Genomic DNA, 57671 nt, shown 5'->3' with positions numbered 1-57671 from the left:
CAGGATAACTTGCCCTTGAATATCGGCAGGCAACAACCCACTGCTTGCCAGTGTAATCATTTTAACGGCACAATGGATGAGTTAAGAATATGGAATGTGGCAAGAACCCAAACCGAAATTGAAAACAATATCTACAATTCAGTGGCCGGTAACAGTACCGGTCTGGTAGCCTATTATAAATTTGATGAAGCTTCCGGTACTACTGTCACAGATGCAACCGGCAATGGAAATACCGGAACATTGGTGAATAGTCCATCCAGGCAAATACCTTCAAGCTCACCATTAAATTCAAGTATATCAGTAATTTGGACACCGGGCGGAGCTACAACAGAAAAAATCATCGCTTCTAATGCCGGCACCTACACCGCTGCCGTTACTGATAAATACGGTTGTGTAAGTAATGCCGGTACTGCCATAAGTATCAATTCTAACGCGGCTTTGGTAACACTGGCAAGCCCAACAGATGATTATTCATCCGGAACCATATTGAAAACAGCCTCAAGTACCAATGGAAAAATAAGTGCAGCAAATCAAATAACCGGTACTTCCAACGTCAGTTATAAAGCCAATTCTATCGAGCTCAAAGCCGGTTTTAAAGCAAATAACGGAACGGTTTTTCAGGCTGAAATTGGAGGGTGTAATTAATCCTTTTCTCTACAATGGAACAGATTCTTTTACCGAGCCGGTTGGGGTGGGTCACCATCCCCACCGGCCACATCCTGCGCCTGGAAGGCGATGGCAATTATACCGTTTTTATCCTTATAGATGGGCAGCGGTTGGTCTATTCCAAAACTATTTCATTTTTTGAAAGCCAATTACCTTTCCCCTTTGTCAGAGTGCACAAATCGACCATTGTCAATTTGGGATACTTATCGCAGGGAAAGCAGAACAAAAAAAAAGAATTGCTCATGACCGACGGCTACAGGGTAGCCATCTCCCGACGACGACGCAACGATGTAAAGTCATGGCTCAGCCAATACCGCGATTTCAGCCACAATAGTATATAAAATCTGAGAAAACAGAACCTCGCAGCTCTCCTTGTCAAACCGATAACTATTGCCAAGCAGTTGGCTTCGATTGCCTAATGGAAACAAATGGGCTCAACCCTCAAAAGAGGCGTTTATTATCACTGCAGAGTATTAACGATCACATAGGTATTGATTAAAACAGGGAGTTATGAGTGACCTACCCGGAAAAATTGACTCCTGAAGTAACAGCCATTATCTGAAGGATGTTGCTGATTTTTTCATGAGTTTCGACCAGAAAAAAAACGTTACAAAAAGGTTGAGTATTCGGCAATTCTTCCTGATATATTACAGGCACACCCTTTCTGATTAAACACCACAACCTATTCCCATCTTCTATTTTACTTACAATAGTAAATTCTTTATTTTTCTGAATAAGCTCAGTTACTTTTACCCATACCATTTCAGTCTTCATGGGAGAGAAATTTAAACGTTGATTGTAATTTTCGGCGGGTTAGCGTCTTCTTTATGATAGTTATAGCCGCATACAACTAAAAAATCTGTACAGTAACGCCGCACAGATTTGATTTTCACTTTACCCTACTTTGATAATACAGTATGCATTTCATAGATGCATACTCGCTTATCTATCAACAGTAAATGTAAAAGATATACGTTGTTGAACATTTAGATTTCGCCATTGAAGGGTGATATTCTGCATTGAGTGTACACATTCGGCTCAGACAGGATTTATTTTGAGGATTGAGGGAACAAAAGAGTAAACACAGTACCTGCCTGTGGTTGGCTTTCTACCCGAATGGTGCCTTTATTACTTTTTACAAATCTTCCAATGAGCAACATGCCTAAACTGCGTCCTATTTGTCCGGGAAGTAACTGATCCGCCTGAGAAAGCATGTATCTTATTGCTTCAAGTTTCTCCGTTGTCATCCCTTCACCGTTATCTTTAATGCTGAGTTGGGTTTGTCCTGAAGAAGTTGTATTGATACTGATTTCCAGTTCGCCTTCCGGACGCAGGTACTTTAAGGCATTGTCTACCAGATTGCGAATGATTAACTCAAAGGCCAATTCATCAACAAAAGCGGTTATATATTCAGATCCGTTGATCGTAGCCTGAACGTTATTTTTGTCTATAATTGGCCGATAAAGGTCTAACACATTGGATAGTATGGGGTATAGAACCAATTCTTTCGGCTGATAAGGCACTTCATTCTGTTGAGACAATGCCCACTGCAATAAATTGTCAAGTAATTGCCTGATTTTTCGTCCTGATTGGTTGATGGATTTTGAAATTTTTTGCAGGGCATCAAACCGTTTTGTACTTACATAATAATCAACCAATTCAGTCATATCCTGATAGGCATTCAGCGGGTGGCGCAGGTCATGCGCAAGAATGCTGAAAAAATAGTCTTTTGCCTTGGTTAAACGGTTTATTTCTCGGTTAGCGTTGGCCAGTTGGATATTTTTACGATTCAGATAATAGACCAGAAAAATGGAAAGTATCAATCCGATAACAATAATACTGCCCGCCAGCCAATACAGGCGCTCACGGGCTGTGGCGAGTTCTATTTGCTGTTGCAGCTGCCTGCTTTGCGCTTCCTTTTTTTGAGTTTCATACTGAACGATCAGTTCATTTAATACACGATTGTTTTCTTCATTTCGAAATTTCTCGGAATAAAAATAAATGCTGTCTGCAAAGACAGACGCCTCTTTAAAACTGCCTGAACCGATCAGTGCTTTATGATAGCCGTTGAAGACATTTCTAAGGACTCCTGCATTTTTTGTACTGTGACTCATTGGATGGCTGAGCGCCTGTTTATAATAGCCGATTGCCGATGGATAGTCTTGCTGTTTTAAATAGACAAAACCAATATTATTCATCATCACAAAGGGTACAGAGGCCTGCTCAGACCTGAGCAATTCCAACCACTCCAAATTATAATGCAAGGCTGCTTCATCTTCGTTTTTAATATCATAGGCCATGGCCAACGCTCCCAAAAACAAGACTTTATAGTGCTTGTATTTACGATTTTGGTTAATTAACTGTAAACTCTGTTTACTTACCGCAATAATCTTATTTAAATTTCCCGGCTGGAAATCAATTCCGAATAAACGAACCAAGGCGTAGTTGCCAACAAGTCTAGCTTCGATAGTGCTGCTTTGTTGTCCCAAATGAAAGGCTTCCTGAAAATAGGCTCGGCTAAATTGCTTTTCCGAGTCTGCTCTCATGGTATAGCTTACCGTGACTGCTCCCATAGAAACCAATGCAGAAGCCATACCCGAGGTGTCTTTTGCGGATTTGTATATATCAAATGCCTTTTTACTCCACTGAAACGCCTTTTCATTGCGGTTGTCGAACAATTCGTGCTTTGCTTTAAAATAGTAAAAATGTGCTTTACATTCAGGGTAACGTTTGCCTAGGGAATCCAGCAATAAAATATACGGGCTTGCTTCATCTCTGTACCAAAACGAAAAGCTTTTTTCCGCAGATAAGATACATTGCAGTAAGGAATACCCCCTTTGCTGCGGTATGACGTTTCGAAGACTATCAATGTTTGAAGTTACCCGAATATCTTCAAACGCAATGTATTGTGCAAAAAGCGGAGAAGAGAGAAATAAAAAGAAGTAAAGCTTAACGTTCATAACCTGCCGTTTCAATAGCTAAAAAAAAGAACATGATCTTCCGATAATCACCCATTCAACAGGTATCTCACTCTCATATTGAAATATACAAATTAATTTGTTGAATGATCGATACATTGCTGTTAAATGCCCTCAACTGATTTGATTTTTCTCCCAGAAATGTAAGAATTCTTTTCTGAATCGACGTCCGATAGGAATTGTCTGTCCATAAATAAAGATTCTGTCTGCCAACATCTCTACCCGACTGACAAAGTGTATGTTAACAATAAAAGACTGTTGTACCTGAATAAACCGACTGTCCAAAAACTCAGCCACAACAGTGAGAGATTTTTTAATAATATATTTCTGCTCGGTACTTTGAATGATAGAGTAGTTGCCATCCGATTGCACCCAAACTACTTTATCAAGAATTAACTGAACCTGCCTCCGGTATTTATCTACGACGGGCAAATACTTGTTGGAAGGCCAAAAATCAACTCCTGCTAATTTTGCCAGTGTCTCAATGGACGATTTTAAAGTCAGTTCGTGAAAAGGTTTAGCAATGAATACCGTTTTGGGCAAGGCAGAAGTGCGGGAATAGAAAGTATCATTAGGGTAGTCGGTCAGGAAAATGACGGGTAATTTGTGTAAAGGCGGGGTGAAGATGTCAAATGCTTCCCCATCCGGCAAAACAATATCTGACACTACCAAATCTATCCTGACCGTTGACAGAATGTGCCTTGCTTCAGCGGCAGAATCGGCAAAATGCAGACAGGGTTCGGGAATGATTTGCTCGATCATCATTTGGATCTTAAGTTGCCATACAGGCTCGTCTTCGATTATTAATACATCCATGACCATCATATTAACCCCGAAAGAATCGCTGTTTTCTTCCTCCGCTCTGACTAGTGTTACCCACAAAGATAGGGCAAACGGTGTCCAATGTACGTTAAAGCAAAAAATGAATATTCCCGGGTTTCGTTTCAAATGAAAGACACCCACTGTCATATTCTATTTTAAAACAGTATTTTTTTACTTTTCTTTCGTCAGATAATTGAATCGGGTTTACTTTTCATGAAAGTAAGTACTTACGGAGAAGTAAGAGAACACGTGAGGTTTTAGTGAATGCAATCAATTAAAAGTGGACAGAAGTTGTTTTCATAGCCTCATATTGATTTTACGTCTTATTTATTTCGGACTGCTTTACCTGATCAGGTTATTCTACTCAACATAAAATTCAGTATTGAACAACTTTGCAGCAATATTTATATACCCGTTTGATTGTAGGAAAAGGCACCCAGAGGGTGAGTTGCAATGCGCAATGCATCTTAGCTTAGTACCGTCTGTGTGGTACACTGCTCTTACAAATAGAGCGATAATCGTCCAAATGGTCGGCAGTTTCAATCAAATTAATTCCATAATCAGCCTATAGAAATCGCCTGACTGCCAAATCAGAATGTGCCTGTAACTCAATTCAACCAATTCACCTTGATCTTAACTGTGCGGTCTTTAACTGCAAGAAAATATTGTTCGCCCCTTATAAAAGGCAAACCCTAAAACGTTTAATTTCAGGACAGATATTTTGCACAATACAGTTAATTATTGAAACGTGATCTACAGGAAAATCCTACTTCCGGGGGCTACCGGAAGAACCGGAAGACTCTTGCTGCGACATACCATATGCATAGCTATATAATGAATTTTATGATACGTAGAGACATAGAAACTACAATCTTATAGAACACCTTTTGAGTAAATAAAGCTAAAAAACACCTTTAACAATACAAAATAAGCATTGCGCATGTTGTTGTAAAAATTTGTTAATCAGCGAGTTATCGGCCATTGTTAAGAGGGCCAAATAATTATAAAATGACAACATCAAAAATAAAAACATCAAAAGGAATAGTTGAATATACCTTGCTTGGAAATGGCAGACCGATGTTAATTGTAGTTGGTGGACATACAAATTGTAAAGAAACTATTTTTCAAAAAGGGTTAGACTACGACAAATTTTGTTTTATTACACCCTCCAGACCGGGCTATGGTTTAACACCATTGACAGAGGAGAATAAAACTCCAAAAGGAACTTCAGATTTATTTATTGCGCTTTTAAACGAACTGAATATCGAAAAGACAACCGTTGTGGGCATATCTGCCGGCGGTTTGCCTGCCCTGGAGATTGCTGCGAACTATCCTGACCGTGTTGAAAATTTGATATTGATGTCCGCACTGACAAAAAAATGGCTTCTTAATACTGACAGAGTTTATAAAGGAGCTAAAAAGATTTTTGCACCCAAAATGGAACCTATCACATGGTTTTTTTATAGATTATTTTTCAGGCTTTTCCCAAACCTAATGACAAAGACCATGTTTAAGCAACTGTCAACTTTTCGACCCGTTCAATTTACGACGGACGAGTTTCAGGAATTAAAGCAAATGACTTTAATCATGCGTTCTTATAAAGGGTTTGACAATGATTTAGATCAGAACATTGACCAAGGAATATTAAAAAATATACAATGCCCGACCCTGATTTTACACAGTGAAAATGACAATTCGGTGGACATATCCCATGCTCAAAATGCAAGAGACAACATTAAAGGGTCTAAATTGTTTACATTTAATAACCACTGGGGGCATTTATTGTGGCTTGGGGCAGATTACGATCCAATAGTAAAAGAATTTAAACAACAAATTGAACATACGGCAACGACAGATAAAACAAAGAAACGCTAACATTGTGTTTTCCAGGAGAAATTAACTTTAACATCAATGAGTCTTGCAAAAATGGCCAAATAGGTCAGAACTCCTGCAATATATCCTGCGAAAGTGGCCTGAATGTATCTCCCTGAAATACCTTGACAAATTAAAGGTATTTCAGGGAGATACAATACTCATATGGCTGTTTTATCATGTAAGGCTGAAGTATTTTTTTCGCAAAAAACAAAAATCCGCCGGGCAGAATCAAGTGAATTCAAGTGCGCTTTACCCTGTATAAATGTGGAGTTATATTTATTTCAAGAAAAAGGACAAACCTTGTATCAGCAAATTTATTTACTCAACCATCAGTAAAATTCGTCGGCTTTTCGTACGTGTTTGCAACCATTTTTCAATACGTTGCCGTTCTGCTTTAGTATGTTTTCGTGAAAACTTGGCATACACCAGCAAGACAGTATCAGATTTTATGCCGTTGCGAGACATAACCAACGATTGAGCTGCCGTAAAGGTTTGCACATCGGGCAACAGCGTTTTGAGTTCATCGCGTAAGTCTACTACCGGCAATTGAGAAGTTTGGATCCGTTCAATATACCGACGCAGGGAATCAATCAGATGGTCTTTGCGGGTGATGGACGATTGGCTGTATTTAATAATTTGATCGGTTACGGTATTTTTAAGGGCGTCAGGATCAATTTCCGCATCCTTAAAATTTCCCTGTTTGACAATCAGGAGTGCATTATCCAATCCATAAGCGGGCATCTTGGAACGCAGCAGGTTGACGGAATCTTTCGGTAGCGGCTCCCCTACCAACATCAGCTCCAGCGTACTTTGTCGGCGATTAAAACGAGCGGTATAGTTGATTACCTGCCGATATTCAAAGTTACATTCATTGGTAATGAATCGCTTGGCAGCCTGTTCAAAGATGGTTTTACGAACAATCTGATAACCCAGATAGCTACTGGGAAGCACAACAATCAGTACCGCTACCCAAATGGTTTGGCGAACTCTCCGTTCGATTTCCTGTGTAGGGTACGCTTTTTGGTGGTAGCCCAAAAAGCGTACCATCAGAAATGTAGCTAAACTGATACACACACTGTTAATCAGGAAAAGGTAAAAGCGCCGGCAAATAATAAAGATTACCTGTTGAGAGGCCATAACCGGCAGTACAAAGCGGAGGCATGAGGGCTGTGGCAATTGCCACGCCGGGAATTACATTGGTAATTTTGTCGCGACGTGAACCGGCTACAATACCGGCTAATCCCCCAAATAACGCAATAAATGCATCCCAAACGGTTGGCGAGGTTCGAGCCAGTAATTCGGATTGGGCAATGTGCAAAGGGCTGATCAAAAAGTATACAGTTGAGGTTAGCAGGCTGATAAATACCGCAATACTCAGGTTTTTCAACGCGCGCTGAATCATCATCAGATCATTGATTCCAACCCCCAGACCAATCCCCATAATCGGGCCCATCAGCGGAGAAATCAGCATGGCCCCAATAATAACCGCCGTAGAATTTACATTCAGGCCAATGGAAGCAATAAAAATAGCAAAAATCAATGTCCACAGATTTACCCCCCGAAACTCAATTCCGCGGCTGATCGTCTGAATAATCGCGCGTTCGTCCTCTTTATCTTCTTCCAAGCTAAAGCGTTCCTTCAAAATCATCCCCAATCGGGTCAACAAATTCTGATAGTTATTGCGAGGGGTTTGCGGGTTGTTGACACTCATGACGAAGAAAAATAATTACCGGTTTGCAGTATAAATATACCTGTTGATTTCAAGCGAAAGTTACCGTATTCTCATCCAATATCAATAACTTGCCTTCACAATATCACACTCTTTTGTATGAACATTTTTACACTTATTACGTTACTTATCGTTGTCGCGGCGTTGTTTGCCTATCTGAATACGAAACTGCTCAAGCTTCCCGACGCCATCGGTATTATGGTTGTTTCACTGGGATTTTCACTCGTTTTGATTGGCATCAATGCCGTTCAACCCGCTTGGTTTGCTTTAGTCCGGCAGACAGTGTCCGGAATTGATTTTGAAAAAGCACTTTTCGATGTTATGCTGAGTTTCCTTTTATTTGCGGGGGCTTTTCACACCGATGCCGCCAAACTCCGGGTTGAGAAACGCTCGGTTATGCTGTTTGCTTTTGTGGGTGTATTACTTAGTACAGGATTGGTCGGAACGGGGCTGTACTATATAGCATTGAGTCTTGGTTTGACCATCCCTTATGCCTTGTGCCTGTTGTTTGGGGCGTTGATTTCTCCCACCGATCCCATTGCCGTACTGGGTATTCTGGCTAAGTTTAAACTCCCTGAAAGTGTCAAACTTAACATTGTTGGAGAGTCATTGTTCAATGACGGGGTAGGTGTTGTTGTATTTGCTTCCATTTACCGCATCGTTCTTAACGGCACTGACAGTGTAAGTGCGGGAGAAATTGCCCGGTTATTTATCATAGAAGCCGGAGGGGGAATTATATTTGGATTGCTGCTTGGCTACCTCATGTATAGGCTTCTGCGCTCCATAAACCACTACCAAACCGAAGTAATCATCACCGTGGCAGGGGTGATGGGGGGCTATCTGCTTGCGCATGAACTCCATGTTTCAGGCCCGTTGGCCATGGTGGTGGCAGGGCTTTTGGTTGGCGACCACACCGCACGGCAGGACGCGATGAGTCAAAAGACGGAAGAATACATAGATAAGTTTTGGGAACTGATTGATGGTATTCTGAATGCCCTCCTCTTTGTATTAATTGGGGTTGAGTTACTTATTATTGATTTTCAACGTGAGCATTGGATTATTTATTTATTGGTCATACTTCTTGTGTTAATTTCACGCTATTTAGCTATTTTGATTCCTTTCACATTGGCTCGGCGCTGGTTGGATTTAGATAACAAAGCCCCCGTTATGCTGACTTGGGGAGGCTTGCGTGGAGGGCTTTCTATAGCTATGGCTTTGTCCATTGATAATTCGTTGCCGCAAAAAGCGATTATTGTCACCATTACGTATTCAGTCGTCTTATTCTCGGTCATTGTTCAGGGATTAACGATGGAACGGCTTATCCGAAAACTTTACCCAACCGAAAAGCCGTAGTCGTTACCTATCCTTCACTATATCAATAAGTATTCTCTAAAACAGGCCGAAATGAGTGCTGTTTAATTTGAAAATCAGCCGTGTCATTCAGCAGTTCATTGTCGGAGCAAAAAGCAAATCCGGTGCCTGCATTTTTAATCATGCACAGGTCATTCAAGCTATCGCCAATGGCAATGATTTTAGAAAAAGGGATGTTATATTGATTCGAAAGTTCGAGGAGTGCATTGGTTTTACAGAGGGTGTGATTGCATACACTCTGAGGATTTCGGAAGAAAAAAGACGGGATTTTTACTTCTCCGGTGGCCATACCTCCCGAAAATTCCAGTTCATTGGCAAGGGCGAAATCCGCCCCGATCTTATTTTGAATATGGTTGACGACAAAATCATAGCTGTCACTGATGATGCCGATAATATAGCCGCGATGACGTAACTCAGCCACTGTGCGATAGGTATCCTCTACCAAAGGGATGCGATCGGCGACCGCCAAAAGTTCCTGCCGGCTTCGACCTTTGACCAATTGAGCAATTCTTTTTGTCATAATGACCGGGTCGTACACATCACCGCGCCTTTTGAGCAAATCGTCATGAAAACCAAACTCAAAAGCACATTCATCAATAAACCGCCCTTGCAGCAGCGTGTTGTCCATATCAAACACAACCATTCTGTTAAGGTGCAACAGATTTTCACTGATAGCTGCTTCCATTTGGCTGCGCACTATTTGCAATGATTTTAATTCCTGAAGATTAAATGCTCCTTTGGGTTGTTGAATAGCTTTCTCAATAATAGCCGTTGCCACTTCTTTTGACATTTTTGGCAGGGCATCCCAAACCTGCATGTTATTTTTTATTTCACCGATCATTACTTCACCCATTCGGCAGTCCAACAGGTGTAAGTCTATTAAGATACCGATATCTACCCCATACCCTTCGGCAAAAGTGAGACGACTCAACCATTCTTTTTTACCGGCAATCATTCCGCTTAACGGCTGAGAAAATTTTGACAGGTTGGGAAAAAGTATAGTAAGTAAAGGTTTTGCCACCATTTCAGTCACCCGACCTGCCTGCCGGCTGAAGGTTGCTTTGGTAAAATCAAGTTGATTATTGATAATAGGCCGGGTAAGAAGCTCAATCGTCAGTGCCGGGTACGGATCAATATCGGCGTCTAAAAATACAACAATCTCATTTTTAGCATGTCTAAGCCCCAATTCCATTGAGGTTCCTTTTCCGCGAACCGGGCACTCATAAACCTCTGCTCCGGCATTTCGGGCTGTTAAAACAGTATTATCAACGGATTGGTCGTCAATAACAATTACTTCGGTTACATATGGGGCGCTTCCGGCAAATTTTACGACGTTGCCAACCGTTCTTTCTTCATTATAGGCAGGGATAATTACGGTGATCATTTTGGTAAAAGGTTTTAAAATGTATAAAATTCAGAAATGGTTTCCAAAAGGACTGACACCGGCCCAAAACTCATTTTTATAAAAATGAGTTTTGGGCCGGTGTTTTGATATATAATTCTTTCTGTTAACCACAAAGGCCTTTGCCCTTTTAAATTTTTTGTGTAGTTGGGTACATAAACTGTTGAGTAGCGGCTTAGGTATTGATGCAGTCGGGTTCCACCTGTTTTATCGCACAGACTTGAGGACTGAAAGATAAAACGGGTACCTTTGCATGGTCAACTATCTGTTGCACATATGGCCCCGTTGTCTTCTCACTATCGGCCGTAATGACAATCAAATCCATTGCCAACTGCCGCGATTTATTCAATACCGTTTCAGCTCCCGAATCAGTAGTAGTAAATACCGCCTTGGATTTAATACCATCCTGTAAAAGCCGGTTCTCCAGATTGGAAAGCAGGTGTACAAGTTCTTCCGTATGCTGTGGTTCATCTTCATTAAACAGCCCCAAAACAGTCAGATGCGTATCTTTATCATGGATGATTTTCATTGCCCGCTCATATTTAGCTAATGCGTTTACTACGGGTCGTACCGGAAAAAGTATTTCTTTGAACCCTGTCCATTTGTAATGATTGGGTACTGTCAGGACGGGGCAGGAGGCGGTCTTCGCTATATGGCAGGCTTCTGAACCCATGAAATACGCCTTAATGCCGGTGGTACTTTGCGTGCCTGTTACAATCAGATCACTTTCAAAATCTCGGGCAGCTTCCACAATGGTACTGCTCATGCTCCCTATACGACATTCAACGGAATAACGATCCGTTTGACTATCCATTACGTCATTGGCCAAGCGCCAAAGACGCTGGGTTTCGGAGGAGATAAACGCCTCTTTAGAAAAATTAATCATCAATCCATTCCGGGAAACGGAGATGCACTCAAAAAAATCAGCGGCATAAATCAACTTGATTTCCGCTTTATGCAACCGGCTCAAGGCAATGGCCAACGATAATGCATTCGTTGATGTTTCGCTGTAATCAATGGAAACCAGGATTTTTTTTATCATTAAATCATTCATAGCAATAAGATCGTAAGTAAGACATAGGCATTGGTGAAACGCGTTACGTTCTGCCAACCACCGAAAGACGTCAGCGTATAGAAAAATTGACTGCCACCAACAGCAGCAGTCAATTGGTAACATATACAGCCACAAATACAAACAATCAGATCATTGCGGCTTGGACAGGTTAGGTTTAGGGGGTCGGTTGTTCAATTGTGCCATCATATCATTAAAGTCCTTATCAGCCGGGTCAAGCTCTTTGCCCTTTTCAGCCAGATCAAGGGCTTTTTCAGGATCAATTTCAACAGAAGTATAGTAAGAGTACAGATACTTAAGGGCTATTTTCATGTCGTACTTAAATTTCTTCTCTTCTTTTTTGGTATAAGCGAGTTCTACAAAACGTTCATAAAAAGGAACTGACTTCACATATGCGGTATCCTGATTGGCATAGCCGTAATAGTTGGATTTGGCACGGTATAAAATGGTGGGTAAATGATCAGGGCTTGATTCCTGCACGGCGGCAAAGGCCGAGTCAGCTTTGAGATACATCGTAGAATCTTCACGTCCCATTTTATAAGCAGCCATTGCGAGCCAGAATTTATCTTTTACCGACGATTTATTAAACCGTTTTTCACCTGCTTCCACATATTTGACCACGTCTTCATAGTTTTTAAGTTTATAGCTCATCTCGGCTATTTCGCTGTACAAATTTTCAGCAGTATCGGTTGTGGCGGCTTTGGCCAGGTAAAAAACAACAATGGAATCTTTGGCAATGGTTGTATCGGTGATGTTTTGATACGCACGTCCCAATAATTTATATTCCAGTCCTTCCGCTTTGTCCGGTGATTTTTCCAAAAAAGTTTTCAGATTCTCAATGGTTTTGTCATAGTCTTTCAGGCTGAAATAAGACCTTCCCAAAAGCCGATATTTAACGGGGGTCTCAATTTCGTTTTTGACCTGTTCGATTTTCTGCACCGCCCGGGAATATTCACGGGCCAGATAATCAAATTGTCCGGACCGATAACGTAATTCCGCATCGGGCTTTTCGACCAGCGCCAGATAGCGGTTCATGTGGGCCGCAGCTTCTTTGTATCGATTTGTTTTAAAATTCAATTCCGCCAATTGAAGGTACGAAGGTGCATACAGTGAATCCGCTTTTATGGCAGCTTTATAAAAATCTCCGGCTAAGTTGTAGCTTCTGCCCGCCCAATAAATGGTACCGATTCGGTGATTAGGGAGGCTTTTATCAGGCAGGAGTTCGAGGGCATATTCGTAAGCTGTGACGGCAGGACCACCGTTTGCAGGCGTAGACAACGCGCGGGCATCCCCCAGGGCAAGCCAAAGTTGCCCGTTCTTTTTATCACGTTTGATCGCCTGCTCAAGATATTCAATGGCTTTGGCGGCGTTATGGTGTTGATACAACGGCTTATCTGTGTCGTTAATCACCTGCGTATAACCGGTATAGGCTTCGCCGATACGTCCCAAAATCTCACTGTCTTTCCCTTTGCTTTCTTTCATCACTTCTTCCAGAATACGCTCAGCATCTGCCGTGCGCCCTTCCAACAGTGCAACAATGCCCAGTCCCGCTTTATTGAGCGGGTGGCGCTTTTCGTCCAGGGCTATTCCTTTTTCAAAAAACAAACCGGCCTGTTTTAATTGATTAGTACGAATAGCATGGTAACCGTTATAAAAATACGTTTGGGCAGTAGGGTGGGCTTGGTGAAGCTCTTGAAGCAGTTGTCCGGCTTTCTCCACCTGCCCCCTTTCAAGCCGGACAAGTGCCGCTTGAATATCCTGAGCCTGTACAGAGTGTATACCTACAGCCGACCAAAACAGGCAGACAAGCAGGAAGTTGATTGTTTTTTTCATGAGCGTGTTTTTTTGGGTTAACGATAACGATGTAAGGTGGGCGGCAATCAGCACAAAGATGCGTTAAAGGGAAAAAGGTAACGTACGATTTGGTTGAATCAGAAAAACAGAAAACTATCCCGCAAATGAAACTCTACGGAGCCCAGGTATGCGCTGTTCGTATAGATACTTGCCTTGTAAATGCCCTCAGCGACCTTTTCATTAGGAATAAATTCAAACACTGCTTTTTGTGGATTTTGACTGAAATCCGCCGTTTGAACGGCATGAACGGGAATATCTAAAGGTGTTTCATTGGCGTTAAACGAAAGGTGCTGTATAACCCCACTCATCGGGCGATTCTCGGTGTCGGTAAGGCTCAGAAACAGTGATTGATTTCCTTCGGAAGTGAGTGCCGCCGGGAGTGTAAACGAGACCAAAATGCTGTTGGCTTTTTTTGCCTTGGCGGTTACTTTATGGTTGTTTTTGAGAACATCCACTCTAAAGTTATTGGCCGTAATTACGCTCTTGGGTGCCATTCCGCCCAATTGTGTTGTTAAATCGGTGATCTGCGTTTGGAGCGTTTCATTGTTTTTTTTAAGCCGGCTGTTTTCACTGAGCCATGTATCTTTTTCAAGTTGATACTTTTCGACTTCAGCCTTTAAGTCTCCTTTGAGTTCTGTGAGCTCACTTACCTGATCTCTTAATGCGGCCAAATCTCCTTTTTGAACGTCCGATTCTTTACTGAGTTTTGCCAAAACTTTGTTCTTTTTTGATAAAAGAGATTGTGCGGAAGTAAGTTTTTGAGTAATGGTTTCGTTGTCAGTGCGGGCATTGCTGAGATCCATACTCAAACTAATGATATCGCGTTCCAGGTTGAGCTTTACTGATAACAAAGAATCGGCTCTAAGCGTTGTTTTATCCTTTTCCCGGGCCAAGTCACCGCTCTTGTCCCAATAATACAGTCCGGTAATGGCACTGGTCGTTAATAAAAAAGCCAGAATTGCGGCAATCGTTTTTGAATATTGTGCTGTCCATTCCATAGTTGTAGCATGTTAGGTGAACTTTTCATTGATGCTACAAAGGTTATTCCCCCACCTTAAGGAGGACTTAACGGGAGATTAGAATTAAATTAGAAGTGATGATAAGTGCCGGTCAAAAGGTAGAATACAGAAATTCGGTCACTTAATTGTTGTGTTTGGGTTTTACCTGTTTTCTTCCACGAGGTGCCTCAACTTAACCACAAACTCCGTTCCCAGATGTTGTTGGCTTTTAACTTCAATGGTACCCTCGTGCAGGTCCACAATTCGTTGTACAATGGAAAGTCCGATACCGAAACCCTGATAATCAAGGGCATTTTTTGCGCGGTAGAACGGTTGAAAAATAGAGGGCAAATCCTGTTGAGCGATGCCGATACCGTAGTCGATTACCCTTACAATGCAATAAACGGGATCAAATCCCAATCTGAGGGTGGCCTGATGGTTGGGAGTGTATTTGCACGCGTTTTCCAATAAATTGGCAAAGGCATTTTTCAGCAAAGCTTCGTTGCCCATGACTAACGTCAAGTGGCTTTCCTTTGGAATTTGGTCAAACTCGAATTGAATTTGGTAGTTTGAATGGTTCGTAATCACTTCCTGCTGTGCATTGAGTAAGACTTCTTCCATGCGGACTTCTTCCAACGACAATTCTTCCGGTCTTTCGTTAATACGGGCCAGTTGGAGTAAGCCGTTGGAAAGTTCAATCAGCCGATCGGTATCGCTGAGTAAATTCTTTAAAATAAGGGTATGGTCGTCGAGGGTATTACCGACCGAAAGGCCTATTTGAATTTCGGTTTTCAGGGCTGACAAGGGAGTACGCAGTTCATGGGAAGCGTGAGAAACAAACTGTCTTTGCTGTTGAAAGGCCTGATCGATCCTTTCCAGCATCAGGTTAAAATTAATCGCCAATTGAGCTATTTCGTCTTTCCCGTTTCCCTGATGGATACGTTTGCGCAGGTTTTTGGCCGTGATCTCACCGATTTCCCGATTGATGGCATTGATGGGCCGAAGTGATTGGTTGGCAAAAAATAATGCCATGACGATAGTGGTAAAAATACCCCCCAGAAAAGCAAATAACAGCGTAATAACCAGATCTTTCAGTTGGGCTTTCCCGTTTTTATCAATTCCCGACGCAATAATGACAAAACGGTCGTACCTTCCTTCAAATACGAGACCAATCACTGCCCGGTCTTCGTATTGGAATTTAACTTCCTGTTTTAAACGGGTCTCATTGATGTGCTCTTGTGTTACGTAAGGGGAAACTTTCTCCACATTGGAGTACAGCAACAGATTGCGGTAATCGTAAATAAAGATTTCCTCGGCCGGTAACCGGGAAGAAGAGTTTTGATCTATGATTTTCAGCAGTGTTGTATTAAATTCTTTCACATCTACCAGAAGTCGAGCCGTCGTTTTGGCTCGCCGTGAAAGGCGGTCGTAAAAACTCATCCGGCGTTGATTTTCAGCCCTCAAATACACAATGCCTGAAAATACCAGCAAAATTGCCAGTACAATGAACGTAAATTGCAAAGCTATTTTATAGCGTATCTGCATGAGCTAGTCCGCTTTGAGGTAGTAGCCTAAACCCGTTTTGGTATGAATCAGCTTAGGTTCAAAATTACGGTCAATTTTCTTGCGCAGGTAATTGATAAATACCTCAATAACGTTGGTGTTTGTGTCAAAATTCAACTCCCACACATGCTCAATAATGTCCATTTTGGATAATACCCGACCCTTATTGCGCAACAAAAATTCGAGTAACTCATATTCCCGTGCCGTCAGGTTAATAAGCTGATGGTCTCTGCTGACGGTTTTATTAACCAGGTTCATTTCCAGATTGGCTTCACGAAGCACTTCGGAAGCCTGCTCGTGGGTAGGATGAGCACGTCGAAGAAGCGCATGAATACGCGCCGTTAACTCCCGAAAATCAAACGGTTTTACCAAGTAGTCATCCGCGCCGAAGTCAAGCCCTTTAACCCGATCGTCAATCTCACCCAAAGCCGTCAGCATCAGGATAGGCGTAGTTACACCATGTTGCCGAATGGCTTTGCATACTTCAAAACCATTCATCAGGGGTAGATTGATATCCAGCAAAATAAGGTCATACGCGTGAGAGGTAGCCAGTCTGGCCCCCACAAATCCGTCATAGGCCGGTTCTACTTCAAAGCCCTGCTTTTGCAGCCCCTTTGTCGTAGCGTCCGAGATGCGTTTGTCGTCTTCGACAAAAAGTATTTTAGTAAAAGCCTCTGTCATGTGGCTGAAAATTTCGTACCGGTAACGTGCTTTTTTAAGTATTGATACAAAAACTGTAAACTGATCGGGAAGAAATGCCGCGAATTGTTCTCTCCGAAAGATAGAAAAACGCATAAATTTGTGCCCGAATAAAATTTTAGCGCCGACTAACTAATCGATTTTTACAATTTTACCATTGATCGTATTTTTAAGCAGCAACGTTTTGGCAAAATTGTAATGCCCCTGTGGGGCCATTAAATACAATTGGCCTCCTTTATAGCTTGCCAAAATGCTCAGTAATTGAAGCTTTAAAGCGGTTTTATCTACCTCTTTTGTTCTGACAACTACTTCAAAATAAGATTTTTCAAACAGCAGTTTAGCGGTTACATCAGGTATCAGCCGCTCATGGCTATTGGTCGGTTCGTAAGCGATGGGCATTTCATAGCCTTCTAAATTTGCCCTGATCTGCTCAAAACCATTTCGTTTAACCCATTCAATTACTTTTGGAATATATACTTTTTTATCCATTATGTCAGGAAGGCAACGGTGATAAAATCAGTGTAAGGCTTTTCAAATTCTCAATTCGACAGGGATGTCCATTGCAGGCAGTTCCGGCAATCATAAAACTGATGGGAGAAGATCCGTTGTTACTTGATCTTTGAGCGCCCGGAGGGGCAAAATGATTTGAATAACATTCGTGTACGTTAAGGATGTCAATATGATCCCGGTCAGAGGAATCTATTGGGCCGATAAAAAGAAAGCTGAGAGGGAGGTTTCGATCAAACGAAGATTTAGAAACCAATGCTGAATCAATTTCTTCAAAAATCTTACCGTACATTTTCCTGAACTGAGGAGATGGTCGATCAATTAGCGTAACATTATTTTCAAGTGAGACCGGTGGCCGCTGATGAGATTCACCAAAGCCGGTACGAACCAAAAACCGATACACTGTTTTTTTAAATAAATCGACTAATAACTTCATCAATCTCATACATTCTTTCATTGATAAATGATTACATTTTTTGATGGTTTTAAAATCCTTGGCTTTTCAGCGTAATTGATTTATCAACGGTGAAGTATTGGAGGGGTGGATGGAAAGTACCGGCACTTTTGCATGACTGAGAATTTGTTTCGTATAAGATCCTTTAAAAAATTCATGCATCGGATAGTCAAGGGAGGCCGTAATGATCAACAAATCAACTTTTTGAGCGTGAGCCTGCTTTAAAATTGTTTCGGCCATTGAATCACAGAAATGAAACTGTGTTTTGATACGAATACCTTTATTCTTAACTGATGTTACGCTCAGGCATAGCCTAAGCAAATAATAATTGTTTTTCGTTCTTTGACAATTTGGTTTTCAAGACTTGCAATTCTGCGAAAGATGCCTGAATAGCTTTTAAATACAATTTGCTTTTAAGGGCAAAATGGTTGAGTTTTTCCTGAATTTTAAGACGTTCAAGTTTGATATAGGCACAGAGGCTGGCAAAGAAATGTGTTTGCTGAGTTTGTAAGGTGCGAGTCGGCGACTTAGATAAAGAAGCATTATTTTTCAGCGACTTATGATACTCTTCCACTCCCCACCGTTCTTGATAGGTCGTGATAATTTGTTGGAAATGGTTGGTTACATTAGTGGATAGTAAAAATAATTCGCCCTCGGATCCATTCTCGTTTATGAAAATGTCTTTACATACCAGTACAGGCTCTTTGACTGACCGCAGGTAAACGTTCTGAGGAACGCCAACTTTCAAATCTATATGGCTAATTTTAACGAACTTCCCCTGAGCTCGGTCCTGAGCAGATAAAGCTACTTCTAAATTGGATTTAACTGCACCTATCAAATGCTTCGTCAATGCTCTTATGAAATTGATATTTTCGGCATTTACATACCAACTGTCACAGAGAAGATAAGTGAACCTAACGGAATTTTGACAGGCCTGTTTGACTAATTCCCGCAGCATGTCATTTTTGGTCTTCTCAGAACGCCAAACTTCTTTTCTATCCTTTAAAAGGCATTGTAATGACTTGATAACCAACATAAAGCCAATCGGAAACTGTATGCCTTTGACTCGATAAAGTAATGTCACAAAGTTAATTCCGTTCACAAAACGATCTTTGCTGTGGTCATAGTGAGGACATACTAATCCATTAGGATCTGTATAAGGTTTTTCACTGATACTGTCATCTACGATTAGCACGCCATCATCAGACTCTATTTGTCGAACAAAGGGCTTTGCCTGCTTCCATAATGCTTTGCCGGTATGTTCGCTTTGATTAAGAAAATCTGTCACATCGTCGTGGCTAATGCTATTGTCCAACAGCCGCGAAAGACCCGTGGCACTGGTTTGCCCGAATGAACTCAATAAATAGTCAGTGTATAAGTCCAAATCTGTTTTCATACACCAAAGGTAATTTTGTATTTAACACTTTAACATAGAACAAGCGTAACATCAGTTAGTAAGTAGCGTTATAATATATTTTGACTCTTGGTCCAGAACTCTGAACATTTTCGTTCTCAGGCGATCCAGCACTCCGACTATGATTAATTTAGCATTGTTTTTTTGAATGATCGTACGTGCATAATTATATTTTTCGAACGCACTGACTGCCGGTCTTATCGGAAATAAGATCTGTTTAAAATTTAGCCATTGTTTATAAGCAGGAACGGTCAAAACAGGGCAAGGCGCATATTTTAGAACAGCAAAAGCAGGCGAGCCGGACAAAAATGTTTGCCACCCGGGTTTAAAAGAAGAACCGATAACAATTAAATTTACACCTGTCTCATTGGCTGTTTTAACTATTGTGCTGATTATCGGACCCGATTGAACTGAACAGGAACAGTTTATATCGTGGTCCCGGTGTATTTGATGCGCCAGATCGTTAAGTTTTCGGGTCGCATTCCGGGTATAATTATCTATCCCGGTATCCATCAGGATGCCACCTTCATGACTCACAAAAACCAAATCCGGTACGACGATATGAACCAATAATAACTCAGCCCGGTGGCGAGCTGCCATCGCAATACCTGTTTGAAGTGCATTTAAAGATGTTTTGCTGAAATTTATTGGGACGAGTATCTTATCAAGTTTGTAAGCTTCCATGATTCCGATTTTTAGGATACCATATTCCCATATAGCAGGGATTATACTCACAAACGTAGATAGCCAAACTTAAGAGAGCCTTAACGACAGATTAGAATTTTATAAAAATGTACAACTTCCTATCCCTTCTCGGTTTGTGTTTCAATTTTGTGAATCTCGTTAATATATTGGTCTTTCAGACGCTCATAAAAGGAGTGTCTGCTCATTACTGATGCAATTAAGTTGGAGAATAAAGAAGTAAGCAAAATAAAAAAGATGACATTGTGGCTGTTTGTCATCTCCAATACAAGGATAGAAGAGGTAAAAGGACTTCTGGTAACACTTGTCAAAAAACCGGTCATTCCGCACAAAATAAGTAGATTGGTTTCAGGGCCGGATAAATGAAACCAACCCGCAAAAACAGCCCCAATACCTGCACCGGCACTTAAGGACGGAGCAAAAACTCCACCCGCTGCCCCTGTAGAAAAGGAGATAATTGAACCGAAAATTCGTACTATAGGTATGTACCACTCCAATTGTTTGTGATCGGAGAACAACGCTGTAACCATTATTTCCTTTCCTGAACCTAAGGTCTTAATGTCAATAAAAACGGCCATTGAGGCCATGATTACCCCACAGAAAGCCGCATAGGCTGCCTTGCGGTAATTTCCGGTTAAACCGTTTTTCTTTTTAAGAACAAATAAAATAATATCAGTCATTGCGTTTCCCAAGACCCCTGTAATGAGTGCTAAAAGGATAATAAGCCCCAATAGCGGGGCAGGTGTTTCGCCCAACTGTGGGTAACCCAAATATAAATACGGACCTAAAAAATATAATGCCGTAAGTCCGGCAATGATAACTCCGGTAAGCAGTGCAGATTTAAAAAAACTGAAATGCGTTTTGGTTAACTCTTCAATGGCAAACGTAATGCCGCCAAGTGGTGTATTGAATACCCGTGCCCGGACATAGCCGACGGTGGTTTCGAACGGTATTTGCTCCCTTGCCTATTGTTAGCCGGAACTGATGACACTATTGCGTTCGCCCATTTGCTTTAAAGCCACTTCATAGCCCGCTTCGATCAGGGCATGTTGGATGGTATAGGCTTGCACCTGGCCTTCACCGTAATTGAAGCCCCAAAGACCGTGTCAGCTCCCTGCAGCGCTTCCTTTGTTCATCTGCGCCCCGCCAAAGCAGAAGTCGTACTGACTTACCTTCGAAACCCTTTCGACATCCTCATGAGCTAAGGAAAGACGGTTAAGATCCTGTGCAAATCTTGTGCAAATAAAAAAGCACCTACAAGAATTATCTCGTAAGTGCTTGATTTTGAGGCTCCCGAGGCTGGGCTCGAACCAGCGACCCTCTGATTAACAGAAACGGGGCAGCCCTATTTTAATACTTACCAATATTTGCCAATGCGTTAATTATCAATTATTTGCAAAATAATTGATTTTCAAAATTTGGAGTTATTCATGGTATTTTTATACATTTGTTTAAACCATGTTTAAACCCAAATCTCCTAATGGCCTCTATAAAAGTAATCCTCTACACCTCAAAGATACTCAAAAGCGGAGAACATCCCATTATGATTCGGTTCATTAAAGACCGAAAGCCCAAGTATATTTCAGTTGGCCACAACTGCCATCCCGACTTTTGGGACTTTGCCAAAGAACTGCCCAAACGCAAACATCCCAACTATCGAGAACTCGAAATCATCATCAGCAAAAAGAAAACCGAAGCTCAAAAACTTGTCCTCAATCTTGAAGATGAAAAACGGGATTTTTCACTACAGGAAGTAGAACAGAAATACCGGGCTGCGACTAAAAAAATTACTGTCCTTGATTATCTTGAAATGGTTATTCAGCGTCTTATTGAGGAAGGGCGGGTAAGTTATGCAACCTCCCATAAAGACCTACGACGAGTTTTAAAGCAATTCACCAAAAATAAAGATTTTGCTTTTACTGACATTGACCATAATTTTCTTACTAAATGGGAACATCACTTTCACAAACAGGCTATTTCACAAAACTCAATCGGTGTCTATTTTCGGACGTTACGTTCGCTTTTTAACAAAGCAATCAAAGAAGGCTACGCTAAAAAAGCATATTATCCTTTTGACGACTACAAAGTATCTCAATTCAAGGAGCAGACCCGCAAACGAGCCATTACCAAAGAGGAGGTTAAGAAAATCGAATCTTTGGTAATAGATCAGGGAAGCAGTTTATTCCATACCCAACAATTCTTTTTATTCAGTTACTATTGCTCAGGAATGAACTTCAAGGATGTGGCACAGATTCAATGGAGTAATTTCAAAAAGGTGGGAGCCAAATTATCCATGACCTACAATCGCAGCAAGACTAACAAACTTTTCAATATTCAACTTCTTCCTCCTGCGGTTGTAATTTATGAATACTATCAAAGTGTTCGTTGCAATGAGTATGTTTTCCCATTTTTGGATAGCACTCGTCATAACAGCCCAATCAGCATCGAAAATCGGCTGAAAAAGACCAAAAAAAAGGTAAATGCTGATTTAAAGATATTGGCTGAGCGTGCGGATATCGATGAAAATGTAACCACCTATGTAGCACGGCATACGTTTGCTACAACCCTCAAAAGAAGTGGTGTTGCTATTGGCAAAATCAGCGAATTGATGGGGCATGATTCCGAAAAAACAACTCAGATTTATCTTGACTCGTTTGAAAGAGAAGATTTGTATGAAGCGACTAAAAATTTATTGTAGCCGGTAAATCTTGACGGATACTCCTTGGATTGGAAGAAACACATTGGTTACCATCGGCACAGTTTGGTCGAGACTACTAAGTTTCGATGGAAAACGATTTTGGGAGACGATTGTCAACTCGTTTGCTTAGCTATCAGAAGATTGAAATTCGAATCAAAGCTGGTTTTGGAGAAAAAATAGTATTTTTTATAACCTTTTATGCAAGATTAACTGTAGCTTATCTCGAACCATCACATTTAAAGGCAACCCATTACTTAAAAACTCCAAGGAATTACTGCAACTTAACAGCCAGCATATATTATATATGGAATAATTTTTTGTGATAGCCAATTTCGTTTCCCATTAAATAATTTTAAAATAAATATCAAAAAGATAACTGATGAAAAATTTATAATTGTATTTATTCAAAGATTATTTCTTTGGTGCTATAATCAACTGAATCCTTTTCAAATTTCTGTAATGCAGATTGCCCAAAAAGTAATGGGGCATTTTGGCCGTGTATTATGCATGCTTGAACATCAACTAATTCTCGATTTCCAATAATTACAGATTGTAGATTGATAATTGTTCCTTCTGTAATATCGCCATTTGCATCAGAGAACTGACCTTTCCCTATAAAATCTGCATCTTGTAACTTTTCTTCCTTATACAAATCAAAAGCTACAGATTCTGAAATTGAAATTAGACCTGCGCCAGTATCAAAAATAAAATACATTTCAACTCCATTTATAGTTACGGGAATATGAAGTACACCACTCTCCTGTTCAAATTTGACAACTGTTCTATTGTCTTCTAATTTGGCTTTCTTAATCTTTGGTGTTTTATTTTTGGTTATTTCAGAAATGCCAGTCAAAAGGTTGTTTACACAATCTCCATTTGAATTATAAACCCAAGCAGTTATTTGGTCAGAGGAGAAGTTTTTAATTTCTTCATTCGATTCATCATAAAGTAAAATATTACTCCTTAAGTATCTTTCTAAAATTTTGATATTTTCATCAGACTTATAAACATTAGTAAGTATAACAGTTACACCATTACTTAACTGAAAACTGTTTCCATCAATAACTTTTATTACAGTATGATTTCCGCTACTACAAGAAAAAATCAAAAAGATAATTGAAAGAATTAGTAGCTTTTTCACTTGCCAATTTTTGGGGCTATGTGGATTATGAATCTTTGATTTTTTTCCTCCTCTGAAATTTTTGTTGAATTATAAGGGCTATTAAACCTGCCTACTCCACCAAACCCTACACCTGAGATTTGTAGTTCAATTATATCATGGTATTTAGGAGCATCGAAATCAAGCCCTAAATTCTTCTTCCAATACTCATGCAGAGATAATGCTCTTTTATAACTTAAAATATAATTTTCATTTGGAGAATCAGTTGGAAATTTTGAAGCACTCCCTGAAATTACCATAAGGTAAGAAATGTCTTTCATTAAAGTATCATGTTTCTTTTGACTTTGAAATTCATTAATAATTGATTTCAACTTGCTCCCTAATTCATCAAGTTTCTTTTTTGTTCCCTTAAAATCGCCCTCAATATCATTTGAGGTTAAAGTATAGTAAGCAAGCCCTTTACGAAATTTGATTTCAAACGATAACTGGATTCGATTATACTTTGTATCAAAATAAAAAATATTAGGCTCACTTTCAAAAAGCTTGAAGTTAGCTTTTACTTTATTAAGAATGGCAGCTTCCTGTTCTTTAATCCTTACGAGGTTTTCCAGTTCTTGCTTTTTCTTGTTAAGGTTATAATAAGAGAGGACAAATAAAACTAAGACAACAGCAAATAATGCAGTCATCAAGTCAACATAGCTTGTCCAAAAAAAATCTTTACTCTTCTCTTCCACTATTTCGTTTAAATAAATTTGTAAATTGGCTAAACAGATTCGATTTGTTCTTTGGTGGTTCTTTTACTTTATCTTCATCCCGTGACTTTTCCTTACGATTATTTTTTTGAGATTTTTTGCTTCTATTTTCCTCAATCGCCTTAGTAAGCTTTTGCTTAATGTCAGACAATTCTGATTTTGTTAAACTTAAATCGTCACTGATTTGTTTAAATTCACTATTGTAATTAATTTTGCTCTTTATCTCACTCATGTGTTTATCAATGGTATCAAGCAAATGAAGTTTTTGCAACGGATTGTTTTCAATTTTTATATCTAAAGCACTTTCAACTTCTCGTTTAATGTTATCCGTCAATCGTTGGATATCAGCGTATTTATTTTTAAAATAAGTTTCTGTTTCTGCAAGATTTGCATCTTCAAAGCGTTTTAACAATTCAAATTTGTCGTTAAGATATTTCAAGTTAGTATCAACGCGTTTCAACAAGTCATTACCTAAGAAATGACTCTGATTAATGCTTTCACCCAAATTATTCAATGATTCTTCAAATGTTTTAATTCTATTAAAAATGGAGTCAATAAATTGTACTAAACTGACTGCTTGTTCTACAGAATATGTTAATTCCTTCTGTTTTTCAATAAACTTGATAAATGTTGGCCCCGTTTCTTTTAACAACTGGAAGACTCTCACATTGGCTTCTGCCATGCGGTTATATCCAATATTCTTCAATTCAACCAAGAACTCTTTTTGTGTTCGAGTATTTTCAACTACGGCACCAATGTTTCCCGAAAGTGATTCGACCGAAGTTCGCAAGGATGAAATATTGTCAGAAAATTTCGTATCAAACAACTGTATGTTGTTTTCAAATTTTTTATTAAAATCATTTATGTTAAACTTTAATCTATCTAAGGCATCATACAAACTATTTCCAAGATGAGGTAATAGGACAGCCTGTAAAAAATCATAGAAGCTATTCTTTCGTGTATCACAAATTGCCTTAGCTTCCTTGAAATTTTTTGAATTGTTCAAAACAGTAAGAAGTAGCCCTAAAAAACTGGCAATCATTGCAATCACAACTCCGCCAATAAATGAATTGATATTTTCATCTGAAACACCACCGCCAAATCCAATTCTGAGAAGTCCCATAATAATACCTGTAAATGTTCCCATCAAGCCAATATAGAGTGGTAGTGTTACATTAGAACTTACAGCATTTTCTCTTGTTTCAATATTTCGTTCTACAATGCTCTCGATTATTGAAAAATCAGTCGCTCCCTGATTTTTTTTGAGGTAATTATTGATTGAATTAATAATATTAGTAAATTCTTCACTGTAAAGATTCCTATCAATTCTAATAAGTTGTATTACTCCATTTGAAGTGTCAGACGACTGCAAAAAAGATTCGTCAAGATTCTGTGTAGGAAACAGATTGGAAAGAAGCTTTATCCTCTGATATGTAGAATTGAAAAAATATAGCTGTAATAATACTACAGCTATAACTAATAATATTTCTAAAATAAGCACTGCAATAGCCATTATTATGATACAAATTTAATTTTGATTTTTTGAGTAATTACCCACCTGCCTGTTTCTTTTTCCTTAGCAATACTACCGGGCTCAATTACTTGAATAGATTGACTTACATTGTCAGGATATTCGTCAAACTCACAAACCGATTTCAAAAATGCATTAAGGCCTGCCATTGCTCTTTTGTTAGCAGAAGCATCGTCAATTAAAATAATCTCACCAAAGTCTGGATTTGTGTTATCAATATAAATAGAAAAGATTGAATCAGGTTTTTGGTCTGTGCTTAATCTTGAAACATCAAAACTTGCATCATCATCTGGGCTTAGTGCAAAGAATGTTGTTCGTTCTATATATTCATTTAATTTTTCTTTTGTCAAATTATTTATCTGATATATCAATCCAACAATCGGATAGAAGAATAGGGAATCAGTTATTTCATCCCCACCATCTACCAATTTTCTTCTCTTATCATATCCCGTTGAAAGGTTCTCTCTTGATTTTGAAAGTATAAAGTTTTTTACTGCATTCAAATTTGATTCAATAGTAAAGGTTCCTCTAAAAGAAAGTTCTTTAAATTCGTTCATCTTGAAAAAACAGTTAATAAATTCAGAAAATGAACTTGCAAGACTATTATAAATCTGCACTTTTTGCAAGTCTATGTCAGAATACTTTTTGAAGTTATCATTAGTTGATTCAAATCCTAAATAATTAACGGCAGAAAATTTACGCTGTCCTCCAAAAGGTTGGTAGAGGCCACCAAAACAAGTTGCTTCTTTCCTATTATTAGCAGGCAAAATTACTTGTGGAATTCTTTCATTATTTCCAAATAGTTCTTTTACAAAGAAACCACAAATTTTTTGAATATAATCTTTGGTTTGAATTAAATCTAAATACTTACTGCCATTACCAGTAAATATAATACACTTTGGTGCAGGATGATTATAGTATTGTAATAGTCTATATGAATGATAAATAAGTGCAGAGAAATGAAGTAAATAAGAAAATTTAAAATCCCCTTTATTCAATTCTTTTAGGACTCCTGATTTATCATTATTCCAAATCCAAAAATTAATAATTTCATCGGAGCCAAATGGCGAATCTGGTTTAATAAATGTTTCGTTTAAGGCTTTTAATTCGGTTGATTTAAGTCGTTCTGCAATTATGTTTTTGATAGCCAAGTAAATTCCATTAAACTTTTCTGCATTGAATTCACTATAAGCGTTCCCCCATAACACATTTGCACCAAATTGAATTGATGTGCCAATTACTGGTATACCTTCGCGAAAATACATGAAGTCAGTAGTGCCGCCTCCAATATCTAAAGTCATGACAGAACTAGTATCTTCAATTCCTTCTGCTCCACCTCCATCTGCCATTATTTTAGAATAGTAGTAGTATGGTGCTTCAGATTCAGTAATGTTCTTTAACTTAGTGTCTGCATTTCCTTTGAAAACCTGTGAGTATTTATTGCTCCAAATCTGATTATACGTAAACTGTGCTCCTGGTGTAAAGCTTAAAGGAGAGAACCAAGAGATGTTACTAATTCTTGGGTTGCCATCACTTAATAATGTTTTAATCCGCAACAGATGAAACAACTCTTCAATAAAAACTTCAATAGACTCTTTGTATTTAGAGTCTGTTTTTACATTCCATTTTAGGTTTGTTATGTAATCTTGATTGAGGTGGGTTACATTGTCATAATCCTTTTGGTAAGCGAAAGCAATGTTTGAGTTGCTTAGTGCCCTTTTTTGGTTGGGTGGGATTGAGTTCTTTTCATACATTGCTGTTCTGAATGGCAATGAGTATTTATCAGCATTAAGTAACGATGGAACAAACTCTTGTTTCTGAACTTCAAAGAATTCAATGAAATCAGGCAAAACAGAATTATGCTCAAAACAATCAATCCATCTAAGTTCTGGCTTCTTCTCTCTTGGCTTGTTTAATAAAGCTACCGGTACTTGTCTTTCGTTTAACTCAAAACGTTTTGGCAATGTTTGATGGTTTGGGTCGTCTGTATATGCAACAAAAGTTGTTGTAGTTCCAAAATCAATTGCAAAATCTACTTGATTGTTGCCAAGACTTTTTAATATCCACTTAGGAACAATCATACACTTGACTCCACTTTGACTAATTTGTGGTAGTTCAATCTGAATAAAATCAAAGCAGAAATTTAGTGAATAGTAAGTCGAGCCAACGTATGATTTCTTTTTTTCTAAAACAGTTCTATCCTCCTTACTAATCTTATAATTTACAGATGCCTGTGGATCAATGAGATTTCTATCTTTTCCAAATTTTAATTTAAAATCATCATTTCTGAATTGATAATTGTTATCCTGGCTAACAAACATTACCCTGTAAAAATCATTAAATTCGTCATCATTAGATATTTTCAAAAAGGGGAAAATACCTAAGTCCAATTTCATTGAATGGGTTGCTGCCAAGTCAATTAAGAAGCCATCTTGCTCTTTCACTCGGTTAGCTTGATACAATTTCGAAAGCGTTTGATTTCCACTACGAATAGCTACTTCGACAGTATTTGCATCTCTTTCATTAATAGTTACCATGGAATTAATATCTGAAAGTTCAAAGTCTGCAAAAAAATTTGTAGTTAATGGTAACAAAAAATCATGCTTCCTATCACGTCTAAGGTTCGTTGCCGTATAAAAGCAATCTTCATTTAGGCGATAGTTTAATTTCACAAGATGGTTTTCAAAGTAGTCAAACACTCCTCTCTCAGCATTTGAATGAAGCCTTATTATTTGATTAAAAATCTTATTTTCGTTTGTGTTAAGAGGTTCAAGTTTCAAAACCGAATTGCCAATATTTACAGCATGGTATTCCAAGTAGCTTCTTATTGGAAGGCGATCATGAAAAATATTGACACCATGAGTAACAAAAAAATCGTAGATGTATTTTTTAATTTTTGAATCACGCTGTGAAAATGGCAGATGTCTTGAAAAATAATTTCTCTTACTTATAGGATTAACCAAATTGATGTTTGTCAAATCATTTGGTGTAGTAAAAAATCCTGTTAGTGGTGAAGTTCCAGCAATAGGACGCTTGTTTAAAAGAATAATGTGAATTTCATTGTACTCGGCAAAAGCTCCTGTCTTTAAAAACAAATCTAAAGTATCACCAACTAAATATTCCTTGAACCCTTTTATCTGTTGTAAGTTCAATGACTGGTTTTCGTTTTGTAATTTTCTAAGCTCAGCTTCTTTCCTTGCTTTTTCTTCTTTGAATTCTCTTTTTAGATTTTCAGTCTCAGTTTCTCCATTCCATGTAATTATTTTCAAATCTTTGCCTTCACGAATATGATTATTCCAATTGAAAAGTAATTCAAAGACATCAAAGCAGTCAGATACTAATTTTTTGTAAGCATCACCTGAAACATTTGTTCCATTCAATTCGTCTTGATAGACCAAACTGAAAGCAGATTCAAATAAATGAATTCTTGCCAATGGCGATGGAATTGCATTTAAAGATTTATCATTCCTTGCATTCAGAACTCTGATATTATTTATATCGTCATATTGAAATTGAGATGAGCTGTGCCAACCTGTTGTATCATGATTGCGTTGAGAAACGCTTAGCTTATAGTTAGGCATTGTCTTTGATTTTTAATTTGGAGTCAATAAAAGATGCTGTTCCCTGAAAGCACATTGATAAATACTGACAGAACTTAAAGGGTTCATTAAGTTGCTTTAATTCCTTTTTTGTAGCAAAAATTGAAACTTGAGTCACTAAATCTAAGATGTCAGTAGGTCGCATAATGATGTTATCAAAAATATGTTTTTCGGATTGATAACTTTCCCCGTTTACTAAGGAGTTGAAACTCGTAGTAGATTTTAAATTAAATGGGCTAAATCCCCTTTGGTTATCATTTATTTCATTGATCCAGGTATTGTAATATTGTGAAAGAAACTTTTCAAAACCATTTTCTGAATTAGTGAAAAAGTCATCATTAAAGAAATTGCTATTAAAGTCATTTGATTTACAAAATGTTAAACTTTTTGCTTCTGCTTTTACAAAGGGATGAAGTATTGAAAGTAAATGTAAGGCTGTTAGGTTGTGCCCTAAATCTTCTTTTGTTGAATTACCAATGGAATCAAACGTTATTTTTTCCTCATTTGCACTTAGGCAATATTCGTTTACACTACCTCTATTGACTTTGTTTTTTGCAAAATGAAAAATAGATAATGCACCAAGTAACTCAACTATGTGTGCTTTATTTTCCTGTTTATGTTCATCGTTTTTATAGGGGTCAGTTTGTTTATAGGGGTCAGCTATATAATACATGGAATCATATAAATTTATGAAATCAGAACGTGTATAATATGTCAATGCTGATTTTGTCTTAGTCATAAAATCATTAGAGTCAATATCGCTTGTCTGCCCTGGCTCGGATAATTTAAAATATGGCATTACTGAAAGTGCTCCAATATAACTTTCTCTTATATGAATATTATCTGACTGTCTGAAGTTTTGAAGTAATAAAGGAAAACCTGCGGCACCTGTTCCTCCGAAAATAGAACTAATAATAAAGATCCTATCATCAGCTGCGAATGTTGATTTAAAAGCATTATAAGCTGGCCCTCCAATTATTGAATTTAGAACAATACTACCCATGTGTGGATTGCCTTTAAAACCTACTGATAGTTGTTGCGAAAAATTTTTATCAGAATAAAGTAATGAAAGAAGGTCTAACGTGGATTGACTTTTCTGACGGATACCAGGTTTATTAATAAAATCTCCAAATGGCTCATTATGTCTTTCATCAAACTCAATGTCATCTTTTAATGTTTTATCGGTAGTAACAGATTTGAGGGTTGTCATTTTCGTTCTGAAAAATCCTTCGCGCATGAATGCTGTTTCCTGATATGTGCTTTCATTAATTTTAGAGTATAAACGGATAAGTTTTTTACACTCATTTAATTCTTTCAAATCTTTATGTGGGTCAATTAAGATTGGAATAACTGTATCAAAGTTGCCAGGCTTCATACCTGATGCAAGTAACATGGTCAGTGATTTAATCACTCTTGAACCAGTTCCTCCAATGCCGAATATAAAAAGTCTTGCCATATTTTTTACTTATTTTATTAAAATGGAGTTCTGCTTGCCATTGGAGAAATATCGTAGAAAAATAATCTTCTCACCAAAATTGCTATTAGTTGACAAATGATTGAAAATAAAAGAAAAAGAATTATACCAAATATGAGATTGATTATACTTAACCAAACAATCAACATGGTTGTAGGGCTGAGAAATGAGGCAACGGATGAGCTGCCAACAAAGAAAGTTAAAATTCCAATAAGCAGTGAAGTTATGAACATCCATTTTACCCATGTTCTCTTTCTGTAATACCTGCCAAAGCGTTTGTTAAAATAGAAATAATAAAGGAAGCACGAAATGATACATATCGAGAGTAGAACAATACCAGAATATTGGTAAATATCATTAAAAAATTTATCTCTGACAAGTCTGCCTTGTTTGGCATATTTGTTCATATATGCTGCCCAAGGGCTTGTTAACCACTGAAGTAAAGTATCGTAAAGAAATTTCCACATAGGTTTATTGTTTGATTAGGGAAATATTTAAATCATTAAAAAAATAAGTTGGTTTTCCCTGTTTATATGCTTCTGCAAAACCATTCATTAGGCGTTCAAGTCCAAAAGTTTTTTCTCCATTTTTCTCGGAATTTGTTTGATTCAAGGTGTTTATCCAATTTGGCGTTGAGTAATTTAATTTTAATTGAATAGTTGTAACCAAATCTTCAAGACTTAAAATTCTAATATGAATAAAATGAGTTGCTTTAGTAGCTATTTCTTTATCATCACTGCTGAGTTCTTTAGGTGCAATTAAAGTTTTTTCTATGATTGTGGCATTACCTTTTTGCATTGTTAGAACCAAATTACTATCAAGATAGGCTAATGTTGTAGCATAGGAAGGAAAATCTGTTAAGTCAATAGCTACCCAAAAACTTAAAGTATCACTATCTTCTTTCCAGTCTTGGACTGAAACATTCGCAAATGCGTTATTCAGATTTGCGCAAGGATTTGCAATACAATTAGGAGAAATTTCTGTATATGGCAAAACAGAGTAGAAAGGTCTATTATATTGTAAACCAAAATTGACCTGCTGAAACTGTTGATTTTTGTTATTTATTGTATTTTTAATTAAATACTCAACCTCATGATTGTTTTCAGGTTTTCCGAAAACAATTATATAATAAGGACTATTTTTAATAGTGTTAAACTGTGAAAACACACAAAATACACTTGTAAAATAATCTTTTGTGTAGCCACTTATAGTTTCTCTGATTTCCCGAGTTGCTTGTTCAGCTTGCTTCTTTTGTATATTCTTTGGAGAATAGATGCAATCAGAAAGAAAAATATTCACAGCATCTTTTCTGAAATAACCATTGTAAATTGAATCCAACATTGTGGGTATATAAGTATCCCCTGCTTTCTGAGCGAGTGTTCCATTAATAATTTTGTTTTGGGTATCATTAATGGGTAGAGGGCTCAGTGGTGAATTAGAATTATAAATTGGATAAATATTGACTTTTCCTTGGAATTCCGTTTCTAGCTTTGAAATAATGTCAGGAATTAAAATCTGAAACTCTGTTGAAGGTTCAGTTGCAGGCATAAAACCACTCATACTTCCAGAAGCATCAATGAAAATATTTATTTCCTTTATTGATGGACTAGGCAATGGTTTTTTTGTAGAATCTATTTCAGGGCAATAACTTTCATCGATATTGTCTTCACAACTAACCGTACTGCATCCTATAAGTAGAACCCAAAGTGCTATAAATGAAAGTAGCCTATTTTTCATATTACAAATCGTTTTGGCAAAATAATATTTTAATGCAAAGTGTAGCAATTAAAAGTCCCTAGTCATCTAATTTCTTTTCCTTCCTGAAATGGAAACCAAGAATTCAAAAAATTAATAAGGTCGATTAATTAAGTTGGAGATTTTGGTAACGTTGTTACGTAAATAGCTCCGATTTATATGAAATCCAATTTGGTCAATTTCTGTGATGAGAATTAGCTTCTTATCCCAAAATGGAGATATTGAATTTGCTTTCTATAGTTCAACCATAACAATGTGTTTTAGTTTTTTACTTAAAATGTCCAAAATTACAGGATAGCTTTATAGTAATGTTATAGTATAATGCAAGTATACAAATTTAATCCAAAAAAAAAGAAAAGTTAACTTTTTTATCAGGTTAAACGCATATAAATCAAGCTAAAGATATTGAAAAGGTATTGGTCATTCCATCTGGCTACTTTACGTCTATTCTTCATACTTTCTTGATCTTTGACCTGATTGAGTAGCTGTAAAGCCAACTTACGAACTGTGGCTAAATTTTCCGGGGCAATACCACATCTAGTTCTTTGAAAATCTTCTTAGAGATTTCTATGGTTTAAGAGCGTGTTGGGAAATTGAAGAATAATGGGAATCGCGTCATCTTTGTAGTGACCAAACAACAAAATGATGACCAAGCAGTTTAGCAAACTGAACGATTCCCAGTGGGATTCAATATCGTTATTTTTAGATCTGAAACGCAAAATTTGTCTTCGTCAAGTAATGGATACCTTGTTTTATATCCTGCGTACAGGTTGCCAATGGCGAAATCTTCCCCATGATGATCCGCATTGGCAGGCTGTCTATTATTACTTTGATAAATGGAAACAAGACGGCACTTTGGAAAAAGTAAATCTGGCACTTAATCAAACAGACCGACAAGCTATGGGAAGAAAAGCATATCCATCGCTTCTTTGTATTGATAGTCAGAGCGTTAAGTTATCTCCAATGGTTTTCGAAAACAGAGGTCTTGACGCACATAAAAAGGTAAATGGACGTAAAAGACAATTATTGGTTGACAGTCAGGGACGCCTGTGGGCTGTCGCAGTTCATTCTGCCCATATTGCTGACGGGCGCGGTGCATTTGCTTTACTATCTACTATTATCCATCTTAGTGAACGTCTGGAAAAAGTGTGCGGAGATCAGGCTTATAATGGATTATTTGCTAAAGAACTGGCTCATCATGGAGTTGTTTTTGAAAAAGCCTCTCGCCCGGAATCCGTTCGAGGATTTATTCCTATTGCCCATCGATGGGTCGTTGAAACCGCGCCGGCGGACCGGAACAATTGCCTGGACAAACTTCTTTCGTCGATTGGTCAAAGATTATGAATATACAGTAACTTCTTCGGTCTCTTGGTTATACTTAGCCAATATCCAGATTTTACTGCAACGCAAAATCATTTTTTATTAGATAATATTTCCCAACACGCTCTAAGCAAGCGAATAAGTATAAGTTTTGTCATATTTTTGGTTTTTGCTTACTACCGCGTAGGCTCGCTGTATCAACTTATTGCGAACAGCGTTAAGAACCGCCATCTTATTTTTACCGCCTCCGGGCGCCCAGTTCAGCTACTTTTCGCTGATAGTAATCTCGTAGTTCTCCTTGGGATCGAATTGCAGTTGTAAGTATCCCTAAAATTAAGACAATTTTAAATTTATCCTTCCCTCGAAAAGTGGCAGGTAACAAATAAATCATCCTCAACTGAAGTATAACTGAGCATTGGCGGAAAATATTTACATTTTATACCCTTTTGGGTATAAATAAAGGATTTTGTTTTATATTTACACCCAAAAGGGTATAAAAATGTCACTAAGTGAATTCGTAAAAGAAAAGCGTAATACTGCCAAGCTTACCCAACCTGAATTAGCAGAGAAAGCCGGGGTGGGTCTTCGCTTTGTGCGTGAACTCGAACAGGGTAAGCAAACCTTGCGAATGGATAAGGTGAACCAAGTGTTACAATTATTTGGGTATGAGACAGGGGCGGTACCCGTTAACCGTAAACTACTGACCGATGAGAAAAGCTGAAGTCAAGATGCACACTTTGACCGCAGGGTGGCTGATCCAGAATGAAAACGGGTATCATTTTGAATACGATACGGCTTATTTGCAAGGGGAGAAGCCCGAACCGATCAGCCTTACGCTGCCCTTACAACAGACACCTTTTACTGATAAAGTGCTTTTCCCTTTCTTTGATGGCCTGATTCCCGAAGGATGGCTGCTGGACATTGCCCAAAGAAACTGGAAACTAAATCCCCGTGACCGCATGGGATTATTACTGGCCTGTTGTAAAGACTGTATTGGAGCTGTAAGTATCTATCCTGTTGAAGAGGAGGAGAATTTATGAAAAGATGTTTGTACTGTTATCAGCTTTTGAGTGCCAATGAAACCGATTTTCATGCGGCATGTAGTAAAAAAATCTTTGGACGATCTACGCCTCCCGAGTTGCCTTATACCGAAAATCAAATGGAAGAACTGGCTACTCAGGTCATCCGAAGCCAAATGACCGTCACGGGAGTACAGCCAAAACTCTCTTTGGAGATTGTTTCAGGAGAAAAGAAAAATGAATCGCAACGATTTACGATTGTAGGGCTTTGGGGAGAATACATTCTGAAACCCCCGACACCGCATTATCCGCAATTACCTGAAGTGGAAGATTTGACCATGCACTTGGCTGAAATCGCCGGAATCAGGACTGTTCCCCATAGCCTGATTCGGCTGCAATCAGGCAGTTTGGCCTATATTACCAAACGAATAGACCGGGTAAAGAAAAACAAACTTCCCATGGAAGACATGTGTCAACTGACGGAACGACTGACGGAAGACAAATACCACGGTTCGTATGAACAAATAGCTAAAACCATTCTGAAATATTCAACCAATCCGGGCTTGGATGCCGTCAATTTTTTTGAACAGGTAGTGTTCTCTTTTCTTACAGGCAATGCGGATATGCACCTGAAAAATTTTTCGTTGATTACTGAGCCGGGCATTGGGCCAATCCTTTCACCCGCCTACGACATGGTAACTACGGCCCTGGTCAATCCGGAAGATAACGAAGATCTGGCGCTGACTCTCAACGGAAAAAAGAGAAAAATAAAGCGAAGCGACTTCATAACGGCTTTCACAACCTTAAAACTGGAGACTAAACAGCAGGAAAACATTTTCAGAAAAATGGAAAAAGCAAAAGATAAATGGATGGAGTATATAGACATCAGTTTTCTCAGTCCTGACTTTAAAGAAGCCTTTAAACAACTGATTCAAGAAAGATTTTTTAGATTGGCTTAAAATCTCCGACTGTAAATGACTCAAAACAAGCTTTTAAAACGATGAATAACTCCCCTGAGAAACAGAATGATGGCTTAAATAATGAAGCTGCTCAAGAACCGGTTCTTTATGAAAGGTATGATAAAAATGAACTTGTGACGAATGATATTTATTTTGAGGTAAGAGATCAGGAAGCGAAATTAAATCGTGATTCAGTCATCGAATTCAGGCAACGATTAGAATCATTTTTATTCTCCAAACGTGCGGTAGCGGTAAAATTTCATCCTATCAGATGGCGCCGTTTCCGAGATCGCTTTCGAGAGGAACAAGGTGTTGATTGGCGGGATGCAAAGTATGATACTGTTTTTTACCCTGCTTTTTTCCTTCAGGACAGTCGTTTCACCGGTGAAATATCTTTTGAATCACTTACCGATGATGAAAAAATTCAAATTGTCGTTCCCAAACGTGTAGTCTCCCCCAATCCATTTTCCCAAATATTTGGAATGAGTGACGAAGAAAGCTTAGCGATGGAAAAACGTGACCGGGAAAAACTAAACAGCGAAGAACATTTTGACAATCTTACTGCTGAACGCAGGCAATCTATATTGGAAAAACTAATTGAATCATTATATGAGGTTAACATTAAAGACAATAATGATCCCTATCAATGGCATAGATGGAGTTATGATATTTATACGTTTGATACACCTTGCAGAATCTCTTTTACAGAGGAAAGAAAAGACTTTGAATTCTTTTTTGCCTGGAAATTAGCTCTGACCGATTTATATGATATTAAACTGTTTTTAGACTGGCAGCTGAGAAATACGTTTGACGGCAATGCTTATAATTTTAAAGAATTTGTGAGTTTGCTTATAATGAAGTATGAGAAAATTATCAACAGCGAGCATATTATAAAATTGTCAAACGATTTTATAAGTACCACTCAGGATATAAACACCGAGTTATCCGTAAGTCAAGCCGTACGATTTAAGAAGGCCGGTCGGCCCCCGTTAGAGAAAATTGAAATAGTTAAGCCAAAAGAAAGAGGTAAAGGTGATAAAAAAACCATAAGTGAAAAAGAGGATGCCGGAAAGTTATTCAGTTATTTAGCACAACTAAGGTTTATATTAACCGATGACGCAACCAGTAAAGATAATATGTCAAAATCAATACAGGGATTAACAGGGTTCTCGGCTAAACAAATAGAAGATTCATTATTGTATGAAGGTATCAAACCAAAAAATTTAAAAGAGGCAAGGAAAATAGTTGAAAATATTAAAGACCTAATTATCAAGTACTTAGAAAAAGATTTGGGAGGCTAATAATATTTACAGTCCCCCACCAATAAATAAACAACCATAAATAACTGCTGTTCATTTGTAACCGAGCTCACCAAATCAACAAAAAAAGGCTCCTGAAAACAAATGCAAATCATCGTTATTTCACCACTCGAATTGGCCGAGATTATTAGAGTCAATGTCCGTGAAGCGCTTGCTGAGCAAGCCCGTCCTTCAGTTTCCACTTCCAAACCTCTCAGTATTGATGAAGCTGCCAAGTATTTGGGTATACCCAAAAATACGCTTTATCAATTAACCTCCACCCGTGAGATTCCTCACCAAAAACCGGGTAAAAGGCTGGTTTTTCTTGCTCATCAACTGGATGAATGGATAATTTCTAAAAAGAAGAAAACCCGTCAGGAAATAGAGGCAGAAGCAACAATGTATCCAATGAAAGGGAGCAGAAAATGAGCCCATCTCTCACCCCTTCCCAAAGCAGCATGATGCTGTTTTGGGAAGCAGTTCTTGATAAAGAATTGACCGCAGTCGTAATTCTACTTGAAAAGAAACAACGTCGTTTATTTGCGCTTCGAAATTTGCCTTTCGAAGAACAGTCCGAAAGTAACTACCGAACCATTAAATTCTTGGAAAGCGAACTTTCCGCATTTGTGGGTTTAGTAGCTACGTTGGAAAAACTGAGAAATACTTATCTGGAATTTACCGGTTCAGTAGCTGATCAACTTATTCGACTTACTGTGCAACGAGATTATTACCGCAAAGAACTCATGGATTTAATGGCGACAGGAGGCGTTTATCCGTCATGACATCGCTATTGGATAAATTTAAAACTTTCAACCAATATAACGAAGGGCAGGGCCCTGAGACTACACCTGTAAAAACAGCTAAACCATCTTATCTCCCACGCCTCCGGGAAGTTCAAAAGATGATTGAAGTTCGGGCATGTCAGGATATTCAGTTTGCCCGTCCCTTACTGTCTTTGGGTGAATCAGGAATTATCTATCCTAATACCATCACTGTCATCCAGGGGCAAAAGGGTTCCCACAAATCACGCCTGACGGAAAATATCGGAGCGGCTTTTCTTTGTATGAATCCTCAACTTAAATTCCTTGGCTTCACCATCACCCCGCTTATGCGCTTTCATTTGGCCTATATTGATTCCGAACGAAATCAAAAAGATCAGTTTCCTTATGCCGTTCAACGCATCAAAGAAAAAGCGGGTTTTGATAAAACAGCCCTACCATCCAATTTTGATGTCGCCAGCCTCATTGATATAGACCGGGCGGAACGATTTGAAGCAATCAGTCAATACTTGGAAGAGATGCGCCAAAATCATCCGAATGAACATATCATTGTTGTCATAGATGTCATTACCGATTGCATCGGCAGTTTCAATGATCCGAAAGAATCCATGAAACTCATTGATATGCTTAATCAGATGATTAACCTCTACAACGTATCATTCATCTGTGTCATTCACGAAAACCCTAACAGTTTCGGAGAATCAAAGGCACGCGGGCATTTGGGTACTGAACTCATTAATAAAGCATCAACCGTTATTTCAATTGGTTTTGATAAAGGCAGCAATGGAAATTCCACCGATTTAATTGTCGTGAAGTTTCTGCACACCCGCAGTATTAAAAAGCCCGAACCTCATTTTCTGCACTATTCGGAAGAAGCTAAAGGACTGGTAGTAGCAGAGGGTGACTTTATAACTGAACAGAAAAACCTGAAAGCCGAAAAAGCGGAGCTGGGAGAACTCAGGGATTGGTTAACGGAAAATCTGATGGGCGAAGTCTCCAAAGCAGAACTGGTCAATCAGCTCGCTGATTATTTCGGTTGCACCTCCAAAACCATTGACACCCGCCTCAAAGGATTAACGGAGGGTTTACATCCTTTTTTAACACGCCTTAAAAAAGGGAAAGAAGTCTATTTTCACCTGTCAGTTCCTTTTTAAAAATAACGTTGGAAATGGAAAAGCCCTATATAGGCCCTTTCCATTTCCAACGTCCAAAATCATACCGGCATGAAAACAAAAACGTCTAAATCGGCGACTCGTTCGGAGTTAGCCAACCGATACGGAGTAAGTATTGAAACGATGAAAAAATGGCTGGAGAAAATTCCCGGTTTATCATTAAATCCTACTGACAGAGTACTTACCCCTAAACAGGTAGCAGCTATTATCGAGCATTTGGGTGAACCGTGATTAATACACATTAACGCCGATTAACCTGCATTAACCCTGATTAACCCCAAAGTGGCTAATCAGGGTTAATTATTTTTGAGCCGTTCAATTAAACCATATAATATAATAACTATGAACGATTATCAAAACAACGGCAGGGCATTACAGCTGGAAGGGCTGGAAAATGCTCGTAACAAAGTTACTTTAGGATTTAAGTGTGATGGAGGTACAAAAATCCAATTGGCCCACGAAGCCTATCAAAACGGAATGACCCTGAGTGAGTACGTAGAAACGGTGGTTTCATTACGTCATCAAAAAGCGCCCTCTGCCCTGGTCCAAAAAAGTCATTATACGTTCAATGAATGGGAAAGCAAGCTTAATAATGCTCGAAAAACGGCAGAGGAACTGCAAAAACAGTTACAGTTCTACGAAGGGAATACGATCCTGAAGCACTACTTTGACCAATGTAAGGGAAAAGTCTTAACGTACCTTAATCCACAAGGTCAGCAGCAGCCCATTCTGATTTCGCAAATTTCAGACATGTTTATCGTATTAATTCACAGTTTTAACCATCAAAAGCCATGATACAGCAAACCTATTATCCGTTCAGCGGAGAGGACGCAATCATTCCTTTCCATTCCATTCCTACTTTTTCAGACCCGTCACCATCATTGGATGGCTCTGTGCATCGAGAAAAATCAGACTCTCATTGGTTTTCATGGGTACTCTTAATTATAATGTTAATTGGTTTGGCAGGGGTGGTGTATTGGTGGAGGAGTAGAACGGTAGAATATTTATAAATTTCCACTAATAAGCTTCGCAAATGTTTGCGAGGCTTATTTAGCATAAAAAACAAGATAATCATTCTTAATATGGCACTGTTTAAATGTCTCTAAAATCAAGTTTTGAATTAATGGTTTGAATTTTTATTCTTAACAAAGCTTGCTTAAAGTTTTGCTATTGGATAACCTTAATTTAGCCGTTTGATAACTTTTTCAAAGATTTTATTAATCAAGTTTATTATTTTGTAATATTTGGCATATTTTTTTGTATAAATTACAGAAATTTTTTGGGAAATTATTAAAGTTAGAGTTTATATCCTTCTTTGATATAACGCAAATCTTGTCTTTTAACCGAATACTGCTAGACAATCCGCCACTCTCAACAAGCATACATTATTTACTTCAATTACTCTGATAACTGTGAATAAATCTGACTTGAATTCAATAAGTTCTGAAGAAATTTTACATGAATTTCGCACTATTGACAGAAATACAATTTCACAATTGAGATTTCAGAATATCTTAAAAGAAGGAAAATTTCCTGAAGACAGTAACTGGTGGAAAGCTAATAAAGCTGCTACCATAGCTTCTTGGAAAAATAAATTTTCTTTTACAGAAGAAATACAAGCTCCAAATGGTTCTTTATTACAAAAAGGACTCAGAACACCACAGCTTGGTGCCATTTATTCAGCTCTGTCTCATTGGACAACTTCCAAAAGCACTGCCGTCACAGTTATGCCAACCGGAACAGGTAAGACAGAAACCATGCTATCATTACTTATTAAGCAACAGATTGACCGGTTGCTTGTAATTGTTCCTTCTGACAATCTAAGAAAACAGATAGGAAATAAGTTTATTTCGTTAGGTGAATTGAAAAAATGTGGAATTATTGATAATTCTGTTCTTCACCCAGTTGTAGGTCGTATTTTTCACAAAATAAGCACTATTCAGGAGGCCGACTTACTTTGGCAGCGCTGCCATGTAGTCGTCACAACATTGGATTCTTTAAATGCATGTTCCGTTGTAGTTAGACAACATATGGCAGAATCAGCATCTTACGTGTTTGTAGATGAGGCTCATCATAGTACGGCTCCGACCTGGCGCAATTTTCTTGATCGATGTGTTAATAGTCGTATTATGCTTTTTACGGCAACACCTTTTCGTGAAGATGGGAAACGATTGGAAGGCAAACTTATTTATACATACCCACTTGCCCTAGCTCAGAAAGAAGGCTACTTCCGACACATCGACCTATACCCTATTCGACAATTCAATCCTCTATTAGCAGACCTTGACATTGCTGCCAAAGCGGTTGAGGTACTCAATAAAGACTTGGAAAATGGGTTGAATCATATTATAATGGCTCGAGTCAATAGTATACCCAGAGCAAAAGAAGTATTGACCGCCTACGAAGCTTTTGAAAAATATAAACCGATTGTTATTCATAGTAAGTTACCTGCCGCAGAGAAAGCGGAAAAACTAAGAGCATTAACGGGTAAAGAATCACGCATTGCCATATGCGTTAACATGTTAGGTGAGGGTTTCGATTTACCGGAATTAAAAATTGCGGCCATACATGATGGCCATCAAAGTTGGCCCGTATTCCTTCAATTTATCGGGCGTTTCATTCGCAATCGAACTGACCTTGGCGATGCATCTGTAATTATTAATGAAGCTTCACAATCAGTTAGCAGTAGCATGAAAGCACTTTACAAACCGGATTCAGACTGGAACAGTATCATTCGATTCCAAAGCCAGTCAAAGATAAAGAAAGAGATAGAAGCGAAGGAATGCCATGACGGTTTTACCAGCATACCGTTTAGTTTTACTCTTGACCAGCTTTTTCCAAAAACTAGTGTAGTAATCTACCAATTACCTGTTAGTAAGACTTGGAATCCCGAAAATTGTGTAAAGGGATTTAGAGATAATGTGGAAGTTACATATTGCGTTAACTCTGATGATGATATGTTACTGATTTGCGCTAAGCATACGGCTCCTCCCGAATGGACAGAGTCAAATTCAATTCAAGATGTAATCCACGATCTTTTTGCTGTTTACTATGATAAAGAGTATAGGCTGATATTTCTGCACAGCTCTAATACCGATTCATATCATGAGAATGTAGCTAAGGCTATTGGGGCAGAGGAGTATTTAATTATTAACAACGATCAGGTGTTTCGTTGTTTCGACGGAATCTTTGAGCTTCGTTTATTCAATGTCGGTCTAAGCGAAGCTATGGGTACGCAAATTCGCTATACCATGCACGTCGGCCCTAATGTCAGAGAAGGTCTGACTGAAGTTTTAACCACTAATAAAAGTAAAGCAAACTTATTTGGAACTGGTACCAAAGATGGGAAATCTTTTAGTATTGGGGCTTCTTATAAAGGGCGTATTTGGTCTCGTTTTCAATATGACCTGACAGAATTTAAAGATTGGTGCAAGTGGGTGCAAAGTAAAGTTATAGATAATAGTATTGATACTGCGAAAATTATTAAAAATGTTTGGATGCCAGAAGTACTAACAGCTCTTCCTGAAGATATACTCCCTTTTTATGTAGATTGGCCGGAAGACTTTTATAAGTCCTTATCTGGTCATAAAAACTTATTTAGAATTGGTAAAGTATCCTATGATTGGTGTTTTGTTGGGATTCATCTGATTCAAGTTACTAAAAATGAAATCAGCTTTGTAATAACTATTGAGAATTATCGGTCAGTTTATTCTATGACAATTAAAAATAATGAGGCAATTTATGAACTTATAGAAGGAGAGGAAATAGAAATTAGACGAGGTCACAACTTCATCTCACTTAGACAGCATTTTAGAACATCCCCTGTGTTAATTCGTTATGCAGACCTTTCATATATATTAAATACAGTACGGTATTGTCCCCCCGACATTATGACCTTGCCTCAGTTTGATTTGAACAAAATTATTTCTTGGGACTGGACGGGAACTAACATAAAAAAGGAGTCTCAGAAGCTTGAGAAGCGACCTGATTCTATCCAACGGCGAGTTATTCTTGAATTGTTAAAAGACGAAGAATACAGTATTGTCTTTGACGATGACGATTCGGGTGAGGCAGCAGATATTATAGCCATAAAAGAGCATAAGGATTATTTTTCCGTTGACCTTTTTCATTTAAAGTTTTCTAAAGATGTGTATGTAGGCAGTCGTATTGATGACTTATATACGGTTTGTGGTCAATCACAGCGCAGTGGAATATGGCAGAATCCAAAAACAGAAATAATAAAACACATGCGTGACCGCGAAGTAAAACGCAAACAAATGTCGACGGTCTCACGCTTCGAACGTGGGGATATTAATACTCTATTTCATTTACAGAATCAACAACGAAACAAAGCATTCCTTTTTTCTGTGGCTGCTGTCCAACCAGGTTTATCAAAAGCAAAGATTACAGATAGTCAGCTTCTGCTTTTGGGAACGACCGAGATGTATCTGATGCAGGCTTACAAAGTACCATTTCGATTAATCGTCAGCGCTTAATTTCTATGCCCGTCATTAGCTAAATCTAACCCATTTACCTATTTTGAGGGAGGCTTACGCAAACCACAGTAAAAACCTATTTATCTCCAATCCGATGAATATATGTCTAATTAACGAAGACTTTTTTAAATCTCACTTCTCTATGTCTGTCATCTGATAAATTGCATATTCACCTATCTCCTTTATATCTATATTTGCCTTTCTCCATAAAGATACTGTATGTCCACTAAGTTTTTTACGAATAGCAGCGACCGTAACCTTTTTGATAAGTTTGTTGGTATCATTAACCACATGCCTAATCTCTATGCTTTCCAAGCGGTAGTTGGCTATTTCCGATCGTCGGGCTATTTTGCATTGCAGCCTTACCTTAAAAATATTCCCAGTGTTAAAATTTTAGTGGGTATAAATGTGGATACGCTTTTTGCCGAAGCGCAGCGCAAAGGCATGTTATATTTTGGAGATGAGAGCAAGACTAAAAATGAGTTTCTGCAATGGTTCATCCAAGACATCAAAGAAGCTAAATATTCCAAGGACGTTGAAGATGGGATATTGCAGTTTGTTAGTGACTTAATTGACGGGCGGATTGAAGTGAGGGCTTCTAATGCTCAAACTATTCATGCTAAATTTTATCTGTTTCTTCCTGAAAATCATTCTGAACATTCCGACGGGTGGGTGATTATGGGATCTTCCAACCTGACAAATGCCGGTCTTGGTGTAAAGAAATCACCCAATTACGAACTTAATATTGCCCTTAAAGACTATGACGACGTTCAATTCACGAAGGAAGAATTTGAAGAGCTTTGGAAAAAATCAACGTCGATTTTGCCCGCTGATATTCAGGCATTCAAACAGAAAACCCACATTGGGCAAACGTTTACCCCGTTTGAGCTGTATATGAAGTTTTTAATTGAGTATTTTGGGAAAAATATTGATTACGACCCCGATACGGTAGGTGATTTACCACAAAATTTTAAAAAACTCAGTTATCAAATTGAAGCTGTTAATGAAGGTTTTCAAATGCTGATGCAGCATAACGGTTTTTTTTTAGCGGATGTCGTGGGATTAGGGAAAACGGTTGTTGCAGCGATGGTAGCTAAGCGTTTTCTAAATGCAAATGGCTCTCATCAAACAAAGATATTAGTGATTTACCCACCGGCAGTTGAGAAAAATTGGAAAACGACGTTTCGTAATTTTAGGATTGACCGTCATACCAAGTTTATCAGTAATGGCCGACTGGAAAAAATCCTGAATGGTGACGGAGATTACTGGGCTAAGGAGGAATATGACCTTATCTTGGTGGATGAGGCGCATCGCTATCGAAATCATACTTCACAAATGTTTTCGTCTTTACAGCGTATTTGTAAAGCTCCGCGCACCGGTGAAGGCTTGGTACCGGGCGACCGTAAAAAGGTAGTTTTGATTTCGGCTACTCCCCTTAATAACCGGCCACAGGATTTATACTATCTGCTGCAATTATTTCAAGATGCCCGGGCAAGTACTTTGCCTGAAACTAACCTCCAGGCTTTTTTCGGCCCCAAAATTCGCGAGTATCAGGAAATTTTGATGCAGCCCAAACCAAATTTAGACCGAATCAGATCGCTATATGCCATTATTCGCGAACGTGTACTTCAACCCGTTACAGTACGCAGAACACGTAAGAATCTCGAACGTTACCCTAAATACCAGCAGGATTTAACTGAACAGGGTATTGTCTTTCCTGAAATCGCTCCTCCCCGTGCCAAGATTTATCAACTGGATGCCAAATTGAGTAAGTTGTTTGCCCGGACGATCATTTATTTAACCGAAGATGTACATTACTTTCGATACCAAGCCATACGGTTTTTGAGTAATGAAAACCAAGATAAATTTGGGTACACTCAAGCAGAATTGGTCTCTCGGTCGTTGGCAGGGATTATGAAAACGCTCATGGTGAAACGCTTGGAAAGCAGTTTTTTTGCGTTTAAAATTTCGCTGAAAAACTTGACGACTGCTACAGAGCGAATGATTGAAATGTTTGAGAATGAAAAGATTCTGATTGCACCTGATCTGCGTGTGAATGAATTGCAGGAAAAAGGAGAAAGTGTTGAACATATTGAACAACTTATTGAAGCCCTAAGCCTCAAAAATCCTCGAAACAATATTTTTGAGCCTCAGGATTTTGCAGAACGGGAAGTAAGTAAAGAAGATCCTACCCGAATTGAATTATTGGCCGGCCTTAAAAGTGATTTTAAGCTACTTTCTGAGTTAGTGACTTATTGGAATAACGTTACCGAAGATCCAAAACTGATTACATTTATTGATAATCTTAAAAATGAACTGTTCCGCCGAGACCTTAATCCAACGGGTAAATTGGTTGTTTTTACTGAAAGTACTGACACTGCCCTATATCTTTGCAAATGTCTTGAGGAAGAATTACAGGTTCCGATTTTATGCATTTCGTCAGAAAATCGAAGTAAGCAATTTGAGACAATTCTCGATAATTTTGACGCTAACCTAGACCTTCTAAAACAAAAAAATGAATATAATTTTATCATTACCACCGATGTACTGGCTGAAGGGGTAAACCTGCATAGGGCTAACGTGATTGTAAATTATGATACGCCCTGGAATGCCACAAGGTTAATGCAGCGCATTGGACGGGTAAATCGCATCGGAAGTGTGGCCGGGACAATTTTCAATTACAATTTTTATCCATCACAGCATGGCGATGAGGAAATCAATTTATATAATAAGGCCCTCGTAAAACTGCAAGGCTTTCACTCGGCATTTGGAGAAGACGCTCAGATTTTTACCCATGAAGAACTTGTTGAACAATTTAAGCTTTTTCAGGAAGATCTTCCGGATGACGAAGATTTACGACTTAAATACCTCAAAGCAGTTCGGGATTTTAAAGACACCAACCCAAGAGAATTTAAGCGTATTGAAAAAATGCCTCTCAAGGCCCGAGCCGGACGTACTGTTCCGCCGGAGGCACCTTTCAAAGAGGAAATGAAAGGAAGCAGTGTGGTATTTTTGAAATCACCCTACAAATTGGAATTTTACCGGATTGATCCCCAAAACAGAGTTAAATCACTTACTTTTTTAGAGGCAGCGCAGCATTTTGAGGCTACGACGACAGAACCGGATAAGCCATTACCGGACAGTCATTATGTGCAGGTACGGACATCTCTTGATGCCTTTGAGCGGGACTTCTTTGGGGCAAATGTTGAAACAGTCAGTAGCTCGGATAAAACAGATGCTATTTCGGCCCAAGCCCGAAAGTTTTTGAGAGAGCATAAAATCACGTTCACCAAAAATAAGGAGGTGAAAGAAGCTTGTGACAATCTCATACGTTTGATTGAGAAGGGCGTGCATACGCCATTGCCTAATGAAGTACGCCAACTTAACCGTAAACTCACGAAACGGGAAATAACTTTGGCGCAAGCAGATAACCTATTGTTAATGATGGCAAAGAAGTACAACGTAGTGGTTACGGAGGAGGAAGAGTGGAAAAATCCCGAATCAAATGTATTACCTGTTGTTATCGAACCTGATATTGTAATTTCACAAACGTTTATCGGGTAAAAATATAATTCTAATCGGTTAGTGAATAAGTGTGCAACGATGTGTTGCATGCGTTCACCTAATATCCTAAGCCTAACATTATTGAGTAATGGATAAAAAGATACTTCAAAGAGTACTTTCAAGTGCTTATAATCAGTCTGCGTGGAGACAGGTATTAACGGACGTTTTTGGTGTAAAACGTATCCTGCAAGTCTCTCAACCTATTGTGCTGCCTACCAATGAGTTAGTCGTAACTGCCTATGAAATTGGGAGTTTTGATACTGCTGACGATCGCACGGTGGGAATTTTTGAGGTACAACTTTTGCCAAATGTAAAACTCGAACGTAATCGTGTTGGCCTGCGTGAGTTGCTGCGAAAGATCATAAGCGACCAAATTGATGCAGCACTGATTGTATTTGTGCCTCAGCATCAGCTGGCTAAATGGCGTTTTTCGTTTGTATCGGACATACGAATTCTTAACCCAAATACAGAAGAAATCGAACGGAAAACAACCGACCGAAAGCGCTATACCTATTTGTTGGGCGAAGGTGAATCATGCCGTACGGCGGCCGGACGCTTTATGACGCTCCAAAATAAGCCGTTTACTCTGCAAGACTTATACGATGCCTTCAATGTTGAGAAACTGACTAAAGAATTTTTTGAGGGATATAAAAAACGTTATGAAATTCTTTGGCATTTTATCAGGGAGAACCCTAAGTATCGGGAGGTACTGATTGATAAAGAACAGGAAAGCGAATCTAAAGAGGAAAAGCCCATTCGCGATTTCTCCAAGAAACTCTTAGGACGAATTGTATTCCTGTATTTTTTGCAAAAAAAAGGTTGGTTAGGGGTGCCTGCCGAAAGCCTAGACTGGAAAGACGGAGACCCCGATTTTATTAAGAACTTCTTTTTGAATTCCACCGATAAGACCCGATTTTATTCTTTAGGTTTAGTTGAACTGTTTTTCAGGACGCTCAACCAGATAAGAGAGAACGACATTTTTAAACTGACGGGTACTAAAGTCCCTTATCTGAACGGAGGGTTGTTTGACAATGACGCTCCCCAAACAGACTATTTTGATTTTCCGGAGAGCTACTTTCAGGACCTGTTTGATTTTTTTGACCAATACAACTTTACAATTGACGAAAACAACCCCGACGAAGCCGAAGTGGGGATTGACCCCGAAATGTTGGGGCATATTTTTGAAAACCTGCTTGAAGAAAACCGTGAAAAAGGAACGTTTTATACGCCAAAAGAAATTGTGCAGTACATGTGCCAGGAAGCATTGCTTCAATACCTTAAACCTCAGTTTCCGGAAGAGGCTGACATTGAGCGATTCGTTAGAGATAAAGAATTGTCTCTTTACTTAAAAGGTAGAGAAAACGCCCAAAAGCTAAATGTTGCTTTGGATAAAATACGAATATGCGACCCGGCCATCGGTTCGGGGGCGTTTCCAATCGGGGTTTTGCAGGAGATTTTTCAAGCAAAAAGATTTATTTTTCCATATATCAATGTAAATACATTTGATGCCGCAGAAATAAAACTGCGCATCATTGAGAATTCGATCTATGGTATAGATTTGGATAAAGGGGCCGTAGATATTGCCCGTTTGCGTTTTTGGCTGGCCTTGGTTGTGGACGAAGATACTCCACGCCCTTTGCCTAATCTTGATTATAAAATCATGCAAGGGGATAGTCTGTTTGATACCTTTGAAGGAGTAGACCTTAGTAAAATCGGTACCGATGATGACGACGAAGTGGTACTGGAAGAGAAAAATCAGTTAGAATTATTTGGCGGAGCCAAACAAACCCTGTTGGTTTTTGATAAAGCCGCGCGAGGTGACCTTACAAAATTAATCCACGATTATTTCGACCCAAAAAAGAATAGTTTGACAAAGGCTGCAATACGTAGAAAAATTGATGAAAAAATCAACAAAAAGATACACACCAGTTTTGAGCGTGAAAAATTGGACCTGAAAGTAAAAATACAAAAGCAGGAAAAACTATGGAAAGACCAAGGAATTTGGGGAAAGCTCAACGAAAAATCGAAAGAATACAAGAATTATAAACTTCTGCTTGAACTTTTTGAGAGTTTTGACCAACGAGAGCAACGCCTTCTTGAATTACAAAAGAAACCTAATGAAAAGCCGTATTTTTTGTGGCGACTGTATTTTAAAGAAGTCTTTGAGCAAGGCGGATTTGATATAGTCATTGGTAATCCACCCTATTTTTCTGTAAGCAAACAAACTCAACTTAAACCGTTAGCGGGTAAGTATAAAACCTTTGAAGCTACCGGTGATATTTATTCACTATTTTATGAAAGAGGGCATCAATTGCTTCGACCCGGAGGAGTATTAGTGTACATTACTGGTAGCTCATGGTTACGTTCCAGTTACGGCATGTCACTCCGTAAGTTTTTCCGTGAACAAACTAACCCAATCAAACTGATTGATCTATCCGATTGTCAGATTTTTGAATCAGCTACGGTTCGGACGACTATTATGGCTTATCGAAAGGCCAAAAATAATAATCAATTGCAAGCTTTACGCCTGACTCGGAAAATGCAATACGCTGTAAAGCAACTTCACCCTTATTTTCTAAAGAATCACATCCAACTTACTTCGCAACCTGATAACGCTTGGGTAATACTTGACCGCGTGCACTATGACCTCAAGCAACATATAGAAGCACAAGGTAAAAGAATAAAAGAATGGGAAATTGTGATTAATAGAGGTGTGCTAACAGGTTTTAATGATGCATTTGTAATAGGAAGTAAGGCTAAAAAAAATGCTATTTTAGAAAGGGACGAAACAAGTAAAAATATCATTAAGCCACTATTAAGAGGTAGAGATGTTGAGAGATATAGCTTTGAATTTAAAGAACAATGGCTTATAGGAACTTTTCCAACACTTAAACTTGATATTGAAAAATTTCCAGCTGTAAAAGAGCATTTGTTGGATTTTGGAAAACAAAGGTTAGAACAAATTGGAGAATTAGGTAGTCGTAAAAAAACCGGAAATAAATGGTTTGAAACTCAAGATAATATTGCCTATTGGTATGAATTTGAAAAACCAAAAATTATTTATCCTAATATAGTCAAAGATATATCCTTTTCCTATGATGATAAAGGGTTTTATTTGAATGATAAATGTTTTATAATGACTGGTGAAAAACTAAAATACCTATTGGGAGTATTAAATTCCAAATTGTTCAGATTTGCTTTCGAAGAGAATTTTCCCGAACTACAAGGTAATGCGCGTGAAGTAAAATCTTTCGTAATGAATGAAATACCTATCAAATTCCCTTCTCAAAGGGAAGAGAAGAATATTGCTATTATCGCAGATTATTTGCTATATCTATATCATTCAGAGTCCCCAAGAGTCAATCTCTACGCAGATAATAACCAAGTAGCTAGTTTCTTTGAAGATATAATAAATCACTTGGTATGTGAATTGTATTTTGGAGAGGAAATGAAAGAAAGAAATGTAGCGATGAATAGTATTTTAGAAATAATTCCTATCGAAAGCTTAAGCCAAACAGAACAGCAACAGATAATTGAACAAGTATATAAAAAACTACAAACACCAGGTAGCTCTGTACGTAAGTGTATTGCTATGGTAAATATCAAATTACCTGAAACTGTAGGACAAATTCTAAGCCGAACCGTTTAAAACCATGAAGCCCATCCAAACCCTACATATTAATTATTTTAAGTTCTTTGCTGATAATGCATCTATCAATGTCGATGGTAAGCATTTGCTGATTTATGGAGAAAATGGCAGTGGAAAAAGCTCTATATATTGGGCACTTTATACACTGCTTGAAGCTGTTTATAAAGATGATATTGACTTAAATAAGTATTTTATTAAATCCAATGATAATAGTTTATTAAACCTACATACGTCTAACCCAAATGATTCTTTTGTGAGGTTGGAACTTGAAAACGGCAAGAATTATCAAATAGGTTTGAATAATTTTACTATTCGAGATGATAATAAAGAAGCTGCGGAAGCAACTTCTCGTGGTTCCGATTTCATTAATTATCGATTTATGTTCCGATTAATAGACTTTCGTCACCGAGAAGAGATAGATTTGTTTTCGCTTTTTGAAAAGGATGTCTTTCCTTATATTAAAACACGAAATGTATTTAAACTTATTCATGAAGCAAATGAGAGTAGTGATTTCAATGAAATATGGAATGATCTGAAAAAAGGAAGAAATAAGGAAGATGAAAAAGGGTTTATAATTGTTAACGTCGAAATTAACCAAAGAGAATATTCCAATAAGCTTAGAGGCTTTATTCAAGAATTAAATAGTATTTTAACAGATGTAAATGTCTCTGGGAACGAGATATTACGAACGGAATTAGGGTATTTTGATATACGGTTTGAGTTGAAATGTATCCAAGAGTTTAAAAAATTTGGAGGCGGAGGAGAATTGTCTGATAAAGAAAGTGATATTCCAGATGGTAGCCCAAAAATTACACTCAGTATACCCGAATATCAAGGATTATCTAATGCTATAAAGAAACCTCATTCATTTCTTAATGAAGCAAAATTAACGGCCATTGGTATCGCTATTCGTTTTGCAATTCTAAACTATAGAAACGATTATGTCGATGGAGCCGATTTTCAGTTATTGGTACTGGATGATTTACTGATAAGTTTGGATATGAGCAATCGCCGTAAAGTACTGGACTTGCTGCTGAATAGGTATACTCAAAACTATCAATTAATAGTTTTAACGCATGATAAGTCATTTTATCATTATGCAGCTAAGAAGATAAAGGTTGAATATGGAGTAGAATCAGATTGGGAAATAATTGAAATGTATGAGGATGATTTAAGTACTCCATCAAAACCATATATAGCCAAAAAATCAAATCAATTAACTAGAGCAGAAGATTTTTTTAAAGAACACGATTACCCTGCCTGTGGGTTTTATTTAAGGAAGGAATGTGAAAGTATATTAGATGATATTCTGCCTGATAAGTTTAAATTTAATGTAACGGCAGGTAACGCAACAATCCCTAAAAATCTTAATGATAAAATAAATAGTTTACAAGAGTTTTGTCAATACGAAGGTATTGATTACAGCCCTTTTAAAGAACTAAAAATATACAAAGACATAATTTTAAATACCTTAGCTCATAATGATATGAATAGCCCTATTTATCGTCAGGAACTGAAAAGTATTTTGAAGATTGTTAGTAATCTTTCAAATATCAAACGTGGGCAAATTATTTTAAAAACTGGAAAGGATTTTTTTTTAGAACTAAAAAATAATGAAACTGAGGATTTTGTAAAATTAAGCATTCGTACAAGAGAATCATTTGTTTTAGTTCAGGAAGAAGGGAAACCTATAAGGCTTTCAAATTTTGGAAAGTGCGAGTTAAGACAAATAGATACTGGTACTGGCTGGAATGAGCAAGTACAAGGCTACGATGATATAAAGCAAATAATTGATCTCTATAAAGATCAATTAGGTATAACTCAAAACTATGATTTATTAGACACTCTAATTTATCGAGGACACCCATTAAGAGATAAACTAAATAATTAATGTTTAATAGTTAAGTAATCACGCAAAATTAAGCTTGATATTAATTGGGGTATTTTTTATAATAAGCTCTGTAAAGTTGATGGTATATGTCGAGCCATACTCCTTAAAAATACAAAGAATGACTTTTTTTAACTTTGACCAGCTTTTATAATGTGTTTTATTGAGCCATCTGTATTTGCAGAAGCGCCACAAAATTTCAATTGGATTCAAGTGTGGGCTGTAAGTAGGTAAATAAAAAATAGACAAACCTAAATTTTCCCAGTTATCCAACTCATCTTTAACTACTTTCGCATGATGAATAGGGCCATTATCAAGTACAATGACGTAAGGTTTAGTGTGTGATTTTTGAGCAAAATCATCCAGGGAATTCTTAATAAAGGCACCATCCAGATTGGCTTCACTGTGATAAACCGTTAGCTGACCGGACAAACTCATCAGGCCAAATACATTTAAGCGATTTTTCTGTCTGCGGGCAAATCGACGTTGAGTTATTCCTTTTTTTTGCCAGGCGTAAGGTACATAGGGTTGCATCGTAAAGCCGGACTCATCGGCAAAGTAAAGCTCTATATAATCTAATAACCAAAGTGTTAGCAATAATTTCCAGCGTTCATGTTTGTCTGCATATACTATTTTATTTTGGCCTTGATGCGTACAGCGACGGATGCGTCGCCATGAGTAATGATTTTTTTTAAAAAGCGTTTGACCGTATCTGAACTCATAGAGGTATTCAATTCTTTTACTAATTCGGCCTGAATCGCTTTCACATTTTGCGAATGGGTCTCAACTGCCTTGTCTAATTGCTGAATATGACTGGCGTTAGTGACGCTCAAAATCGGGTTACGACCTTGACCTATTTTGCGATTTAGACCAACAATGCCTGCTGTTTCCCAAGCATTTATCCAATTTCCGACGGTATTATGATTGACATCCAGATGGGTAGCAATTTGTTTAATCGTTACACCTGCCTGATTCAATAAAAGAGCACGACATTTTTCTCTAAACTCCACTTTCGGATGATATTTTGCCCCTTCCCGCAAGGTAATTTGTTCAGATTCTATCAGGTCAATATGCTTTTCTTTTCGGCTCATGTCGCCAATATAATAAATCTAAACTAATTTTGCTTGATTACTTAAGGCTGACAATGTACTGATATATGATTTAACGGTGGTCAATTGTGAAGCATTAAATCTAGTAATTAAAATGCAGGAATCAGACTTACATAAACTTATTGACAATCTTCTTCTGGAATCGGAAGAACGGACTTGGTTAGAATTTAAAACCAATATTGCTGCCAGCAACGCCAGTATAACTCCCGAAGGCGTAGGTGAGTATATCTCGGCACTTTCTAACGGTGCCACCATTAGCAATAAAGACTTTGGGTATCTACTTTTAGGTATCAAAGATGGCAATAAGCACGTAGTGGGTACAAATCTGCAAATTAGTACTTATAAGGTTGGAAATCAGGATTTTGAGCTTTGGTTACGCAATTTTATATATCCTAAAATCAACTTTGAGGTATTTGAAACCAACTATCATTCTCAGCATATAGTTCTGTTTAGAATCCCTGCCGCCAAAGGAGAACCAACTAATTTTCAAAAAAAGCCATACATAAGAATTAACAGTCAAAAAACGGACTTACGGAATCATCCTGCTTATATCCGTCAAATTTATAACTCACTGGAAGACTGGTCCGCAAAAATAATTGAGTCGGCATCAGTGGATGATTTAGATCCGCAGGCGTTAGAGATGGCACGTGCCAAGTTTAAAGAAAAAAACAGCAATGAGTCATTTTACCCTGAAATAGACCAGTGGGAAATGGCTACTTTCTTAGATAAAGCCAAAATAACCATTAATAAAAAGATTACCAATACAGCTATTTTACTGCTTGGGAATCCTGAAGCAGCTCATTATTTGTTGCCTGCCATTTGTGAAATTACTTGGAAATTGGACACAGTTGAAAAAGCTTATGAGCATTTTTCCTGTCCGCTTTTACTCAACACCACCAAAGTCTTACAACGCATCCGAAATTATCAATATAAGTTCTTCCCAAACAATGAACTCCTTGCTACAACAGTAAGCAAGTACGAACCAAGGGTGATTTTGGAGGCATTACACAATGCCATAGCTCACCAAGATTACTTAAAAAACGCTCGCGTCATCGTAACCGAAAAGGCAGAAAAAATAATTTTCAAAAATGCAGGAGGTTTCTATTTAGGCGCGCCCGAAGAGTATTATTTGGGGGATAAAACTCCGGACAGATACCGAAACTCATTTTTAGTAAAGGCAATGGTCAACCTGGGCATGATTGATACCATGGGATACGGTATTTATACTATGCTTTTGGAACAGAGAAAGCGCTATTTCCCATTACCTGATTATGAAGAAACGACGCCGGATAGTGTTGTATTAGCCATATATGGGCAAGAAATAGATGTCAACTACTCAAAACTTCTGATTGAAAATAAAGCGCTGCCCCTTTCTACAGTTGTATTATTGGATAAAATACAGAAAAAGAAGGCAATTAATAGAGAAGCCGCCGAAATGCTGCGCAAGGAAAAACTAATTGAAGGAAGGAGTCCTAATTTTCATGTTTCCGCCACCGTAGCAAAAGTAACGAACAGACAGGCTGATTACATCAAAAACAAGGGTTTTGACGATGAGTATTATCGAAATCTAATCAGGGAATATATTAAAAAGTTTGGTCAAGCAAATCGTAAACAGATTGAAGAACTCTTAATGGATAAGCTTCCTGACATTTTAAATCAGCAACAGAAGTCAAATAAGGTAAAAAATCTATTGTCTTGGCTAAAAAATAATGGAGAGATTGAGCGTCTGGGCATCGGTCAAAAAAAATCCATTTGGCAAGCAAACAAGAATTAGACAGAAGTTAGACACAAATTAGACAGAAGTTAGACAGAAATGACGATTAATGTGCTGATTATTAATTGATTTTATATATTGGATTGACAAGTATTTAAATAATTTATATCCTAAACCTCTATGTCTTACGCTGCAAAACTCGTTTACAATACCCATGATTGGGTAACTCCTTCCAGGGATGTCCATGATGGAGTGGGAATTCATGTAAATATCGGTCAAAATGGCTATAACTTTGGAATGGAGGAGTGGCTCAATAGGCCTTTACTCCGTGAGAGAAACCTTGGGTATTTGGATTGTTATAGGTCAGCGGCACACCCGGGAGTAGCGGATATAGTACGTTTGTTTACATTTCATGATGGTACGGTTTATCATATAGGCAGCCTTTATGGCGTGAGCCAATTGGCTGATGGTGAAATTGCAGGTATAAGAAATGAGCTAAATCAGGCTAACTGGTTGGGGGAAATTAACCGCGATTTTGTACCATTAGGCGATCTGCGTCCAATTTTACAGCATATTGAGTATCAACACATATGGACTCGTAATGCTATCGTTGCAGCCAGAGGAGAAGGATTTATGCTCAATATTGAGTATAAGAAGTTAGAAATGTTTGAAAGAAACCAATGGCGTAATCTGACCGCAATTGATCCTCAGGTTAATATTAAGTGGAAAAAAATATCCAGGAGATACAGAGTGAATGCAGCGTTAAATAACCTTCATTGGTTCTATACATAGGTAAAACGAAGCTTAAATGGAATTTATTGACGTATACAAAAAGCATTTAAGGCAGTATAGCTTGGCAGATGAATTATTCAAATGGGAGCTTTTAGCCAAGTACAAAGGTCAACCGAGCTTGGAGTCCGACAAGTTTGCCGAAGAGCTGAAATCCATTGATTTTAGGAATCTTCTCTTTTACAATGCTTTATCTGTTCGGAACTTACTCCTTAAAGAACGTCCGGATGAATATAGGAAATGTTTTATTACACTCTTTGATGAATCAATTTCGTTGCCGGAACGTATCCGCCGATTTGATTCTGACGTCTTACAAATTTACTGTCAGTATTATCCCCATTTAGGTCATCACCATGACGAACGAACGATTTCTGTCTTCTTAACCTTTCATGACCCCCAAAAATATACATTTTACAAAAGTTCTTTTTACAAAAAGTACTGTGATTACTTAGGCGTAAAACCGAAGAAAAAAGGTGAAAAATTTGCCCATTATTTAGAGTTGATTAGGGATTTGATCGAAAATTATATCAAACCTGATCGCGAACTCATCGAGCTGTTTAGGGAGAAGCTGCCCGAAGAAGTGTTTGAAGATGAGGGTTATATGGTATTGGCGCAGGATATTTTGTATCTGACGTTTGATATGCATATAAATGATAAACAACAGTACTGGATGTATGCTCCCGGTGAAAATGCTGAGTTATGGGATGAGTTCTATGAGAATAAAATAATGGCTTTAGGCTGGGATGAGTTAGGAGATTTAGAAGACTATGAAAGCCGCGAAAAGGTTAAACTGACGCTACAAAAGATAAATGAAACCGATCGTTCTAAAATGAACGATACTTCTGCCAATGTTGATTTTAAGGAAAAAATGCAGGTAGGG

The 57671-nt window shown here is 38.1% G+C and carries 47 protein-coding genes (2 of these 47 cut by a window edge); 22 read left to right on the top strand and 25 right to left on the bottom strand.

Features of this window, described 5'->3' with window-relative positions:
- A protein-coding gene (locus ACQY73_RS24585; protein WP_428656082.1) for a LamG domain-containing protein crosses the window boundary here: on the top strand, positions 1-645 show its 3' portion. It extends 2847 nt beyond the left edge of the window; only the last 645 of its 3492 coding nucleotides appear in the window; its start codon lies beyond the left edge, outside the window; the stop codon is at positions 643-645.
- 14 nt (positions 646-659) lie between these two features.
- Positions 660-1007, top strand: a complete 348-nt coding sequence (locus ACQY73_RS24580) for a LytR/AlgR family response regulator transcription factor (protein WP_428656080.1) — start codon at positions 660-662, stop codon at positions 1005-1007.
- A gap of 178 nt (positions 1008-1185) precedes the next feature.
- Here ACQY73_RS24580 and ACQY73_RS24575 read toward each other — a convergent pair whose 3' ends face one another.
- The 3 genes from ACQY73_RS24575 to ACQY73_RS24565 all read right to left on the bottom strand — a co-directional run bounded on the left by ACQY73_RS24575 (position 1186) and on the right by ACQY73_RS24565 (position 4526).
- The gene (locus tag ACQY73_RS24575) at positions 1186-1440 is read right to left on the bottom strand and encodes a hypothetical protein (protein WP_428656078.1); all 255 of its coding nucleotides are present in this window, start codon (positions 1438-1440) and stop codon (positions 1186-1188) included.
- A gap of 275 nt (positions 1441-1715) precedes the next feature.
- Positions 1716-3626: a tetratricopeptide repeat-containing sensor histidine kinase gene (locus ACQY73_RS24570; protein WP_428656076.1), complete on the bottom strand. Its 1911-nt coding sequence runs from the start codon at positions 3624-3626 to the stop codon at positions 1716-1718.
- Positions 3627-3758: 132 nt separating this feature from the next.
- Complete coding sequence (locus ACQY73_RS24565; protein WP_428656073.1) at positions 3759-4526, bottom strand: LytR/AlgR family response regulator transcription factor; 768 nt, start codon at positions 4524-4526, stop codon at positions 3759-3761.
- A 948-nt stretch (positions 4527-5474) separates the two neighbouring features.
- On the opposite strand from ACQY73_RS24565, the gene ACQY73_RS24560 reads away from it, so the two are divergent.
- Entirely contained in the window at positions 5475-6341 is an 867-nt protein-coding gene (locus ACQY73_RS24560; RefSeq protein WP_428656070.1) for an alpha/beta fold hydrolase, read from the top strand.
- Between the two features lie 318 nt (positions 6342-6659).
- On the opposite strand, the gene ACQY73_RS24555 is transcribed toward ACQY73_RS24560, so the two are convergent.
- Positions 6660-7388: a hypothetical protein gene (locus ACQY73_RS24555; protein ID WP_428656068.1), complete on the bottom strand. Its 729-nt coding sequence runs from the start codon at positions 7386-7388 to the stop codon at positions 6660-6662.
- A gap of 31 nt (positions 7389-7419) precedes the next feature.
- Complete coding sequence (locus ACQY73_RS24550; RefSeq protein ID WP_428656065.1) at positions 7420-8052, bottom strand: DUF389 domain-containing protein; 633 nt, start codon at positions 8050-8052, stop codon at positions 7420-7422.
- Between the two features lie 117 nt (positions 8053-8169).
- On the opposite strand from ACQY73_RS24550, the gene ACQY73_RS24545 reads away from it, so the two are divergent.
- The gene (locus tag ACQY73_RS24545) at positions 8170-9423 is read left to right on the top strand and encodes a cation:proton antiporter (RefSeq protein WP_428656063.1); all 1254 of its coding nucleotides are present in this window, start codon (positions 8170-8172) and stop codon (positions 9421-9423) included.
- A gap of 22 nt (positions 9424-9445) precedes the next feature.
- On the opposite strand, the gene ACQY73_RS24540 is transcribed toward ACQY73_RS24545, so the two are convergent.
- The 12 genes from ACQY73_RS24540 to ACQY73_RS24485 all read right to left on the bottom strand — a co-directional run bounded on the left by ACQY73_RS24540 (position 9446) and on the right by ACQY73_RS24485 (position 20984).
- Complete coding sequence (locus ACQY73_RS24540; protein ID WP_428656061.1) at positions 9446-10825, bottom strand: HAD-IB family phosphatase; 1380 nt, start codon at positions 10823-10825, stop codon at positions 9446-9448.
- Positions 10826-11018: 193 nt separating this feature from the next.
- Positions 11019-11885 (bottom strand): universal stress protein, encoded by an 867-nt coding sequence (locus tag ACQY73_RS24535; protein ID WP_428656059.1) that lies wholly within the window; start codon positions 11883-11885, stop codon positions 11019-11021.
- Positions 11886-12047: 162 nt separating this feature from the next.
- Positions 12048-13748 (bottom strand): tetratricopeptide repeat protein, encoded by a 1701-nt coding sequence (locus tag ACQY73_RS24530; protein ID WP_428656057.1) that lies wholly within the window; start codon positions 13746-13748, stop codon positions 12048-12050.
- Positions 13749-13846: 98 nt separating this feature from the next.
- Positions 13847-14767 (bottom strand): hypothetical protein, encoded by a 921-nt coding sequence (locus tag ACQY73_RS24525; protein ID WP_428656054.1) that lies wholly within the window; start codon positions 14765-14767, stop codon positions 13847-13849.
- A 162-nt stretch (positions 14768-14929) separates the two neighbouring features.
- Positions 14930-16312, bottom strand: a complete 1383-nt coding sequence (locus tag ACQY73_RS24520) for a sensor histidine kinase (RefSeq protein ID WP_428656052.1) — start codon at positions 16310-16312, stop codon at positions 14930-14932.
- A 3-nt stretch (positions 16313-16315) separates the two neighbouring features.
- Positions 16316-17011, bottom strand: coding sequence for a response regulator (locus tag ACQY73_RS24515; RefSeq protein ID WP_428656050.1), 696 nt, complete (start codon positions 17009-17011; stop codon positions 16316-16318).
- A gap of 150 nt (positions 17012-17161) precedes the next feature.
- Positions 17162-17518, bottom strand: a complete 357-nt coding sequence (locus ACQY73_RS24510; RefSeq protein WP_428656048.1) for a hypothetical protein — start codon at positions 17516-17518, stop codon at positions 17162-17164.
- A 4-nt stretch (positions 17519-17522) separates the two neighbouring features.
- Positions 17523-17972, bottom strand: a complete 450-nt coding sequence (locus tag ACQY73_RS24505) for a hypothetical protein (protein ID WP_428656045.1) — start codon at positions 17970-17972, stop codon at positions 17523-17525.
- A 66-nt stretch (positions 17973-18038) separates the two neighbouring features.
- Positions 18039-18230 (bottom strand): universal stress protein, encoded by a 192-nt coding sequence (locus ACQY73_RS24500; RefSeq protein WP_428656042.1) that lies wholly within the window; start codon positions 18228-18230, stop codon positions 18039-18041.
- 73 nt (positions 18231-18303) lie between these two features.
- Complete coding sequence (locus ACQY73_RS24495) at positions 18304-19386, bottom strand: IS701 family transposase (RefSeq protein WP_428656040.1); 1083 nt, start codon at positions 19384-19386, stop codon at positions 18304-18306.
- 51 nt (positions 19387-19437) lie between these two features.
- Positions 19438-20088 (bottom strand): universal stress protein, encoded by a 651-nt coding sequence (locus ACQY73_RS24490; RefSeq protein WP_428656037.1) that lies wholly within the window; start codon positions 20086-20088, stop codon positions 19438-19440.
- Between the two features lie 119 nt (positions 20089-20207).
- Positions 20208-20984: a chloride channel protein gene (locus ACQY73_RS24485; RefSeq protein ID WP_428668531.1), complete on the bottom strand. Its 777-nt coding sequence runs from the start codon at positions 20982-20984 to the stop codon at positions 20208-20210.
- A 602-nt stretch (positions 20985-21586) separates the two neighbouring features.
- Here ACQY73_RS24485 and ACQY73_RS24480 point away from each other — a divergent pair.
- A complete protein-coding gene (locus ACQY73_RS24480) occupies positions 21587-22804 on the top strand; it encodes a phage integrase SAM-like domain-containing protein (RefSeq protein WP_428656035.1) in 1218 nt (405 codons plus the stop codon).
- A gap of 400 nt (positions 22805-23204) precedes the next feature.
- On the opposite strand, the gene ACQY73_RS24475 is transcribed toward ACQY73_RS24480, so the two are convergent.
- From ACQY73_RS24475 to ACQY73_RS24450, 6 genes are all read right to left on the bottom strand, one after another.
- Entirely contained in the window at positions 23205-23945 is a 741-nt protein-coding gene (locus ACQY73_RS24475) for a retropepsin-like aspartic protease family protein (RefSeq protein WP_428656033.1), read from the bottom strand.
- Positions 23942-24658 (bottom strand): hypothetical protein, encoded by a 717-nt coding sequence (locus tag ACQY73_RS24470; protein WP_428656031.1) that lies wholly within the window; start codon positions 24656-24658, stop codon positions 23942-23944. Before ACQY73_RS24470 ends, ACQY73_RS24475 begins: the two co-directional genes overlap by 4 nt.
- A complete protein-coding gene (locus ACQY73_RS24465; protein ID WP_428656028.1) occupies positions 24642-26189 on the bottom strand; it encodes a hypothetical protein in 1548 nt (515 codons plus the stop codon). The genes ACQY73_RS24470 and ACQY73_RS24465 overlap by 17 nt, the downstream gene beginning before the upstream one ends.
- A 2-nt stretch (positions 26190-26191) precedes the next feature.
- Complete coding sequence (locus ACQY73_RS24460; protein ID WP_428656026.1) at positions 26192-29788, bottom strand: hypothetical protein; 3597 nt, start codon at positions 29786-29788, stop codon at positions 26192-26194.
- The gene (locus ACQY73_RS24455) at positions 29781-31262 is read right to left on the bottom strand and encodes a hypothetical protein (protein ID WP_428656023.1); all 1482 of its coding nucleotides are present in this window, start codon (positions 31260-31262) and stop codon (positions 29781-29783) included. Before ACQY73_RS24455 ends, ACQY73_RS24460 begins: the two co-directional genes overlap by 8 nt.
- A gap of 489 nt (positions 31263-31751) precedes the next feature.
- On the bottom strand, positions 31752-33017 hold the full coding sequence (locus ACQY73_RS24450) for a hypothetical protein (RefSeq protein ID WP_428656021.1): 1266 nt from the start codon (positions 33015-33017) through the stop codon (positions 31752-31754).
- A 660-nt stretch (positions 33018-33677) separates the two neighbouring features.
- Between ACQY73_RS24450 and ACQY73_RS24445 the strand changes: the two genes are divergently transcribed.
- From ACQY73_RS24445 to ACQY73_RS24380, 14 genes are all read left to right on the top strand, one after another.
- A complete protein-coding gene (locus ACQY73_RS24445; protein ID WP_428656020.1) occupies positions 33678-34379 on the top strand; it encodes an IS5 family transposase in 702 nt (233 codons plus the stop codon).
- A 475-nt stretch (positions 34380-34854) separates the two neighbouring features.
- Positions 34855-35076 (top strand): helix-turn-helix transcriptional regulator, encoded by a 222-nt coding sequence (locus tag ACQY73_RS24440; protein WP_428656018.1) that lies wholly within the window; start codon positions 34855-34857, stop codon positions 35074-35076.
- Entirely contained in the window at positions 35063-35395 is a 333-nt protein-coding gene (locus ACQY73_RS24435; protein ID WP_428656016.1) for a HipA N-terminal domain-containing protein, read from the top strand. Before ACQY73_RS24440 ends, ACQY73_RS24435 begins: the two co-directional genes overlap by 14 nt.
- Entirely contained in the window at positions 35392-36333 is a 942-nt protein-coding gene (locus ACQY73_RS24430) for a HipA domain-containing protein (RefSeq protein ID WP_428656014.1), read from the top strand. Before ACQY73_RS24435 ends, ACQY73_RS24430 begins: the two co-directional genes overlap by 4 nt.
- A 41-nt stretch (positions 36334-36374) precedes the next feature.
- Positions 36375-37634, top strand: coding sequence for a hypothetical protein (locus ACQY73_RS24425; RefSeq protein WP_428656011.1), 1260 nt, complete (start codon positions 36375-36377; stop codon positions 37632-37634).
- 102 nt (positions 37635-37736) lie between these two features.
- The gene (locus ACQY73_RS24420; RefSeq protein ID WP_428656008.1) at positions 37737-38060 is read left to right on the top strand and encodes a helix-turn-helix domain-containing protein; all 324 of its coding nucleotides are present in this window, start codon (positions 37737-37739) and stop codon (positions 38058-38060) included.
- Positions 38057-38413 (top strand): hypothetical protein, encoded by a 357-nt coding sequence (locus tag ACQY73_RS24415; protein WP_428656007.1) that lies wholly within the window; start codon positions 38057-38059, stop codon positions 38411-38413. The genes ACQY73_RS24420 and ACQY73_RS24415 overlap by 4 nt, the downstream gene beginning before the upstream one ends.
- The gene (locus tag ACQY73_RS24410) at positions 38410-39564 is read left to right on the top strand and encodes an AAA family ATPase (protein WP_428656005.1); all 1155 of its coding nucleotides are present in this window, start codon (positions 38410-38412) and stop codon (positions 39562-39564) included. Before ACQY73_RS24415 ends, ACQY73_RS24410 begins: the two co-directional genes overlap by 4 nt.
- 69 nt (positions 39565-39633) lie before the next feature.
- Positions 39634-39813, top strand: a complete 180-nt coding sequence (locus tag ACQY73_RS24405; RefSeq protein ID WP_428656003.1) for a hypothetical protein — start codon at positions 39634-39636, stop codon at positions 39811-39813.
- A 111-nt stretch (positions 39814-39924) separates the two neighbouring features.
- Complete coding sequence (locus tag ACQY73_RS24400; RefSeq protein ID WP_428656001.1) at positions 39925-40377, top strand: hypothetical protein; 453 nt, start codon at positions 39925-39927, stop codon at positions 40375-40377.
- Between the two features lie 617 nt (positions 40378-40994).
- Positions 40995-44078, top strand: a complete 3084-nt coding sequence (locus tag ACQY73_RS24395; RefSeq protein ID WP_428655998.1) for a DEAD/DEAH box helicase — start codon at positions 40995-40997, stop codon at positions 44076-44078.
- Between the two features lie 219 nt (positions 44079-44297).
- Positions 44298-47642 carry a helicase-related protein gene (locus ACQY73_RS24390; protein ID WP_428655997.1) on the top strand — a complete coding sequence of 1115 codons (3345 nt, stop codon included), beginning with the start codon at positions 44298-44300 and terminating at the stop codon, positions 47640-47642.
- 88 nt (positions 47643-47730) lie between these two features.
- Positions 47731-51291, top strand: coding sequence for an Eco57I restriction-modification methylase domain-containing protein (locus tag ACQY73_RS24385; RefSeq protein ID WP_428655995.1), 3561 nt, complete (start codon positions 47731-47733; stop codon positions 51289-51291).
- A 4-nt stretch (positions 51292-51295) separates the two neighbouring features.
- Complete coding sequence (locus ACQY73_RS24380) at positions 51296-53182, top strand: AAA family ATPase (RefSeq protein ID WP_428655993.1); 1887 nt, start codon at positions 51296-51298, stop codon at positions 53180-53182.
- 18 nt (positions 53183-53200) lie between these two features.
- Here the strand turns inward: ACQY73_RS24380 and ACQY73_RS24375 are convergent, their stop codons facing one another.
- Positions 53201-53845, bottom strand: coding sequence for an IS630 family transposase (locus ACQY73_RS24375; protein ID WP_428668507.1), 645 nt, complete (start codon positions 53843-53845; stop codon positions 53201-53203).
- Positions 53809-54270 (bottom strand): helix-turn-helix domain-containing protein, encoded by a 462-nt coding sequence (locus ACQY73_RS24370; RefSeq protein WP_428654236.1) that lies wholly within the window; start codon positions 54268-54270, stop codon positions 53809-53811. The genes ACQY73_RS24375 and ACQY73_RS24370 overlap by 37 nt, the downstream gene beginning before the upstream one ends.
- Positions 54271-54382: 112 nt before the next feature.
- On the opposite strand from ACQY73_RS24370, the gene ACQY73_RS24365 reads away from it, so the two are divergent.
- The 3 genes from ACQY73_RS24365 to ACQY73_RS24355 form a co-directional block, all read left to right on the top strand.
- Positions 54383-56062, top strand: coding sequence for an RNA-binding domain-containing protein (locus tag ACQY73_RS24365; protein WP_428655991.1), 1680 nt, complete (start codon positions 54383-54385; stop codon positions 56060-56062).
- Positions 56063-56182: 120 nt separating this feature from the next.
- Positions 56183-56794, top strand: a complete 612-nt coding sequence (locus ACQY73_RS24360) for a hypothetical protein (protein WP_428655989.1) — start codon at positions 56183-56185, stop codon at positions 56792-56794.
- Between the two features lie 16 nt (positions 56795-56810).
- Positions 56811-57671, top strand: the beginning of a protein-coding gene (locus ACQY73_RS24355; protein WP_428655987.1) for an AAA family ATPase. The gene runs 1488 nt beyond the window's last position; the window shows 861 of its 2349 coding nt (coding positions 1-861); it begins with the start codon at positions 56811-56813; the stop codon falls past the right edge of the window.

Origin of the sequence: Runella sp., assembly GCF_965279615.1 — a bacterium.
Classification (GTDB): domain Bacteria; phylum Bacteroidota; class Bacteroidia; order Cytophagales; family Spirosomataceae; genus Runella.
Note: the sequence above shows the minus strand (reverse complement) of the source record. Positions and strands in the feature narration are given on the sequence as shown.

Excerpts from the sequence above, each read along its gene's own strand:
- ACQY73_RS24580 (WP_428656080.1), top strand. The coding sequence starts at position 660 with ATGGAACAGATTCTTTTACCGAGCCGGTTGGGGTGGGTCACCATCCCC.
- ACQY73_RS24575 (WP_428656078.1), bottom strand. The coding sequence starts at position 1,440 with ATGAAGACTGAAATGGTATGGGTAAAAGTAACTGAGCTTATTCAGAAA.
- ACQY73_RS24570 (WP_428656076.1), bottom strand. The coding sequence starts at position 3,626 with ATGAACGTTAAGCTTTACTTCTTTTTATTTCTCTCTTCTCCGCTTTTT.
- ACQY73_RS24560 (WP_428656070.1), top strand. The coding sequence starts at position 5,475 with ATGACAACATCAAAAATAAAAACATCAAAAGGAATAGTTGAATATACC.
- ACQY73_RS24555 (WP_428656068.1), bottom strand. The coding sequence starts at position 7,388 with ATGGTACGCTTTTTGGGCTACCACCAAAAAGCGTACCCTACACAGGAA.
- ACQY73_RS24550 (WP_428656065.1), bottom strand. The coding sequence starts at position 8,052 with ATGAGTGTCAACAACCCGCAAACCCCTCGCAATAACTATCAGAATTTG.
- ACQY73_RS24545 (WP_428656063.1), top strand. The coding sequence starts at position 8,170 with ATGAACATTTTTACACTTATTACGTTACTTATCGTTGTCGCGGCGTTG.
- ACQY73_RS24540 (WP_428656061.1), bottom strand. The coding sequence starts at position 10,825 with ATGATCACCGTAATTATCCCTGCCTATAATGAAGAAAGAACGGTTGGC.
- ACQY73_RS24535 (WP_428656059.1), bottom strand. The coding sequence starts at position 11,885 with ATGATAAAAAAAATCCTGGTTTCCATTGATTACAGCGAAACATCAACG.
- ACQY73_RS24530 (WP_428656057.1), bottom strand. The coding sequence starts at position 13,748 with ATGAAAAAAACAATCAACTTCCTGCTTGTCTGCCTGTTTTGGTCGGCT.
- ACQY73_RS24525 (WP_428656054.1), bottom strand. The coding sequence starts at position 14,767 with ATGGAATGGACAGCACAATATTCAAAAACGATTGCCGCAATTCTGGCT.
- ACQY73_RS24520 (WP_428656052.1), bottom strand. The coding sequence starts at position 16,312 with ATGCAGATACGCTATAAAATAGCTTTGCAATTTACGTTCATTGTACTG.
- ACQY73_RS24515 (WP_428656050.1), bottom strand. The coding sequence starts at position 17,011 with ATGACAGAGGCTTTTACTAAAATACTTTTTGTCGAAGACGACAAACGC.
- ACQY73_RS24510 (WP_428656048.1), bottom strand. The coding sequence starts at position 17,518 with ATGGATAAAAAAGTATATATTCCAAAAGTAATTGAATGGGTTAAACGA.
- ACQY73_RS24505 (WP_428656045.1), bottom strand. The coding sequence starts at position 17,972 with ATGAAGTTATTAGTCGATTTATTTAAAAAAACAGTGTATCGGTTTTTG.
- ACQY73_RS24500 (WP_428656042.1), bottom strand. The coding sequence starts at position 18,230 with ATGGCCGAAACAATTTTAAAGCAGGCTCACGCTCAAAAAGTTGATTTG.
- ACQY73_RS24495 (WP_428656040.1), bottom strand. The coding sequence starts at position 19,386 with ATGAAAACAGATTTGGACTTATACACTGACTATTTATTGAGTTCATTC.
- ACQY73_RS24490 (WP_428656037.1), bottom strand. The coding sequence starts at position 20,088 with ATGGAAGCTTACAAACTTGATAAGATACTCGTCCCAATAAATTTCAGC.
- ACQY73_RS24480 (WP_428656035.1), top strand. The coding sequence starts at position 21,587 with ATGGCCTCTATAAAAGTAATCCTCTACACCTCAAAGATACTCAAAAGC.
- ACQY73_RS24465 (WP_428656028.1), bottom strand. The coding sequence starts at position 26,189 with ATGGCTATTGCAGTGCTTATTTTAGAAATATTATTAGTTATAGCTGTA.
- ACQY73_RS24460 (WP_428656026.1), bottom strand. The coding sequence starts at position 29,788 with ATGCCTAACTATAAGCTAAGCGTTTCTCAACGCAATCATGATACAACA.
- ACQY73_RS24455 (WP_428656023.1), bottom strand. The coding sequence starts at position 31,262 with ATGGCAAGACTTTTTATATTCGGCATTGGAGGAACTGGTTCAAGAGTG.
- ACQY73_RS24450 (WP_428656021.1), bottom strand. The coding sequence starts at position 33,017 with ATGAAAAATAGGCTACTTTCATTTATAGCACTTTGGGTTCTACTTATA.
- ACQY73_RS24445 (WP_428656020.1), top strand. The coding sequence starts at position 33,678 with ATGATGACCAAGCAGTTTAGCAAACTGAACGATTCCCAGTGGGATTCA.
- ACQY73_RS24440 (WP_428656018.1), top strand. The coding sequence starts at position 34,855 with ATGTCACTAAGTGAATTCGTAAAAGAAAAGCGTAATACTGCCAAGCTT.
- ACQY73_RS24435 (WP_428656016.1), top strand. The coding sequence starts at position 35,063 with ATGAGAAAAGCTGAAGTCAAGATGCACACTTTGACCGCAGGGTGGCTG.
- ACQY73_RS24430 (WP_428656014.1), top strand. The coding sequence starts at position 35,392 with ATGAAAAGATGTTTGTACTGTTATCAGCTTTTGAGTGCCAATGAAACC.
- ACQY73_RS24425 (WP_428656011.1), top strand. The coding sequence starts at position 36,375 with ATGAATAACTCCCCTGAGAAACAGAATGATGGCTTAAATAATGAAGCT.
- ACQY73_RS24420 (WP_428656008.1), top strand. The coding sequence starts at position 37,737 with ATGCAAATCATCGTTATTTCACCACTCGAATTGGCCGAGATTATTAGA.
- ACQY73_RS24415 (WP_428656007.1), top strand. The coding sequence starts at position 38,057 with ATGAGCCCATCTCTCACCCCTTCCCAAAGCAGCATGATGCTGTTTTGG.
- ACQY73_RS24410 (WP_428656005.1), top strand. The coding sequence starts at position 38,410 with ATGACATCGCTATTGGATAAATTTAAAACTTTCAACCAATATAACGAA.
- ACQY73_RS24405 (WP_428656003.1), top strand. The coding sequence starts at position 39,634 with ATGAAAACAAAAACGTCTAAATCGGCGACTCGTTCGGAGTTAGCCAAC.
- ACQY73_RS24400 (WP_428656001.1), top strand. The coding sequence starts at position 39,925 with ATGAACGATTATCAAAACAACGGCAGGGCATTACAGCTGGAAGGGCTG.
- ACQY73_RS24390 (WP_428655997.1), top strand. The coding sequence starts at position 44,298 with ATGTCCACTAAGTTTTTTACGAATAGCAGCGACCGTAACCTTTTTGAT.
- ACQY73_RS24385 (WP_428655995.1), top strand. The coding sequence starts at position 47,731 with ATGGATAAAAAGATACTTCAAAGAGTACTTTCAAGTGCTTATAATCAG.
- ACQY73_RS24380 (WP_428655993.1), top strand. The coding sequence starts at position 51,296 with ATGAAGCCCATCCAAACCCTACATATTAATTATTTTAAGTTCTTTGCT.
- ACQY73_RS24370 (WP_428654236.1), bottom strand. The coding sequence starts at position 54,270 with ATGAGCCGAAAAGAAAAGCATATTGACCTGATAGAATCTGAACAAATT.
- ACQY73_RS24365 (WP_428655991.1), top strand. The coding sequence starts at position 54,383 with ATGCAGGAATCAGACTTACATAAACTTATTGACAATCTTCTTCTGGAA.
- ACQY73_RS24360 (WP_428655989.1), top strand. The coding sequence starts at position 56,183 with ATGTCTTACGCTGCAAAACTCGTTTACAATACCCATGATTGGGTAACT.